At 58.6% G+C, this 57,092-nt stretch carries 50 protein-coding genes and 9 pseudogenes (1 of these 59 cut by a window edge); 28 read left to right on the top strand and 31 right to left on the bottom strand.

Features of this window, described 5'->3' with window-relative positions:
- The first annotated feature begins 139 nt into the window (after positions 1–139).
- Together FNL56_RS07600 and FNL56_RS07595 are read left to right on the top strand one after the other, a co-directional pair.
- Positions 140–1,459, top strand: a complete 1,320-nt coding sequence (locus FNL56_RS07600; RefSeq protein ID WP_143572253.1) for a site-specific DNA-methyltransferase — start codon at positions 140–142, stop codon at positions 1,457–1,459.
- Between the two features lie 7 nt (positions 1,460–1,466).
- Positions 1,467–2,225, top strand: a complete 759-nt coding sequence (locus FNL56_RS07595) for a DUF5681 domain-containing protein (protein ID WP_143572252.1) — start codon at positions 1,467–1,469, stop codon at positions 2,223–2,225.
- Positions 2,226–2,279: 54 nt separating this feature from the next.
- On the opposite strand, the gene FNL56_RS07590 is transcribed toward FNL56_RS07595, so the two are convergent.
- Positions 2,280–3,032 carry an HNH endonuclease gene (locus tag FNL56_RS07590; protein WP_143572251.1) on the bottom strand — a complete coding sequence of 251 codons (753 nt, stop codon included), beginning with the start codon at positions 3,030–3,032 and terminating at the stop codon, positions 2,280–2,282.
- A 136-nt stretch (positions 3,033–3,168) separates the two neighbouring features.
- On the opposite strand from FNL56_RS07590, the gene FNL56_RS07585 reads away from it, so the two are divergent.
- The 5 genes and pseudogenes from FNL56_RS07585 to FNL56_RS07565 all read left to right on the top strand — a co-directional run.
- Entirely contained in the window at positions 3,169–3,414 is a 246-nt protein-coding gene (locus tag FNL56_RS07585) for a helix-turn-helix domain-containing protein (protein ID WP_143572250.1), read from the top strand.
- A gap of 175 nt (positions 3,415–3,589) precedes the next feature.
- Positions 3,590–3,811 carry a hypothetical protein gene (locus tag FNL56_RS07580; protein WP_143572249.1) on the top strand — a complete coding sequence of 74 codons (222 nt, stop codon included), beginning with the start codon at positions 3,590–3,592 and terminating at the stop codon, positions 3,809–3,811.
- An 85-nt stretch (positions 3,812–3,896) separates the two neighbouring features.
- Positions 3,897–4,268 carry a DUF3489 domain-containing protein gene (locus tag FNL56_RS07575; RefSeq protein ID WP_143572248.1) on the top strand — a complete coding sequence of 124 codons (372 nt, stop codon included), beginning with the start codon at positions 3,897–3,899 and terminating at the stop codon, positions 4,266–4,268.
- Positions 4,268–4,843 (top strand): DUF2924 domain-containing protein, encoded by a 576-nt coding sequence (locus tag FNL56_RS07570; protein WP_143572247.1) that lies wholly within the window; start codon positions 4,268–4,270, stop codon positions 4,841–4,843. The genes FNL56_RS07575 and FNL56_RS07570 overlap by 1 nt, the downstream gene beginning before the upstream one ends.
- Positions 4,833–5,546: pseudogene (locus tag FNL56_RS07565) on the top strand (recombinase family protein); the annotation flags it as partial. The gene FNL56_RS07570 and the pseudogene FNL56_RS07565, both read left to right, overlap by 11 nt.
- Positions 5,547–5,686: 140 nt before the next feature.
- Here FNL56_RS07565 and istB (FNL56_RS07560) read toward each other — a convergent pair.
- Positions 5,687–6,496, bottom strand: a complete 810-nt coding sequence (istB, locus tag FNL56_RS07560) for an IS21-like element helper ATPase IstB (protein ID WP_143581761.1) — start codon at positions 6,494–6,496, stop codon at positions 5,687–5,689.
- Positions 6,493–8,001: an IS21 family transposase gene (istA, locus tag FNL56_RS07555; RefSeq protein ID WP_143581760.1), complete on the bottom strand. Its 1,509-nt coding sequence runs from the start codon at positions 7,999–8,001 to the stop codon at positions 6,493–6,495. Before istA (FNL56_RS07555) ends, istB (FNL56_RS07560) begins: the two co-directional genes overlap by 4 nt.
- A 175-nt stretch (positions 8,002–8,176) precedes the next feature.
- Between istA (FNL56_RS07555) and FNL56_RS07550 the strand changes: the two genes are divergently transcribed.
- The 6 genes from FNL56_RS07550 (at position 8,177) to FNL56_RS07525 (ending at position 16,452) form a co-directional block, all read left to right on the top strand.
- Positions 8,177–9,019: a recombinase family protein gene (locus tag FNL56_RS07550; protein ID WP_143581909.1), complete on the top strand. Its 843-nt coding sequence runs from the start codon at positions 8,177–8,179 to the stop codon at positions 9,017–9,019.
- Between the two features lie 387 nt (positions 9,020–9,406).
- Positions 9,407–9,820, top strand: a complete 414-nt coding sequence (locus FNL56_RS07545; protein ID WP_210245484.1) for a very short patch repair endonuclease — start codon at positions 9,407–9,409, stop codon at positions 9,818–9,820.
- Positions 9,817–11,313: a DNA cytosine methyltransferase gene (locus FNL56_RS07540; protein WP_143576075.1), complete on the top strand. Its 1,497-nt coding sequence runs from the start codon at positions 9,817–9,819 to the stop codon at positions 11,311–11,313. The genes FNL56_RS07545 and FNL56_RS07540 overlap by 4 nt, the downstream gene beginning before the upstream one ends.
- A 2-nt stretch (positions 11,314–11,315) precedes the next feature.
- A complete protein-coding gene (locus tag FNL56_RS07535; protein ID WP_143572245.1) occupies positions 11,316–12,809 on the top strand; it encodes an ATP-binding protein in 1,494 nt (497 codons plus the stop codon).
- On the top strand, positions 12,806–15,580 hold the full coding sequence (locus FNL56_RS07530) for a Z1 domain-containing protein (RefSeq protein ID WP_143577663.1): 2,775 nt from the start codon (positions 12,806–12,808) through the stop codon (positions 15,578–15,580). Before FNL56_RS07535 ends, FNL56_RS07530 begins: the two co-directional genes overlap by 4 nt.
- Positions 15,577–16,452: a PD-(D/E)XK motif protein gene (locus FNL56_RS07525; protein ID WP_143581908.1), complete on the top strand. Its 876-nt coding sequence runs from the start codon at positions 15,577–15,579 to the stop codon at positions 16,450–16,452. Before FNL56_RS07530 ends, FNL56_RS07525 begins: the two co-directional genes overlap by 4 nt.
- Before the next feature lie 54 nt (positions 16,453–16,506).
- Here the strand turns inward: FNL56_RS07525 and istB (FNL56_RS07520) are convergent, their stop codons facing one another.
- A complete protein-coding gene (gene istB, locus FNL56_RS07520) occupies positions 16,507–17,316 on the bottom strand; it encodes an IS21-like element helper ATPase IstB (RefSeq protein WP_143581819.1) in 810 nt (269 codons plus the stop codon).
- Entirely contained in the window at positions 17,313–18,821 is a 1,509-nt protein-coding gene (istA, locus tag FNL56_RS07515) for an IS21 family transposase (protein ID WP_143581907.1), read from the bottom strand. The genes istB (FNL56_RS07520) and istA (FNL56_RS07515) overlap by 4 nt, the downstream gene beginning before the upstream one ends.
- Between istA (FNL56_RS07515) and FNL56_RS07510 the strand changes: the two genes are divergently transcribed.
- Both FNL56_RS07510 and FNL56_RS07505 read left to right on the top strand, forming a co-directional pair.
- The gene (locus FNL56_RS07510) at positions 18,759–19,205 is read left to right on the top strand and encodes a hypothetical protein (RefSeq protein WP_168204623.1); all 447 of its coding nucleotides are present in this window, start codon (positions 18,759–18,761) and stop codon (positions 19,203–19,205) included. The genes istA (FNL56_RS07515) and FNL56_RS07510 overlap by 63 nt on opposite strands.
- Positions 19,198–21,276 (top strand): AIPR family protein, encoded by a 2,079-nt coding sequence (locus FNL56_RS07505; RefSeq protein ID WP_143572242.1) that lies wholly within the window; start codon positions 19,198–19,200, stop codon positions 21,274–21,276. Before FNL56_RS07510 ends, FNL56_RS07505 begins: the two co-directional genes overlap by 8 nt.
- On the opposite strand, the gene FNL56_RS07500 is transcribed toward FNL56_RS07505, so the two are convergent.
- Complete coding sequence (locus tag FNL56_RS07500; protein WP_210245483.1) at positions 21,219–22,490, bottom strand: restriction endonuclease; 1,272 nt, start codon at positions 22,488–22,490, stop codon at positions 21,219–21,221. The two genes, FNL56_RS07505 and FNL56_RS07500, sit on opposite strands and share 58 nt — an antisense overlap.
- Before the next feature lie 741 nt (positions 22,491–23,231).
- Between FNL56_RS07500 and FNL56_RS07495 the strand changes: the two genes are divergently transcribed.
- Positions 23,232–24,788: an ISL3 family transposase gene (locus FNL56_RS07495; protein ID WP_143582532.1), complete on the top strand. Its 1,557-nt coding sequence runs from the start codon at positions 23,232–23,234 to the stop codon at positions 24,786–24,788.
- 66 nt (positions 24,789–24,854) lie between these two features.
- Here the strand turns inward: FNL56_RS07495 and FNL56_RS07490 are convergent, their stop codons facing one another.
- From FNL56_RS07490 to FNL56_RS28250, 6 genes and pseudogenes are all read right to left on the bottom strand, one after another.
- On the bottom strand, positions 24,855–25,256 hold the full coding sequence (locus tag FNL56_RS07490; RefSeq protein ID WP_168204645.1) for a type IV secretion system DNA-binding domain-containing protein: 402 nt from the start codon (positions 25,254–25,256) through the stop codon (positions 24,855–24,857).
- A complete protein-coding gene (locus FNL56_RS07485; RefSeq protein ID WP_143581904.1) occupies positions 25,240–25,677 on the bottom strand; it encodes a transporter substrate-binding domain-containing protein in 438 nt (145 codons plus the stop codon). Before FNL56_RS07485 ends, FNL56_RS07490 begins: the two co-directional genes overlap by 17 nt.
- Positions 25,674–27,065 carry an aminotransferase gene (locus FNL56_RS07480; protein WP_143581903.1) on the bottom strand — a complete coding sequence of 464 codons (1,392 nt, stop codon included), beginning with the start codon at positions 27,063–27,065 and terminating at the stop codon, positions 25,674–25,676. Before FNL56_RS07480 ends, FNL56_RS07485 begins: the two co-directional genes overlap by 4 nt.
- Positions 27,052–28,497 carry an amidase gene (locus tag FNL56_RS07475; RefSeq protein ID WP_143581902.1) on the bottom strand — a complete coding sequence of 482 codons (1,446 nt, stop codon included), beginning with the start codon at positions 28,495–28,497 and terminating at the stop codon, positions 27,052–27,054. The genes FNL56_RS07480 and FNL56_RS07475 overlap by 14 nt, the downstream gene beginning before the upstream one ends.
- 157 nt (positions 28,498–28,654) lie before the next feature.
- Positions 28,655–29,218, bottom strand: coding sequence for a cyclase family protein (locus tag FNL56_RS07470; protein WP_143581901.1), 564 nt, complete (start codon positions 29,216–29,218; stop codon positions 28,655–28,657).
- An 84-nt stretch (positions 29,219–29,302) separates the two neighbouring features.
- Positions 29,303–29,538: pseudogene (locus FNL56_RS28250) on the bottom strand (hypothetical protein); the annotation flags it as partial.
- Positions 29,539–29,579: 41 nt separating this feature from the next.
- On the opposite strand from FNL56_RS28250, the gene FNL56_RS27615 reads away from it, so the two are divergent.
- Entirely contained in the window at positions 29,580–29,744 is a 165-nt protein-coding gene (locus FNL56_RS27615) for a hypothetical protein (RefSeq protein ID WP_168204644.1), read from the top strand.
- Positions 29,745–29,825: 81 nt separating this feature from the next.
- Positions 29,826–30,602, top strand: coding sequence for an SDR family oxidoreductase (locus FNL56_RS07460; RefSeq protein WP_143581900.1), 777 nt, complete (start codon positions 29,826–29,828; stop codon positions 30,600–30,602).
- 67 nt (positions 30,603–30,669) lie between these two features.
- Here FNL56_RS07460 and FNL56_RS07455 read toward each other — a convergent pair.
- Both FNL56_RS07455 and FNL56_RS07450 read right to left on the bottom strand, forming a co-directional pair.
- Positions 30,670–31,424, bottom strand: a protein-coding gene (locus tag FNL56_RS07455; RefSeq protein ID WP_143581899.1) for an IS5 family transposase whose coding sequence is annotated in 2 segments (ribosomal slippage) — positions 30,670–31,091 and positions 31,091–31,424 — 756 coding nt in all. Because the reading frame shifts where the segments join, the coding sequence is not laid out codon by codon here.
- 85 nt (positions 31,425–31,509) lie between these two features.
- Positions 31,510–32,001: an OsmC family protein gene (locus FNL56_RS07450; protein ID WP_143581898.1), complete on the bottom strand. Its 492-nt coding sequence runs from the start codon at positions 31,999–32,001 to the stop codon at positions 31,510–31,512.
- Positions 32,002–32,278: 277 nt separating this feature from the next.
- On the opposite strand from FNL56_RS07450, the gene FNL56_RS07445 reads away from it, so the two are divergent.
- Positions 32,279–32,590: a hypothetical protein gene (locus FNL56_RS07445; protein ID WP_143581897.1), complete on the top strand. Its 312-nt coding sequence runs from the start codon at positions 32,279–32,281 to the stop codon at positions 32,588–32,590.
- 59 nt (positions 32,591–32,649) lie between these two features.
- Here the strand turns inward: FNL56_RS07445 and FNL56_RS07440 are convergent, their stop codons facing one another.
- The 7 genes from FNL56_RS07440 to FNL56_RS07410 all read right to left on the bottom strand — a co-directional run bounded on the left by FNL56_RS07440 (position 32,650) and on the right by FNL56_RS07410 (position 39,281).
- Complete coding sequence (locus FNL56_RS07440) at positions 32,650–33,606, bottom strand: cyclase family protein (RefSeq protein WP_246661633.1); 957 nt, start codon at positions 33,604–33,606, stop codon at positions 32,650–32,652.
- A 32-nt stretch (positions 33,607–33,638) separates the two neighbouring features.
- Positions 33,639–34,373 carry an ABC transporter ATP-binding protein gene (locus tag FNL56_RS07435; RefSeq protein WP_143581896.1) on the bottom strand — a complete coding sequence of 245 codons (735 nt, stop codon included), beginning with the start codon at positions 34,371–34,373 and terminating at the stop codon, positions 33,639–33,641.
- Positions 34,363–35,088 (bottom strand): ABC transporter ATP-binding protein, encoded by a 726-nt coding sequence (locus FNL56_RS07430; protein ID WP_143581895.1) that lies wholly within the window; start codon positions 35,086–35,088, stop codon positions 34,363–34,365. The genes FNL56_RS07435 and FNL56_RS07430 overlap by 11 nt, the downstream gene beginning before the upstream one ends.
- Positions 35,085–36,077: a branched-chain amino acid ABC transporter permease gene (locus tag FNL56_RS07425; protein ID WP_143581894.1), complete on the bottom strand. Its 993-nt coding sequence runs from the start codon at positions 36,075–36,077 to the stop codon at positions 35,085–35,087. Before FNL56_RS07425 ends, FNL56_RS07430 begins: the two co-directional genes overlap by 4 nt.
- The gene (locus tag FNL56_RS07420; RefSeq protein WP_143581893.1) at positions 36,074–36,949 is read right to left on the bottom strand and encodes a branched-chain amino acid ABC transporter permease; all 876 of its coding nucleotides are present in this window, start codon (positions 36,947–36,949) and stop codon (positions 36,074–36,076) included. Before FNL56_RS07420 ends, FNL56_RS07425 begins: the two co-directional genes overlap by 4 nt.
- Positions 36,950–36,974: 25 nt before the next feature.
- Positions 36,975–38,231 carry an amino acid ABC transporter substrate-binding protein gene (locus FNL56_RS07415; protein ID WP_143581892.1) on the bottom strand — a complete coding sequence of 419 codons (1,257 nt, stop codon included), beginning with the start codon at positions 38,229–38,231 and terminating at the stop codon, positions 36,975–36,977.
- A 117-nt stretch (positions 38,232–38,348) separates the two neighbouring features.
- The gene (locus FNL56_RS07410; protein ID WP_143581891.1) at positions 38,349–39,281 is read right to left on the bottom strand and encodes a 3-keto-5-aminohexanoate cleavage protein; all 933 of its coding nucleotides are present in this window, start codon (positions 39,279–39,281) and stop codon (positions 38,349–38,351) included.
- A gap of 466 nt (positions 39,282–39,747) precedes the next feature.
- Between FNL56_RS07410 and FNL56_RS07405 the strand changes: the two genes are divergently transcribed.
- From FNL56_RS07405 to FNL56_RS07395, 3 genes are all read left to right on the top strand, one after another.
- On the top strand, positions 39,748–40,386 hold the full coding sequence (locus tag FNL56_RS07405; protein WP_168204643.1) for a TetR/AcrR family transcriptional regulator: 639 nt from the start codon (positions 39,748–39,750) through the stop codon (positions 40,384–40,386).
- A gap of 593 nt (positions 40,387–40,979) precedes the next feature.
- The gene (locus tag FNL56_RS07400; protein WP_143581889.1) at positions 40,980–41,546 is read left to right on the top strand and encodes a cupin domain-containing protein; all 567 of its coding nucleotides are present in this window, start codon (positions 40,980–40,982) and stop codon (positions 41,544–41,546) included.
- A 372-nt stretch (positions 41,547–41,918) separates the two neighbouring features.
- Entirely contained in the window at positions 41,919–42,842 is a 924-nt protein-coding gene (locus tag FNL56_RS07395) for an alpha/beta hydrolase (RefSeq protein ID WP_143581888.1), read from the top strand.
- A 213-nt stretch (positions 42,843–43,055) separates the two neighbouring features.
- Here FNL56_RS07395 and FNL56_RS07390 read toward each other — a convergent pair.
- Positions 43,056–43,352: pseudogene (locus FNL56_RS07390) on the bottom strand (transposase domain-containing protein); the annotation flags it as partial.
- A 65-nt stretch (positions 43,353–43,417) separates the two neighbouring features.
- Between FNL56_RS07390 and FNL56_RS07385 the strand changes: the two are divergent.
- Positions 43,418–44,604 (top strand): IS3 family transposase gene (locus FNL56_RS07385; RefSeq protein WP_143581887.1). Its coding sequence is split into 2 segments (ribosomal slippage): positions 43,418–43,670 and positions 43,670–44,604, totalling 1,188 coding nucleotides; the frame shifts between segments, so codons are not numbered across the junction.
- 17 nt (positions 44,605–44,621) lie between these two features.
- On the opposite strand, the pseudogene tnpC reads toward FNL56_RS07385, so the two are convergent.
- The 6 genes and pseudogenes from tnpC to FNL56_RS07355 form a co-directional block, all read right to left on the bottom strand.
- Positions 44,622–45,935, bottom strand: a pseudogene (gene tnpC / locus FNL56_RS07380) (IS66 family transposase); the annotation flags it as partial.
- 140 nt (positions 45,936–46,075) lie between these two features.
- Entirely contained in the window at positions 46,076–46,885 is an 810-nt protein-coding gene (gene istB, locus FNL56_RS07375) for an IS21-like element helper ATPase IstB (protein ID WP_143577608.1), read from the bottom strand.
- Positions 46,882–48,390 (bottom strand): IS21 family transposase, encoded by a 1,509-nt coding sequence (gene istA, locus FNL56_RS07370; protein WP_143581886.1) that lies wholly within the window; start codon positions 48,388–48,390, stop codon positions 46,882–46,884. Before istA (FNL56_RS07370) ends, istB (FNL56_RS07375) begins: the two co-directional genes overlap by 4 nt.
- Positions 48,391–48,683: 293 nt before the next feature.
- Entirely contained in the window at positions 48,684–49,031 is a 348-nt protein-coding gene (gene tnpB, locus FNL56_RS07365; RefSeq protein ID WP_143581885.1) for an IS66 family insertion sequence element accessory protein TnpB, read from the bottom strand.
- An 88-nt stretch (positions 49,032–49,119) separates the two neighbouring features.
- Positions 49,120–49,380 carry an IS66-like element accessory protein TnpA gene (gene tnpA, locus FNL56_RS07360; RefSeq protein ID WP_246661632.1) on the bottom strand — a complete coding sequence of 87 codons (261 nt, stop codon included), beginning with the start codon at positions 49,378–49,380 and terminating at the stop codon, positions 49,120–49,122.
- Positions 49,381–49,836: 456 nt separating this feature from the next.
- Positions 49,837–50,775 carry a LysR family transcriptional regulator gene (locus FNL56_RS07355; RefSeq protein WP_143581884.1) on the bottom strand — a complete coding sequence of 313 codons (939 nt, stop codon included), beginning with the start codon at positions 50,773–50,775 and terminating at the stop codon, positions 49,837–49,839.
- 202 nt (positions 50,776–50,977) lie between these two features.
- Here FNL56_RS07355 and FNL56_RS07350 point away from each other — a divergent pair, with 202 nt between their 5' ends.
- Complete coding sequence (locus FNL56_RS07350; protein WP_168204641.1) at positions 50,978–51,514, top strand: OsmC family protein; 537 nt, start codon at positions 50,978–50,980, stop codon at positions 51,512–51,514.
- Positions 51,515–51,714: 200 nt separating this feature from the next.
- Here the strand turns inward: FNL56_RS07350 and FNL56_RS07345 are convergent, their stop codons facing one another.
- Positions 51,715–52,428, bottom strand: coding sequence for a TetR/AcrR family transcriptional regulator (locus FNL56_RS07345; RefSeq protein WP_143581882.1), 714 nt, complete (start codon positions 52,426–52,428; stop codon positions 51,715–51,717).
- A 243-nt stretch (positions 52,429–52,671) separates the two neighbouring features.
- On the opposite strand from FNL56_RS07345, the gene FNL56_RS07340 reads away from it, so the two are divergent.
- Positions 52,672–53,238: a cupin domain-containing protein gene (locus FNL56_RS07340; protein WP_143581881.1), complete on the top strand. Its 567-nt coding sequence runs from the start codon at positions 52,672–52,674 to the stop codon at positions 53,236–53,238.
- A gap of 217 nt (positions 53,239–53,455) precedes the next feature.
- Here FNL56_RS07340 and FNL56_RS07335 read toward each other — a convergent pair.
- Positions 53,456–53,836: pseudogene (locus FNL56_RS07335) on the bottom strand (ATP-binding protein); the annotation flags it as partial.
- An 87-nt stretch (positions 53,837–53,923) separates the two neighbouring features.
- Between FNL56_RS07335 and FNL56_RS07330 the strand changes: the two are divergent.
- A pseudogene (locus tag FNL56_RS07330) lies at positions 53,924–54,417 on the top strand (transposase); the annotation flags it as partial.
- A gap of 183 nt (positions 54,418–54,600) precedes the next feature.
- Here the strand turns inward: FNL56_RS07330 and FNL56_RS07325 are convergent.
- Positions 54,601–56,127, bottom strand: a pseudogene (locus FNL56_RS07325) (transposase).
- 105 nt (positions 56,128–56,232) lie between these two features.
- Here FNL56_RS07325 and FNL56_RS07320 point away from each other — a divergent pair.
- Both FNL56_RS07320 and FNL56_RS07315 read left to right on the top strand, forming a co-directional pair.
- Positions 56,233–56,958: pseudogene (locus FNL56_RS07320) on the top strand (transposase); the annotation flags it as partial.
- Between the two features lie 133 nt (positions 56,959–57,091).
- Position 57,092: pseudogene (locus FNL56_RS07315) on the top strand (IS3 family transposase) (its annotated part continues 880 nt past the right edge of the window); the annotation flags it as partial.

The following is a 57,092-nucleotide window of genomic DNA, read 5'->3' as shown; positions in this document are numbered from 1 at the left end:
CGGGCCCCCTTCTAATTCGCGAGCGAAGCGCTCCGATAAAGAAGCCGTCGAGCCGCAATGCGTGGCGATGAATTCGGGCTGACTTTCACCCTTTGCAATTAACTCGCAGCGCAGAGCCTTCTGCGCCGAAGGAGCGGTTATGTCTGCCATCACCTATAAGGCTGAGACGTCAATTTTGGCATTGACCCTGAATGAGCGGAATGCCCGTACGCACTCCAAGAAGCAGCTGGGCCAGATTGCCCGCAGCATCGCCGAGTTCGGCTTCACGAACCCGATCATTGCCGACGAACACGGCGTCATCGTTGCCGGTCACGGAAGGCTGGAGGCTGCTCGGAGCCTTGGGCTGAGCGTTGTACCGGTCATCACCGTGACCGGTTTGTCGGATGCCCGCAAGCGGGCGCTTATGCTGGCGGATAACAAGATTGCCGAAAATGCCGGCTGGGATCGTCAGAAGCTGGCTTTTGAGATTCCCGAACTTAGCGCACAGCTCGAGATTGAGGGCAGCGATATCACGCTAACGGGTTTCGATATCCCCGAGATCGATCAGCTGATGGTCGACTTCGGCGGCCCCGAGCGCGACCCCGACGACGAATTTCACAATGTCATTTCGAAGCCGATTAGCCGGCTTGGCGATCTTTGGCTTCTCGGTCCTCACCGCTTGCTGTGCGGAAATGCCCGGAATGAGACGGATCTTGATCGCCTCATGGGTGGTGCGTGTGCGTCGATGGCCTTCCTGGATCCGCCCTATAACGTCTCGGTTGCCAGCGTTGTTGGCCGCGGGAAGACGAAGCATCGCGAATTCGCCGAGGCCTCCGGCGAGCAGACGCCCGCGGAATTTCGCGAGTTCTTGACCTCTTGCCTGTCCAACGCAGTGCGGGTCTCAAGCAACGGCTCTCTTCATTATGTGTGCATGGATTGGCGAAACCTCGCTGAACTGACGATGGTCGCGAATGGCATCTATGGTGCTCACATCAATACGGCGGTCTGGACCAAGACCAATGCCGGCCAGGGTAGTTTTTACCGCAGCCAGCATGAGGAAATCCTGGTCTTGCGGGTTGGCGATAAGGGGCACTTGAACAACGTTGAGCTGGGGCGCCATGGTCGTTCCCGCAGCAACGTTTGGCCGTATGCCGGCGTCAACACCTTCCGCAAGGGGCGCATGGACGATCTGCGCGATCACCCTACCGTTAAGCCCGTCGCACTGGTGAGCGACGCGATGCGGGACTGCACAAAGCGTCGCGATATTGTGCTCGATACGTTTTGTGGGTCAGGCACGACCATCCTGGCGGCCGAGCGCGTTGGCCGGCATGCCTATGGCCTGGAACTTGATCCCGCCTACGTCGACACGGCTATTCGCCGTTGGCAGGCAATTACTAAAAAAGATGCGGTCCACGCCGACACCGGCGTTACGTTCGACGAGTTGGCGCCCGAGCGGCTTGCCGCTCTCAACGTTCTGTGAGCGCGCCATGAAGAAGAAGGGCTCCAGAACGCCGCCGACATCCAGCGATTACGAAGTCGGTTATGGGAAACCGCCGAAGGACCATCAGTTCAAACCGGGAAAGTCACCGAATCCGAACGGTCGGCCAAAGGGCGCGAAGAACAAGGACCCTGCCCCGGACGACCTTGCGCAGATTTTTGAGGAAGAGGGCGCTCGGTTTATGGCAGTCAAAGACAATGGAAAGGAGACATCGATGCCGACGGCGCGCGTAATTGTTAGGAAACTGAACCGTCAGGCAGCGAGCGGTGATACGCGCGCTCAGAAAATTGCACTTGAAGGCCTGTCCCTTGCTCAGGAAAGGCGCGCGAAAAAGAAGGCGGAGCGCTTCGCGCTGGCTGTAGAATATAAGATGTCTTGGGAAAAGCGCTTCACGGAGGCTGGAACTCGCAGGTTAAAATTGCCGCCTGGGTGTCCTCACCCTGATACGATCGTGCTCGATTTCGAAAAGGAGGAGTATGCGTGCATTTCAACCACGCCGGACGAAGACGAATTGTTGTCTCTCATGCTCAGCCTGCTCAAATGGTGGCAGACGATGATGAATGACATTCTGGCCTCCGATACGAGTGACACCGATCTGCGTGATACCCACGAGGAGCTGAAGTTCGTCTGGAAGATGATTGGGACTATTTCGCGGTCTCTTGGTTTACCGTGGGACATCGATTTTCGATCAGAGGTCGACGACGACAGGATCAAGGCGCTGAAAACAAAGCTGCTCGGTAAGAAATAGACATGGCAAGTGATGCTGACATCAGCGGCGGCGCTTAAAGCGCCGCCGAATCTTCTATAACAGACCTGCATTTTTGCGGATCACCTCGATCAATGGTGCTGTCACGAAGCGCTTTGCTTCGGCCTCCAAAACTGTGCGCTTCCGAGCAGACGCACTTTTCGCCTTTAGAAACTTTGCCAGTGTATTTTCATTGTCGCGCGTGCATTTCAGCAGTTGCTTGTATATTTTCCCCCATTTTTCATATGGGGCAGAGCAAAGGCTAAGCATCAAATTTATATCTTCGGCATCTGGGAAACGCACAAGCCCTCGTGATTCGAACGAGGAAATTGCGCTAGTCATTTTCTTCCAGGTTTCGATCCGCTTGCGGGCTGAGGTCAACCAATACTCGCGGTCGCGCGTTGCGTCTACCTTGGCAAGGTCATTCTGGATGGCAACCATCACATTGTAGATCGCTCTATTGAAGTACCAGTCGGGGGCCGTGATATTCTTATGGCTGTTCAGTAGCGAGGCTTGCTGGGATGAAAGCTCTCCGTGTGTAAAGTAAAAGATTTCGGTCGGTGCGCCCTCGCTGAAAAGATATTGGCAGTCTGATCCATTGTTGAGCTTCTTGCAGTTGTAGAAAAATGAAGCGCAGACCAGATTTTCTAAGGTGTCCTTTCCACCTCGCGACTTCGGTTTGACATGATCGACCCAGTCGGCGTGCGAAAAAGGCGCCGTGCCATGATCGAGATACCAGACGGAAAGACCGGAAAACGAACAGATAGCTTTATCACGTGCGAATACAGCGGCTCTGAGTGCATCGTTCATTGTACGCCCAAGTTTGTGCCAGCCCAATTGCGTGGTCGACGCAGACAATAATGCTTGTGGGCCGCACTATCCAGTTTTGGGATAATCCTATTCTAGGATCAAATTTGCCGCCGCCAATTCCCGGCCCTGGCGGCGCATGCAGAAGTCCCTCAAATCGGCGGAATACGCCCGGCTTATCGCCATGCTTGTTGCTGTGCGGGAGAATGCCGGCGTTCGACAGCAGCCATTGGCCGCGAAGCTCGGGAAACCTCAGTCCTTCATCGCAAAATACGAGGGTGGAGAGCGCCGGATCGACCTGATCGAATTTATTGCCATTGCTCGGGCCCTGGACGCCGATCCTGTCAAGCTGCTTAAGGCCTTCGTGGCGGGCGAACCGACCTAGAAGGTGGCTGGCAGACCCAGGAAGTCGGTTCGCTAGCCGTGGGGATGGGTTCAGCGGCGTTTTCATCGATCATTTCATGATCGGGCGGAGCCAGTAAGAGCCACAAGATTGCTCGACAATCGCTCGACTTTCGGCGGCACCAGAGCGGTACTACGTCCAGTTCAGGGAGGACGCCATGGACCGCGCAGCAATCGACCCCGCCTTTAAATTCATCTTGAGCGAAATCGCCATTCGACTGGCCGATGCGGCCCGCATCGGCAGGGCCGCCGACATCTGCGCTGCCTCGGGCAGCGTCACGGAGGGCATCACTTTTTCCATGGAGATCGACCAGATGCTCTACGAGGCTGGCCGCCTACATGACGCCGCCTCGTTGATTAGCCGGCTCAGCCGAGAGTAAGCAGGTCTAGTTTGGCTCTCCTTGGCCCCGCCATCGCGGGGCTGTGTCGGTGGCAGCGGATGCTGTCGTCGAACAGGAGAGCAAGATGGCCACCACGGCAAATAAGAAATCAGCCCCCGCAAAACCGGCTCATGCGATAGCAAACCCCAGCCGTTCGGCCGCTAAGAAACCGGCATCGGCAAGCAAAGCCCGCCCGACCAAGCCCCCGTCTCCCTCCTCCGCTTCCCCAGCAAAACCGGCCGCCATCTCGTCCAAGCAGCAGAAGGTCCTGACCATGCTCGGCCAGCCGACGGGCAGCACCATCGCTGCGATCATGAAGGCCACTGATTGGCAGCCCCATTCCGTGCGCGGATTTCTGGCCGGGGTCGTGAAGAAGAAGCTGAATCTCAAGCTTTCATCGGAGATGGTTGACGAGGTCCGGGTCTACAAGATCGCCAAGCCGGTCGGTCAGCGGTGATGCCGGTGACCAACGCCAAACATCGCGATCCAGCAGTCGAGGCCGAGCTAGATCGGCTCCCGGCCGTGCCGATCATCCAGTTGCGCGGCCGTTACCGGGAGCTGTTCCGTACCGATCCGCCGCAGGCATACGGACCGGATCTGCTCCGACGCAGCATCGCCCAGCGCATTCAGGAGAGGGCATATGGCGGTCTTCCCCGCCCCGTCCAGCGGCAGCTCGACCAACTGATCAAGTCCTATGCCGCGAAGCCGACCGGCAAGCTCGTGCTGCCTCCACGCATCAAGGCAGGATCAACCCTCGTGCGCCAGTGGAAGGGCAAGAGCTACCGGGTGACCGTGTTGGCGGACGGCTTTGCCTTTGACGGCCAGATCTACGGCAATCTCTCGGAAGTCGCTCAGTTGATCACCGGCACCCGCTGGAACGGGCCGCGCTTCTTCGGTTTGCGGGTCAAGCAGGACGTCAAGGAACCGTCGGTGCGAAAGCCACCGCTCGGCGGCGGCAGTGACTACCGGAAGCGGAACGTGGAACTGGCAGAGGTGAAAATCCGCATCAAGAAGCGTCGCCATGGCCTCTAGCCCGATCAAGCCGCTCCGCTGCGCCATCTACACCCGGAAATCGACCGAGCACGGGCTGGACCTCGAATTCAACTCGCTCGATGCCCAGCGTGACTCCTGTGAGGCGTATATAAAGAGTCAGGCCTCGCAGGGGTGGCGGGCCCTCGCCGAGCGCTATGACGACCCCGCTTACTCGGGTGGCAATCTTGACCGCCCGGCACTTCAGCGACTGCTAAAGGACGTCGACGCCGGAAAGGTCGACGTCATTGTCGTCTACAAGATCGACCGGTTGACACGCTCGCTCGCTGACTTCGCCAAGCTGGTCGTGGCTTTCGATGCCAAGTCGATCTCGTTTGTGGCCGTGACGCAGCAGTTCAACACGACCTCTTCCATGGGACGGCTGACGCTGAACGTGCTGTTGTCTTTCGCCCAATTTGAGCGGGAGCTGTCGTCCGAGCGTGTCCGGGACAAGATCGCGGCGAGCCGGCGGAAGGGCAAATGGACCGGCGGCACAGTGCCGCTCGGCTACCGGGCCGTGAACAAGAAGCTGGTCATCGACAAGGATGAGGCCGAAACCGTCCGCACAATCTTCAAGCGCTATCTGGAGCTGGAGAGCTTCGCCAAACTGGTCGCGGACCTGAATGCCCGGGGCATCGTGACAAAGCGCCGGACCACCAGAGTCGCCAAGTACAACGGCGGCATTCCGTTCACCTACGGTCCGCTCGTGTAGCGCGTCAATCTGGATGGGAAGCGCGACAATCAGGATGGCAATTTAGCGGTCGCGGCGTGGGGATGATTGTCGCGGCCTGACGATAACGCAAGCGATAATCGCGTGCTGTAGAGTTGATTGTCGTGGAGCGACAATCAGGATGACGCTTTGATTGTCGCGCGCGTTGGCGGTCGTCCGGCTCCACGAGCCTTGTCGAGAGCCTCTTTCCGGCGATAGCTGTCGACATTCATTTCGAGGATCGTGGCGTGATGGACGAGGCGGTCGATCGCCGCGAGGGTCATAGCTTGATCCGGGAAGATTTTTCCCCATTCACCGAATGGCTGATTGGCGGTGATCAGCATCGAGCGGCGTTCGTAGCGAGCGCTGATCAACTCGAACAGAACGCTGGTCTCCGCTTGATCCTTGGTCACATAGGCCAGATCGTCGAGGATCAGCAGGTGATATTTGTCGAGTTTGGCGATCGCCGCTTCAAGCGTGAGATCGCGGCGCGCGATCTGGAGCTTTTGCACGAGATCGGTGGTTCTGGTGAACAACACGCGCCAACCGTTTTCGATCAGGGCCATGCCGAGCGCCGCTGCCAGATGCGATTTGCCGCCGCCAGGGGGACCAAAACACAACAGATTGGCGCCCTTGTCGAGCCAGGCGTCACCGGCGGCGAGAGCCTGCACCTGCGCCTTTGAGATCATCGGCACGGCATCGAAGTCGAATGCAGCGAGGGTCTTGCCCGGCGGCAGGCGGGCTTCATCCAGATGACGCTCGAAGCGACGACGGTTTCGCTCCACCATCTCCTGTTCAGCCAGGGCCGCCAGGAAGCGGGCGGCGGGCCAGCCTTCCTTATCGGCGGTTTCCGCCAGGGCGGCCCAGATCAGCTTGATGCCGGGCAGACGCAGTTCGCTGAGCAGCAATTCGACACGGGCGGCGTCGATCTTGACGGTCGCGTTCATGCGGCTTCTCCCACAGCCGCGGCAATCTGGTCGTAGATAGCGAGCGAGGGCAGCGTGACGACGACGACCGGTAGTGCCATGCCCTTCGGTCGGAAGCGTTCGATCAGCGCCTTGAGATCCGGCAGGATGCCGTCGTCGAGCGTGGCTTGCAGCACGGCACCGAGCTCCGCCTCGCAGGCCCGTTCATGTGCGAGCGCCAGAAGCCCGACCATGGCACGGCAGGCTGGTCTTTCGCCAATGCCGGCGAGCAAGGCGTCGAACGCACGGGCGTAGACGCGGCGGGGGAACAACTGGTCGCGATAGACCAGATTGAGCAGCGCCATCGGTTTGCGGCGCAGCGAATGGATGACATGGCGATAGTCGATGACGTGGCCGTGTTTGCCGTTGGGCTGGGTTCGCCCGCGTCGCAAGGTGATGATGTGCGTGGCGCCCTGGAAGCATTCGAGCCGGTCGTCATAAAGACGTACGCGCAGCCGGTGACCGATCAGGCGGGATGGGACCGAGTAAAACACCTTGCGCAACGTGAAGGCGCTGGAGGTCGTGACGTCGACGTTGACCTCCTCATAATCGGCGGTCTTGCGCACCGGCAGTTTCTTCAGCGCCGTCCGCTCCTGATCGATACGCTTGGCATTGCGCGCGTTGCCGCGGCCAACGATCTCGTCGACAAAACCCCGCCAGGCCGCAAGATCGTCGAAGTCGCGTGAGGCACGCAGCAGCAGGGCATCGGCCAGCGCTCTCTTGAGATGGCCATGCGCACTTTCGATCGAGCCGTTCTCATGCGATACGCCGGGATTGTTGCGGGTCGGCGTCATGCCGTAATGGCCGCAGAACGCCTCATAGCGCGTCGTCAAATCCTCCTTGGCATCGGCTCCGAGATTGCGGAACGCGGCCGACAGGCTGTCGCTGCGGTGCTGCTCCGGAACCCCGCCCAGCGACCACAGCGCGTTCTGCAAGCCTTCCGCCAGCGCGACAAAGCTTTCGCCACCGAGCACGACGTGGGCGTGTTCGAAGCCGGAGAAAGGCAGCCGGAAGTGATAGAGCCGGCAGTCCAGCAACTGGCCCGCAATGGTGACGCCGAGATCGGCGACCTCGGTGAAGTCCGACAACCCCATGCGACCCGGCGGATGTTCCTGACGGAAGATCACCTCCCGATCCGGCCCGTTCACCGCCCGCCATGCCCGAATGCGCCGCTCGAGCGTCCGCCGCGTTCCAGAACCCAGTTCCGGATGCCGCCGGCATAGTTCCTCGAACACGGCGATCGGCCGCAATCCGGGGGCGGCCCTCAGTATCGGCAGAACTTCGTTCTCCCAAACGTCGATGAACGGATCGGCTCGACGGCGTGCGCGGCGCGCCTTCTTCTGGGTCGGAAGTCGGGGATCCTTCTCGTATCGGTAGGCGGCGGAGGTGCTGAAACCAGCCTTTGCAGCGGCGACGGCTGGCGAATGGTTGCGACGCAAGCTCATGAAAAGCCTCATTTGTTGATCGGTGACATGCCGGCCGGCCAAAGCACTGGTCCTCTCGAAGGAGAAGCCGATGCTTTACCAGCCGCCGTTACCGCCAATGAGGCCCCTTCGGGCCGACACGCCGCTGCTGGGGTGCCTCCGGTCGGGCTACGCCCTCCCTTCGTCACCCCAGCAGCGGCGCATTCTCATCCTGATTGTCGCGGGATTCTCATCCTGATTGTCGCGCTACACGCTCGCTCACTTTCTCAAAAACAGGGTCTATGTCGGCGAGACCGGCCACAAGGACAAGTGGTTTCCAGGCGAGCATCAACCGATCGTCGACCGCAAGGTGTTCGACGCAGTCCAAGCGCTTCTTCGGTCCAACTCGATCCGCCGGAAAGCCAGCCAGACCGCCAGTGAAGCGCTCTTCATGGGAAAGCTGTATGACGACCGCGGTAACCGCATGACCCCAAGCTTCTCGGCGAAAAATGGGGTCCGGTATCGCTTTTACGTAAGCTCGGCTCTGTTGCGCGGCCGCAAGTCCGAGGTCGGATCTTTGGGCCGGGTCCCCGCCCAGGAAATCGAGGACTACGTACTTGCGGCATTACCGTCGCGAACGCCGACCAGCGCGATACCACAAGCAGATAGTCGCGCCGCCCTACAACTGGTCGACCGCATCATCGTCAGCCGCAGTGAGGTGCTGATCAAGATGGCGTCCCCGGATGACCTCCCGGCTGCCGGCCGTACTCCCGGAGATATTGCTCTGCCTTGGCAGAGCCGGACGACGGGCTCGTCATCTCTCATCGAGAACCACAACACCGACAACTGGAAACCGGACGAGAGCTTGATCCAATCGATGGTTCGGGCGCGTCACTGGCTACACACACTGCAGGACGGTGCTTACGACACCATCGAAAATCTCGCTGCGGCGCAAAACATCCACCCCAAGGTCGTTCGGCAGGAGCTTCGCTTGGCGTTTTTGTCGCCCAGCCTGGTTTCAGCTATCCTGGATGGGACCCAGCCCACCGATATCAAACGGCAGCATGCATGGAAGACGCTGCCTTTGGCATGGATAGACTAGCGGCCGTTGCTGAGATAGCTCGTCTATCGAATGTTATGGAACCTATTGATTTTGTCTCACGGCGTTTCTTCCTATTATGAAATAAGTTCCTAAGATGTACCCAACGTGTACCATCGGCGCGGCATATTAGTGCCCCGCAACGGGGCGAGTCTGCCTTTGCGGAAATCGCAAAAGCTTGACGTTCAGGCAAGGATTTTCGAGATTTCTCGTCAACTTTCCTTCATGAATACCATGAAGGAATATATTCTTTTCTCGCGTGAGCCGTCAGTTTCATAAGTTATCGATGCGAGAGCTTCCAGGAGCGATCAAGCGCGCCGGCAACTGTTATTGGCAACCTTGCCAAGCAATAGACCAGCTCATCTGCGATGCGACCAGGGATGTGATGTAGTGGCAGATATTGTGAGCCCGGCGCGCCGGTCCGAGATGATGAGCCGCATTCGCGGCAAAGGCACGAAGCCCGAACTGGTCGTGCGCAGCGCGGCACACCGGCTCGGCTTCCGCTTTCGCCTGCATGTCAGAAAGCTTCCCGGGTCGCCGGACCTGGTCTTCCCGGGCAGGAAGACCGCCCTGTTCGTCCATGGCTGTTTTTGGCACAGGCATGAAGGGTGCCCTTATTGCTATGTGCCTAAATCAAATATACAAATTTGGCACGAGAAGTTTGAGAAGAACGTGGCACGCGACAGAAGCGTGCAGGCGGGGCTGGAGGGAATGGGGTGGCGCGTCGCAATCATCTGGGAGTGTGAGACCACGGATTCTGACGGCCTTCACAAGAGGTTGAAGGAAATGCTGTGTCCCCGATGATTGCCGCAGATGCGCTACTGATTCGCCAGAGAAAGCTCTCCCGGTTGCGCTCGGGTGGAAGTCCGCGCGCGCTCGAGATCTGTTCCGGTTGCGGCGGCCTCTCCCTGGGCTTGCAGACCGCAGGATTTGAACTTGCTGCCCACATCGAGATCGATCCCGAAGCCGCAAAAAGCTACGCCCTCAACTTCGCCAATGGTCACGACGTGGCAGGCCCCTGGGCCGCTCCGCGAAACATGGAGACGGTATCGGCAGATGAGCTGGTAGCTGAACTTGAGCTGTCGACTGCTACGGCGGACTCGTTTGACGTCCTCGCCGCCGGTCTGCCCTGCCAAGCCTTTGCCCGTATCGGCCGGTCAAAGCTTCGCTCCATGTCCGGCGGTGAAGAGGACGCTTTCCAGAAGGACCCGCGCGCCGCGCTCTATCGCCGGTTTTTGAAATACGTTGAGGATACGCAACCGCTCGCGATCATCATCGAGAACGTTCCCGATATTCTCAATTTCGGCGGGCACAACGTTCCGGAGGAGATCTGCGAGCATCTGGAAGCTGCCGGGTATTCGACAGGATACACACTTCTCAACGCTGCCTACTTCGGTGTGCCGCAGATCAGAGAACGCCTGTTCATTGTAGCCCTCGCCCGCGTCACTGGAGAGAACCCTCGCTTCCCCGTGCCCACTCACTTCGCCGAGCTGCCGAGCGGTTATCAGGGGACCCGCCGGGTTGCTCTCAAACACGTCGATCAGACCAGCGGGCGCTTCCACCAGCTTCACCAACCGTCCGACACATTGAAGCCGGCTGTGGGGGCGAGGCAGGCTCTGGCAGACCTTCCCCGGATCACCGAGCATGTCAGCGAACCGCGAGTGATCCGCCGACGCAAGCTTACCGACACCCTGCCGTATCGCGAGAGCAAGAAAGCACTTTCGGAATACGCCGGCCTCATGCGGAGCTGGGATGGATTCGGCCGCGACGCCGGCACGGATGGTCATCTCGTTCGTCTGACGCCTCGCGACTTTCCAATTTTCGAAGCCATGGATCATGGTGCCGACTATCCGCTGGCGAGAAAGCTTGCCGAGGAGATGTTCGAGGAGGCCCTGCGTAAAAAGCGCCTCACCGGCGTTCACAAGAACTCTGCGGCCTATCGCGATCTCAGAAGTGCAATGGTCCCGCCTTACGATCCCGCAAAATTTCCGAACAAGTGGTGGAAGCTTGATCCGGCGAAGCCGTCGCGCACGCTGACGGCTCACATGGGCAAGGACACTTATTCGCATATCCATTATGACGGTCAGCAGTGCCGGACGGTGTCCGTGCGCGAAGCTGCACGGCTTCAGTCTTTTCCGGATGGTTTTGTCTTTTCAGGTGCCATGAATGCTGCCTTCCGGCAGATCGGAAATGCGGTGCCACCGCTGCTCGGCCTGGCTGTCGCCCGCGTCGTTCGTGAACAGCTGGATAGGGCAGCACAGTCTGCAGATCAGACTGATGATCGTCAGGTTGCCTAGAGATGGCAAAAGAGCGGCCCGTCGAGATCACTCCGTCGGCCGCAGCTCTTGTCGAGTCCCTCAGGGGTCTCGGCTACTCTCCGGAAACGGCGATCGCCGACCTGATTGACAACAGCATCGCGGCAGAGGCCGCGACCATTGAACTCGAAATCGAGTGGAATGACGGTCACCCGCAGGTCGCGCTGTTCGACAACGGCAACGGGATGGACCGTACGACGCTGGCCGAAGCGCTGCGCTTCGGCGGTACGGGTCCAGCCTCTACGCGAACGGCCAGCGATCTGGGCAGGTTCGGACTGGGACTGAAGACAGCGTCGCTGTCCCAGTGCCGCCAAATCACGATTATCAGCAGAACAGTGAGCAAGACATCGGCGCTGGTTCTGGACGTTGACGAAATAGCGAAACGCGGATGGTTCGCGACCGTTCCGGCAGTCATGCCAAAGCACCCCCTGGTCACCAAACTGGCCCAGCTTGAACATGGCACTGTCGTTCTGTGGGATCGAATGGATTCCCTGGGAGGCCTGTCGGGGCTTGCGAAAGAGACCTTCTACCTTCGCCTTGAGGATCTCCGCGCCCACCTTGGCATGGTTTTCCATCGGTTCATCGATGGTGATGCAACGAGACTTGCCATCATCTGCAACGGACGTGCGATAAAGGCCTGGGACCCGTTTCAGACCGGGCATCCTTCAACGCGCGAGCTGCCATCCGAACGGATTCGCCATGCGGGCTCCGCTTTCACCGTCAGACCCTATGTACTCCCGCACCGCGATCGATTTGCAAATGAAGCGGAATACGAGACTGCCGGAGGCCATGGCGGCTGGGCAGCTCGTCAGGGCTTCTACGTCTATCGCGGAAAGCGGATGCTCGTCGCCGGCAGCTGGCTCGGTCTCGGTGGTGTTCGTACGTGGACCCGCGATGAGGCGAGCCGTCTCGCGCGCATCGAGGTCGATCTTCCCACCGATCTGGACAGGGACTGGCGAATCGACGTTCGTAAATCCCAGGCGCGTCCGCCCGGCACGCTCCGGGCGCGGCTGACAGCCATCGGCGGTCGTTGCCGTCAGGAGGCCCGCGAGGTCTTTGCCTTCCGAGGTCAGGGCGCTCACGCGCGCGGGCTCCCGCACGCGGCGCCCACGGTCTGGCTGGCACTGAAAGGTCCGAAAGGCCTTCAGTACAGGATCAACCGCGAACATCCTCTGGTCGTAGCCTTTCGAAACAGCGCAGGCGGCGTCCGCCCTCTGAATGCCATGCTGTCGATCATCGAAAGAAGCGTACCGATTGAGCGTATCTGGCTTGACGTGTCCGAAACGGAAGCCACAGCGGTAACGCCAATGGATGCAAACGAGATCGCGCAGCTGAGTAATCAGCTTCTTGAACTTGGAAAGGCTCTGCCGGCATCCATGACCCCGGATCAGCGCGCAAACATGCTACTCGTCAGTCTTCCCGGTGACCTGACCGAGCTGAGAGCGGAACTCGTGCGGAGGATGAGGGAAGCGACATGACAGACATCGTTGAGGCACTCGCGCTCAGAGCAAGAAAAATCCTGCAGGTGCAAAAAGAATCCGGCGAGGTCATCAATCGGGAGGGCATTGCCAGAATTGTGGACCTGGATGCTCAGACATTCACGCTGATGACCAGGCAGGCCGTTACTTCCGAGCAGAAGGAGGCCGCTGAACGGATGCTCTGGACGATCTTCGTAACAGAGCAGGGTCCGGCGCTGGCGCTGCAGGACAAGGAGAGACCTGCCCCCTGGTATCTCGGGGCACGTCGGCAGCCCGGCCCGTTCATGCAGCGCTATCTCTACAAGCTGGAGGAAGACGGGTGGCCGGTCGAGTCGATCCAGCAACTGCAGGAGAGCACCGCCCGGATTCTGGAGGTCATGGATGATCCGAAGCGCCCGGGAAGCTGGGACTGGCGCGGGCTCGTCGTCGGCGATGTGCAGTCCGGAAAAACCGCCAGTTACGCGGGAGTCGTGAACCGTGCGGCAGATGCGGGCTACCGCATCATCATCGTACTTGCCGGCATGCACAAGATACTGCGTCTTCAGACCCAGAAGCGTTTTGACAAGGACTTTCTTGGCTACGACACGAATCCCAAGACTCGGGTGCCGAACCAGCCTCTGCGGATCATCGGGGTTGGCAACTTCAATCCGCAGCTGACCGTCGACAGCCTGACCATGGCTGATGCGAATGGCGACTTCAACCAACGCATGGCCGACCAGTTCAATTTTTCACCGGTCAGTCAGCCCTGCGTATTCATCGTCAAGAAGAATGCGAAGGTCCTGGAGAATCTTAATAGCTGGATCGCACGACTTCCCGGGCCAGCAAAGGCAGCGCCGGTTCTTGTCATCGACGACGAGTCCGACCAGGCGTCGGTCGATACCGGCGATCAGCCCATTCTTGAGGATGGCACATTCGAGCAGGATTACGATCCGAAGCGCGTCAACGGAGAGATCAGGCGCCTGCTCATGTCATTCGATCGCAGGGTCTATGTGGGCTACACTGCAACACCTTTTGCAAACATCCTCATTCACGATGAGCGAACGGCAAATGACTACGGACCGGACCTCTTCCCGTCGACTTTCATCGTGTCGCTTACTCCACCGGACGACTACTTCGGACCTGCCGCGGTCTTCGGCACCAACGATGATGCGGACAATCCAGGCCTGCCTCTGGTCCGGCCCTTCGATCAGACATCGGAGGACTGGATACAGGACCCGCACGACAAGTATCTCAGACCGCGCTTCAATGGCCAGGATGTCATTCCGCCGAGTCTGGAGAATGCGGTCGACGCCTTCCTTCTGACCTGCGCCGCTCGCGCCGCGCGAGGACAGGAGACTGAACACAATTCGATGCTCGTTCATGTCTCACGTTTTGTCGATGTTCACACCGAGGTCCACCGTCAGGTCGAGAAGTATCTGCGCGAAACGCGTGCAATGATTTCCAACGGCGATCGCGAAACCATGCAGCGCCTCAAGGCGGTATGGGAATCAGACTATCTCCCGACGACGGAAGCAGTCAGGTCCACAGTTTACGGGCGGAACACGATGCCCGTGGCCTGGGATCAGGTCGTGGCGAAGATCGCTGAAAGCTCTGATAAGATCCAGGTTATTACGGCGAACGGCAAGACCAAGGCGGACATCGACTACGATGCCTACAAGGACGTCGGCTATTCGGTCATTGCGGTGGGTGGCGACAAACTCTCGCGCGGCCTTACCCTTGAAGGGCTTTCGGTCAGCTATTTCCTTCGTGTCTCTCGTCAGTACGACAGTCTCCTTCAGATGGGACGCTGGTTCGGCTACCGCCGTGGCTTTGCCGACCTGTGCCGTCTGTTTGCGACGCCCGACATGGAGGACTGGTTCCGCTACGTCGCGACGGCTCAGAAGGAATTGCGAGCGCAGTTCTTTGAAATGGCCCAGATGGACGCAACCCCGAAAGACTTTGGGCTCAAGATTGCTGTTCACGACATTCTGCAGGTGACTGCAAAAAACAAGCAGCGACATGCCGAGCTTCGACAGAGCAGCTACGCTGGTGAAGGCAAGGTGCAGACGGTCATGTTCCGCGACCGCGTGACTGTTGAACGCAACGCGGCGATTTCCGACGACTTTCTGTCACGCCTTGGTGCAGGCATCGACAACCCACGCCGACCAGGCGTGGGGAACACGAGAGCCGATGGCACGCTCTGGACCGGGGTAGCCGGCAGAGAAGTTGCCGAGTACCTGAAGAACCTGACCTTTCCGCCGGAGAGTGATCAGGTCGATGGAAAAAAGCTTTCCGTTTTCATCAATGGTCAGCTGGCCATGCAGCCCCCGGAACTGACGGACTGGACCGTCTTTCTCGCCACCGGCAGTGAAAAGGAGGTCGACCTTGGAGGCCGCCGGCGCAAGTGCGTGCTCCGTAATCGCAGGAAGTCGCGAAACGGCCAGCAGACGTCGGAAAATCGATTCATTATTGGTACGACTCTGAGCCCTCTGGATCAGGCGATCGATCTGACTGATGCCGAATTCGAAGAGGCTCTCTCGAGGACAAATGAGGAAAGGACTTCCCGGCCCGATTCCGAGACCAACATTCCGTCCGGCCGGTTCATTCGCAAGGTCCGGGGCGGCCGACCGCAGAACGGACTTCTGATCATCTATCCTATCGATCCGGACAAGGCTGAGGTCGAGACTACTGATCGCCCCGTCATCAGCGTCGTCGTCAGCTTCCCGGACAGCGATGCAGCAGATTCGCGCATCTACCTGATCAACAGTGTCGAGCAGCGCCAGGACTCATGATGAACTGGCTGCAAGCGCTCAATGATGCCTGGGACGAGCTGACGAAGACAGTGTCGCTGGCGCGTCAGTTCCGGACGAAGCTGATTTCGACGGAAATGCCACTGGATATTCTTGCCGGGATGCGCGCCAGTGACAATGCCCCTTGCCTGATGCTCCAGACTACCCTTGCCCCCGAGGCCTTGTTTGAACTTGGCGGGATGCGGCTGAGTACCATGCCGGACCAGTCCGGGCCGTTTCTCGTTCTGTCTCTGGAGGACAGCAGCAGACGCGACCTGTTTTCCACCATCTGCGCTGATGTCGTGTCTGCCGCTACGCGAGCCGTGATGGCGGATGCTCTAGAACAGTTTCTTGCTAGACTGGATGCCTGGAGACGGTTCCTTCGAGACAGGCGCGATGGCCTTTCGCGGCCGGAGACAATCGGTCTGATAGGCGAACTTCTTGTTCTGGAGCAGTTGCTCACTGCTGACCCGTACAGACTGGCGACGTGGCAGTCGCCCGATGACGGTCTGCATGACTTTGAGAGCGGTGGTCACGCACTTGAAGTAAAAGCGGGACTTGGCCCCTCGTCGTCGATTACGATCTCGGCGCTCGACCAGCTGGACACGACCGGTCTTCGGCGGCTTGACCTTCTCCACGTCAGGCTTGTGGAAGTCCCCGGTGCCCGATGCCTCCGGGACATTATCGGTGCGATCAGCAGCATCCTGCCGGATGATGCTTCGCGCCGTGCATTCGATAATGCACTTCTGCGCCGCGGTCTCATGCCGGATGACGATGCAGCCAGACTCACTGTAGCGCGTCAATCTGGATGGGAAGCGCGACAATCAGGATGGCAATTTAGCGGTCGCGGCGTGGGGATGATTGTCGCGGCCTGACGATAACGCAAGCGATAATCGCGTGCTGTAGAGTTGATTGTCGTGGAGCGACAATCAGGATGACGCTTTGATTGTCGCGCGCGTTGGCGGTCGTCCGGCTCCACGAGCCTTGTCGAGAGCCTCTTTCCGGCGATAGCTGTCGACATTCATTTCGAGGATCGTGGCGTGATGGACGAGGCGGTCGATCGCCGCGAGGGTCATAGCTTGATCCGGGAAGATTTTTCCCCATTCACCGAATGGCTGATTGGCGGTGATCAGCATCGAGCGGCGTTCGTAGCGAGCGCTGATCAACTCGAACAGAACGCTGGTCTCCGCTTGATCCTTGGTCACATAGGCCAGATCGTCGAGGATCAGCAGGTGATATTTGTCGAGTTTGGCGATCGCCGCTTCAAGCGTGAGATCGCGGCGCGCGATCTGGAGCTTTTGCACGAGATCGGTGGTTCTGGTGAACAACACGCGCCAACCGTTTTCGATCAGGGACATGCCGAGCGCCGCTGCCAGATGCGATTTGCCGCCGCCAGGGGGACCAAAACACAACAGATTGGCGCCCTTGTCGAGCCAGGCGTCACCGGCGGCGAGAGCCTGCACCTGCGCCTTTGAGATCATCGGCACGGCATCGAAGTCGAATGCAGCGAGGGTCTTGCCCGGCGGCAGGCGGGCTTCATCCAGATGACGCTCGAAGCGACGACGGTTTCGCTCCACCATCTCCTGTTCAGCCAGGGCCGCCAGGAAGCGGGCGGCGGGCCAGCCTTCCTTATCGGCGGTTTCCGCCAGGGCGGCCCAGATCAGCTTGATGCCGGGCAGACGCAGTTCGCTGAGCAGCAATTCGACACGGGCGGCGTCGATCTTGACGGTCGCGTTCATGCGGCTTCTCCCACAGCCGCGGCAATCTGGTCGTAGATAGCGAGCGAGGGCAGCGTGACGACGACGACCGGTAGTGCCATGCCCTTCGGTCGGAAGCGTTCGATCAGCGCCTTGAGATCCGGCAGGATGCCGTCGTCGAGCGTGGCTTGCAGCACGGCACCGAGCTCCGCCTCGCAGGCCCGTTCATGTGCGAGCGCCAGAAGCCCGACCATGGCACGGCAGGCTGGTCTTTCGCCAATGCCGGCGAGCAAGGCGTCGAACGCACGGGCGTAGACGCGGCGGGGGAACAACTGGTCGCGATAGACCAGATTGAGCAGCGCCATCGGTTTGCGGCGCAGCGAATGGATGACATGGCGATAGTCGATGACGTGGCCGTGTTTGCCGTTGGGCTGGGTTCGCCCGCGTCGCAAGGTGATGATGTGCGTGGCGCCCTGGAAGCATTCGAGCCGGTCGTCATAAAGACGTACGCGCAGCCGGTGACCGATCAGGCGGGATGGGACCGAGTAAAACACCTTGCGCAACGTGAAGGCGCTTGATGTCGTTACATCGACGTTGACCTCCTCATAATCGGCGGTCTTGCGGACCGGCAGTTTCTGTAGCGCCGTCCGCTCCTGATCGATGCGCTTGGCATTGCGCGCGTTGCCGCGGCCAACGATCTCGTCGACAAAACCCCGCCAGGCCGCAAGATCGTCGAAGTCGCGAGAGGCACGCAGCAGCAGGGCATCGGCCAGCGCTCTCTTGAGATGGCCATGCGCACTTTCGATCGAGCCGTTCTCATGCGACACGCCGGGATTGTTGCGGGTCGGCGTCATGCCGTAATGACTGCAGAACGCCTCGTAGCGCGTCGTCAAATCCTCCTTGGCTTCAGCGCCGAGATTGCGGAACGCGGCTGACAGGCTGTCGCTGCGGTGCTGCTCCGGCACCCCGCCCAGCGACCACAGCGCGTTCTGCAAGCCTTCCGCCAGCGCGACAAAACTTTCGCCACCGAGTACGACATGGGCGTGTTCGAAGCCGGAGAAAGGCAGCCGGAAGTGATAGAGCCGGCAGTCCAGCAACTGGCCCGCAATGGTGACGCCGAGATCGGCGACCTCGGTGAAGTCCGACAACCCCATGCGACCCGGCGGATGTTCCTGACGGAAGATCACCTCCCGATCCGGCCCGTTCACCGCCCGCCATGCCCGAATGCGCCGCTCGAGCGTCCGCCGCGTTCCAGAACCCAGTTCCGGATGCCGCCGGCATAGTTCCTCGAACACGGCGATCGGCCGCAATCCGGGGGCGGCCCTCAGTATCGGCAGAACTTCGTTCTCCCAAACGTCGATGAACGGATCGGCTCGACGGCGTGCGCGGCGCGCCTTCTTCTGGGTCGGAAGTCGGGGATCCTTCTCGTATCGGTAGGCGGCGGAGGTGCTGAAACCAGCCTTTGCAGCGGCGACGGCTGGCGAATGGTTGCGACGCAAGCTCATGAAAAGCCTCATTTGTTGATCGGTGACATGCCGGCCGGCCAAAGCACTGGTCCTCTCGAAGGAGAAGCCGATGCTTTACCAGCCGCCGTTACCGCCAATGAGGCCCCTTCGGGCCGACACGCCGCTGCTGGGGTGCCTCCGGTCGGGCTACGCCCTCCCTTCGTCACCCCAGCAGCGGCGCATTCTCATCCTGATTGTCGCGGGATTCTCATCCTGATTGTCGCGCTACAACTCACACCGAAAGTCCAGCAACGATCCATCGACGCCTATTCCATAACCGAAGTCTTTCCTCGTCTGAGCCGCGCGGCTCTGCCAATTGCCATTACCGAAGCAACATATACGCTTGAAGTTCGAGCCATCGCCGCCTTTGCCGCTGATGCGACCGCCGCTCTTGATGCGTTCGTCCAGGGAGGTGCCAGTGACTGACGACATCATTGCCAGATTTGCCGAAGAACTCGCCGGTGAGGTCGAAGACGCGCTGTCAGCTGATGCGCCGTTCTCCCAGGAAATATTCACGGAGCTGATCCTTGAGCGTCTTGAAGATGCCGGTCATCTGGTTGGCACCTTCCCGCTTTTTCAGCAGGGACGCGTCAGAAACGCGATATACCGTATTGATGGCTACGCATACGACGAAGAGCGTTCCAAACTTGAGCTCTTCACGACAATCTATCGTGAAGACCTTCCGCCGACCCGGGTACCCCAGGCCGAAGTGACGCGTGCCTTCGAGCGTGCCATCCGATTCGTAAACGCCTCAATCGAGGGGCTGGCCACCCAGCTCGAACCGTCGAACAGCGACGCGAGTGACCTTGCGAGGCTCATCGAGACTCAAGGACCTACGCTTGGAAGCGTCAGAATCATCCTGCTCACAAACGGTATTGTCGAGAAGACCACCGGATCGACCGACTGGCGGGATCGCAAGGTCGAGTTTGACACCTACGATATCGCACGGCTGCAGAGGATACTTGGCGACGGCGAGACACGTGCCGACATCGCCGTCGACCTGGAAGCTCTGACTGGGGGTCCGGTCGCCTGTCTGCACGTTCCCAGTCAGGCGGGCGAATATGACGCCTATCTCTCAGTGCTGCCCGGTGAGGCGCTGTCACGCATCTATGATCGCTACGGTGTGCGTCTGCTCGAACTGAACGTGCGCGCGTTCCTGGGTCTCCAGGGCCGAAAGAGTGTCAATGCAGAACTCAGACGCACCATCGCCGACCAGCCATCGATGTTCCTGGCCTACAATAACGGCATCGTCGCAACGGTTGATGACCTTGAAATCGTCAATGATCGAGCGGGGCGCCCCTCAATCAAGTCGCTCAAGGGCCTGCAGATCGTCAACGGCGGCCAGACGACCGCCTCGCTTCACCGGGCGCGTCGCAAGGACAGCCTCAACCTAGAAAATGTTGCCGTTCCCATCAAGATCATCAAGGTCGGCGGCGCCGACCTGAGCGAGATGGTGGCCTCCATCTCACGGGCGGCAAACCGGCAGAATACCGTCCAGCTCGCAGACTTCTCAGCCGGCGATCCCTGGCACCAGCTGATCGAGACGCTGGCAAACAACACGTGGCTCGATGATGGCAAGGGGCGCTGGTTCTACGAACGCGCCCGGGGTTCATACCTGGCAGCAGAGGCCAAGGCGGCCTATCGCAAGTCCGACCAGCAGACGTTCCGGGCACAGACACCCAAACAGCGACGGCTCAGCAAGCTTGATGTGGCCCGCTATCTGACGGCCTGGGATGGTCTGCCCTACCGGGTCTGTCTTGGTGGGCAGAAGAATTTTCAGCATTTCATGCAGCGGATGAAGGACAGCGCGCCCCCTCCGCCGGACACCGCCTGGTTCAAGCGACTTGTTGCGAAAGCCATTGTCTATCGCGCCGTCGAGAAGAAGATCCGGGCGATGAAGTTTCCAGCGTATGGCGCGCAGATCACGGCCTACGTGGTTTCCGGCCTTGCTCAGAAGACCGGGGGCCGGGTCGACTTTGACGGTCTGTGGTCCCGTCAGTCTGTCAGCGCCGAGCTTGAACGGCTGGTCGAGGCATGGGCTCCCCAGATCGATATGCTTCTGCGCCAGTCCGCCGGCCAGAAGAATCCAAGCGAGTGGTTCAAGAAGGAAGAATGCTGGCTCGATACAATGAACAAGCTGCCATCGCTTTCCGACCCGCTCCCGCCGGAGCTGTCTTTTGTAGAAGCAGCCGATGGCGACGAAACTGCGATCGCGCACCCTAGATCCCATTCCGTCGCCGACTATGAGCGGATCGAGCGGTGCATGACCGTCAACGCTGCAATTTGGCTTGAGGTTGCTGAGCGCGGCTACAAGGCTGGCGTGGTCCACTGGAAGGTTGCGGCTATCTGTAGAACGATCGCCAGCTACGCCGCCGGGGGGTGGGACAAGAAGCCATCCCCTAGACAGGCCAAGCCCGCGCTGGAGGCCTTTACCGCTTGTCAGAGCGCCGGCGTGATCGGAAGCACAGTGTCGGTGGAAGATGCGGCCATTTCCTGAGTGGCTGCAGGGAATTCCTCGGCGAGCCAAGTAGTGACTATCGCGGCGCTGCCTTTTCCGTTTCTGCGAAGCAGATCGACAATGTCCCCAGCTGAAACAACGACGATGGGATGCTGGTCTTCCTTGATTTCCTTATAGGCCTGAAGATCGACCCAGCTGGTTGTAACCAGAACACCGAACTGACGGTGTCTAAGCCGGGAAATCAGCCGCGACATCTCGCGGACGCCGACGGAGTTGCTTGGCGAATAGCATTTTGCCTCCAGCGCAAAATCAACGAGGATTCCGCTTGGCCCCGCGCCAACGCGCAATTGGCCCACGCCATCTCGTCCGCCGTCGCGAGAGGGCCGCGTGACGTCCAGCGACACGACGTCTGGCATCATGAAACGCGCTACAGCAGCAGCGCAATGTTCGAATGCATGCGGAGTATCCTTGAAATAGTCGCGTATCACCTGGACGATGGCTTCACCTTCCTTGTCTCTTGGCAGCTGTTCGCCCTTGCTGCGATACTCCAGCGAACGGGTCGCCATCAGCGCCTTTCGACGGCCGGTCTTTATCCACGTCTGCCATGCTTCCGGCGCAAGCTCATCCTCAGGCTTGCCCGCAATCAGGCTGTCTAGCCACGTCCGCGTAATTGTCGGTACGTTCAGCACCGTAAATCTTGCACGATAATTTTGGAAGCGCTGGCCGCCTGCCGTGCGCCAGATCGCAACAAGCTCCTCAGATGCATCGAGGTCGGATGCGCCGGGCACAGCAAGCCCCAAGAAAATCATGTCCCGCCAAGTGCCCGCGTTTGCAAAAAGAAAGGTAGGCGGCACCTCGCGCCTTCCTTCGACGCCGGAACGGGCCGCGTTAAATATCTTCTGAAGGATGAGATTGCCGTCGCGGCCGGTCTTGTGAAGTTCCTGGCCGGGCTTTTTGTTGTCACCGTAATAGGTGAACACGCCCGTCTCTCGATCGAGAGAATCCGGCCAGTCCGTGTCAGCCATGCTTGAAGTTAGGACAAGCATTTGGAGCTTGCCTGCCACGCTGCCGCGTTTGCGGAACCCGCCGAGGCTATCCATGCGAAGAAGACGTGGGAGCGGATCATCTCCCATATTGCCACGACGTCCTCCCTGATAGGTCGCATCAACGTATAGGTTGGACGTGGTCAGCTGATCGAATGTTACTGTTCTCACGCTTGCTGCCTCCGAAGCCATGCCACTGATGCTCATCATTCATTCGATCACAAGCTTTAGCTGGTAGCACTCCCGCCCTTGGGTGGCAGTGCGCAGCTGGATATGCCGAAACCCATGAGTGCTTCTCCAGAGATTGACAAAAATGTACTCCGGCCCCGCCTAGCAGTGCTGATCAAACCTAGTCTCTGCCTATTGTCTCCCGAAAACGGGAATTTCTTGGGTGTCAGCCGGAGACTTTCGGGATTTCGGCGGCCCTCGTAGCCCATTCCGCCACCCGGAGACCTTGCCGAAGGCAAGAAAACCCGCCAATTGCAGGCTTTTCTCGACTAATCGGGCGGTCTGGCCGAATGCCCGGACTGCCTGGCTGGCGACGCAGTGCTGATCGCACCCGTCTCCACTGAAATTCCCAGCTAACAGGGAATTTTACAGGGAAATTTGCGGTTCCGAGGCTCCAAGCGCCGAGTCTGGAGCACGAAACCACTGCGCCGCAGCGGTTTCTCTCGCAATTCCCTACTCAAATTAACAGGCAACATATTTCAAAGAACAGCGAATTTCTATTCGATAACAGGGAATTTCATCTCCGAAAATGACTTATGCTCTAGCGGCAAATTTTCAGCCCTATCCGGGCAATCGTCTCCACGAACAGCATCTCCGACCACCTGCTTTGTTACAAAGCAGGCAGCGCAACAGACCAACAGTAGGGGGTCAATTTTGGGGTCTGACTCACATCTGATGATTTTTTTGCCGAGCTTGCGGTTCTCCAACGGGGGAATCAACGCCATGCGAGCCGGAGTTCGAATTTCGTCGCTTGTGCCGAGTGGGCTGGTTATTGAGAGTGTAAGTGATTCATCTGACGCAGTTATTTTGGCCGTCCGATCCGAAGCCGGAATGGCCGAGTGCCCAGTGTGCGGATCGAGATCGCGACGAATCCATAGCCGATACGACAGGCAAGTCTCGGATTTGCCCTGTGCCGGCAAGCAAATACGCCTCCGCGTGATCACGCGGCGGTTTGTTTGCGAGGTACCTCATTGTCGGCGGCGGATTTTCGCTGAACGGTTCGGGGACAATGTTCTCCCCACCCGGTCGCGCCGGACGGCACGGCTGGAATGCATCGTCCACCATTTAGGATTGGCACTCGGCGGCAGACCAGCAGCGAGCTTTGCCAGGCGGCTGATGATGCCGGTCAGCAACGATACGTTGCTTCGGGTTGTACGACGGCGGGCAGCCCGACGAACCCATCCTCTGACCGTCGTCGGCGTCGACGATTGGGCCTTTCGACGCAATCGCCGTTACGGAACGATCGTCTGCGATCTCGAGCGGCGGCGGATTGTAACCCTGCTTCCAGATCGCGAGGTCGCCACAGTTCGAGCGTGGCTCGCTGATCATCCGGAGATCAGTGTCGTATCGCGCGACCGTGGCGGCGGTTACGGCGAAGCCTCGGCAAAGGCGCTCCCTGACGCGATACAGGTCGCTGACCGTTGGCACCTGATGGAGAACGCCAGCGCGGCCTTCCTCGACGCGGTGCGCAAGTCCATGCGCGCAATCCGCAGCGCCATTGGCTCGACGACAATTACCCCAGAGTTGCTCACCTCGGCAGAAAAACTACGATACGAGAGCTATCTGCGGCGCGAGGATACAAATGCGGCGATCATGGCGCTCGCCAGGGACGGCGTTTCGATCAAGCAGATTGTCCGCCGCCTGGGTCATAGTCGCAATCTCGTTCGCCAGACGTTGCGGGGTGGGCGAGCCGACGTGTTCCAAACACGGGAGCGTTCGCTCGACGCGTATTATCTGTTCCTTGAGGGCCTGTGGAGCAGTGGCTGTCGCAACGGCGCCGAACTCTGGCGTCGCTTGCAAGTGCAAGGGTTCCGGGGATCCCTCCGTACGGTTGGCGAGTGGACAACACGTCGACGTCGGTCGGAAGCGGTCAGCAAACAACAGCTGCAAAGGGTGCCCTCCGCCAGAACTATCGCCCGTCTTATGACGATTAAGCGAGATTGCATGACCAAGGCTGATGCCCTGGTCATTGCCGCCATCGAGGCTGGCGTGCCGTCCCTTGTCGAGGCCCGCACGCTCATCGACCAGTTCCACGATATGATTCGAAAAAAGGACGAGGCCAAACTCGATGCCTGGATCGCGAACGCAAAAGCAAGCCTCGTCTCATCCTTCGCCACGGGAGTCCTCAAGGATATCGCTGCCGTGCGCGCTGCAATCACGCACCCTTGGTCAAACGGCCAAGTCGAAGGACAGATTACGAAACTTAAACTTGTCAAACGACAAATGTATGGGCGCGCAAAAATTGACCTTCTCGAAGCACGATTGCTCGGTGCAGCATGACCTGCGATGCCGTCATCAAACATGCGTCAGAGCCAATTTTGGACGCCGATCCCCCGGCTTACGGGGTCAATATTGCAGGCCGAATGACACCTGGCTAACGCCCAATGCGGGGTCGCCGGCATGGCTTGCCAGAGAGTCAATCACCATTCCGATCCACAGCGCCGACAACTCTGCATGGCGTCCAGATCGTTGAATGACGACAATCTTCGGCTGATTGGTGTTGTCTTGATGGACCCACGCACGAAATGAGAACATCTTGTGCGCCGGCAAGTCACGCCATGCTTCAGCAAGCGGTCGCATTATTCTAAGAGTTGACGCACGGAAAGTGATCAGGAACGAGAGGGAAGTCTTCGATAGTGCACCGTCAGCATCAAATTCAATGAGCTTGGCGGCCGGCGCGTAGTATTTTTCTAATGCTACCTTTAGGTCATCCGGATTACGTAGTGCAATTTCATAGACCTGTGGCACCGGAAATCCGGGCGAAATGCCGTCCCTTCGCGAGATAATCCGAAAGAGTGGAGATGCCGGCTCCCCCCGCGACCAAAAGGGTGCTTCGCAGCAGAAAATAAGCGGGACCGAAATCGACCTTGCGCGCACGCTCTTCGTCCACTGGCATTAACACCACATCCACGTTGCCGGCGACGAGCGCATCGGTGCATTCCCCGGAATTCGCAAACACCTGCAGATCGACGTCCGTGCCGATATCGGCTGCGGGCGCCTGAAAGATGTCGACCGTCACTCCTTTTGGTGCGGCCCTGTCAGGGTCCTCAATGAAAAAGACCCCGCCGACTGGCGCGAAGATGACGCCGGCTCTCAGCCGACCCGTTGGTGCGAGGTCACGCAGAATTTGTACAACGGCAAGTCGATCTTGCACCGTGCCGTGGTTCATAGCGTAGCCTCGATATCCCTAATCGCCAGCGCCAGTCGCTCGATCAACTGGCCAAGCTCCACCTCGGAAATCGTCAGTGGCGGGCAGATCGCGATGACGTCGCCGATGGCGCGGACGAAAAGGCCATGATTCTCTGCCGCATCTGCAACACGGGCTCCGACACGCAATGCCGGGTCAAAGAAACGCTTCGGCGCTCGGCTGGCGACTAGCTGCACTCCGGACAGGAGGCCCCGCCCCCGGATCTGTCCCACAATAGACGACGCGCGCAGCCTCTCGCGGAGGCCATCGAGCAGCACCGTCTCCATAAGCCGGGCCCGCTCCACGATGTTATCGTCCTCGTAGATGCGGATCGCTTCGCGCGCGACAGCCGCTCCGACGGGATGGCCGGAATAGGTCATCGTCAGGCCGAAAAGCGCAAGGCGTTCGCTTTGTGTCAGCATGGCCTGATATACCCTGTCGTTGATCAGCACGGCCGACAACGGGAAATATGCGCTGGTGATGCCCTTGGCACATACGATTATGTCCGGCTCCAGGTCCATTGTCGTGGTACCGAACATTTCACCGGTACGGCCGAAGGCCGTGACGACCTCATCGGCAACGAGCAGTATTCCATGCTGCGCAAGCAGACGCTGCACGCCATCGAGATAGGCGCAGGGCGGAATCACGACGCCGCCCGCGGCCATGATCGGCTCGATGAAGAAGCCGGCTATGGTGTCCGCGCCCTCGCTCTCGATGAGCGCTTCAAGCGCGGTCAGCAGGCGCCGGGAAAACGTCTCCTCGCTTTCCCCTTCCAGGCCGGCAGCGTAAAAATCCGGACAATCGACATGGAGAAATCCGGGAAGCGGCAGACCGAACTGTTCGTGAACGTAGCCGACGCCCGACAGGCTGGCCGACGCGATCGTGTTGCCGTGGTAGGCGCGCCTGTGCGCGATGAACTTGCGCCGCTGTGGCTGATCCTTTGCGTTCCAGTAATACCAGCACAGGCGCGCCGCACAGTCGTTCGCCTCCGATCCGGAATTTGCGAACCACACATGCGACATGGGAACAGGTGCGATCTCCACGAGCTTCTGCGCAAGATCGATAACGCCCGGATGCGATCGGTGGTTGGTCAGGTGATAATAGGCAAGCGTCTCCATCTGCCTTCGGCACGCTTCGATCAGCCGTTTTTCGCCGAAGCCGAGCGAGATGCACCACAGGCCCGACATGCCTTCCAAATACTCGCGACCGCTTTTATCCCGGACCCAGACGCCCTTCCCGCTCTCTATGATCAAGGGTCCGCGATCGAGATGGTCGCGCAGATTCGTGAGTCCGTGGACCACGTACGCCTTGTCGCTGGCTTCCAGCGAATTCGGTCGCACCGCAGCCTCGGTCGGTTCAATGCTGGACATGTTCGCTCGTACCCTTGAGATAGTCGGCACAATTCCGGAACGCGGCTTCCTTGCTGAGCCGCGGGAATCCCAGCGCCTGCTCGGCGGCCAGTGCTGCATTGAGCACCCGCTGGTCCGCATATTTGGGCCCGACGATCTGCAAGGCGACCGGCAGGCCATTAGGCGCGACGCCGCACGGCACTGTTACTGCGGGCTGCTGCATGAGGTTGAACGGATAACAGAACGGCGCCCAGTCGAACCAGTGCGCGTAGCTCAGCGGCGACAAGCTTTCGTCGGCCGGAACAGCGGTCAGGCCCAGCTGACGCGTAATCAGCAGGTCATAAGTCCGGTGAAACTCCACCATCCGCGCACAGAGCGCGTCCCGTTTTATCTTGGCGATCGCCACATAATCGGTTGCGGAGATGCGGAGGCCGGAATTTGCAAAGGCCAGATAGTTGGGATCCATCCTGGCGCGCTCGTCATCGGACATCGCGTAGGCCGTGCGCGCGGCGCCCGCCTGGTAGATCATGTCGATCATGTCGCGCGTGTCCGCGAAGCCCGGGTCGACTTCATCGATGATCGCGCCAAGATTCCTGAGCTTGCGCACGGCCTCGCGCATGACCACGTCGACGGCCGCAAAGCCCAGCGTCGGGCTGAACGCGATCTGCAACCCCTTAAGGGCCGGCAGCAGCCTGTCATGGCAACGCGCCGCGTGGGGCACGGCAGTCCAGTCGCGCGCGTCTGCCCCGGACATCACCTGGGTCATTAACGCCACATCGGCGACGCTGCGAGCGATTGGTCCCGTATGAACGATGTCGCCCATATGGCTTGCTCGCGGATGTTGCGGGATCAGCCCATAGGTGGGCTTGAACCCGGCGAGGCCGCAAAACGCAGACGGCATGCGCACCGATCCCGAGCCATCGGTGCCGAGCGCCAGCGGTCCCATGTAGGCCGCCACACCCGCCGCAGCTCCGCCGCTGCTCCCGCCCGGGGTTCGCGCCAGGTTCCAGGGATTACGCGTAGTGCCGAAGCGTGGGCTGTCGGTCAAACCCTTCCATGCGAATTCGGGCTGGGCGGTCTTGCCAAGCAGGACCGCTCCGTTCTCGCGCAAACGCGCCGCCGGCGGCCCGTCAAACGAATCGGGGGCCGGCTGCGCAGGCGCCGTGTTCGAACCGCTATAGCGCGGCCACACCTTGACGAAGGCGAGGTCCTTCAGCGTCGTCGGCACTCCGTCCAGCAGCCCGATCGGCTCGGCCCGGCTCCAGCGTATTTCGGAGGCGAGCGCCGATGCGCGGGCGCCTTCTGCGTCCAGATGGACGAACACCTTAAGCGCGGGATTAAGCGTATCGACATTCTGCAAGGTCTCGGCGACGACCTCCACCGGCGAAAACTCGCCGCTTCGGTATACTGCCAGAAGTTCGGTCGCGGTAAGGACTGTCAGATCAGAACTCATGGATGCATCCCGCTTCTGCCATCGGTGCCGGGCTGAGAACCCGCACGCGTTTTCGGACCACTATTGTTCGACTTGGCCCGATGGACCGCCGCCCCCACTCCGCGAAAAGCATTACGCGGTGCCCATATAGAGCTTTGGATCAGCTCGTTGTCTAGCCCTATCCCGTGATGCTGTTTTCTAGATCAAACATCGCCACAGCCCAAATAGGGGATGCGGATCCGTTCCGCCATTTCATGGGCAGGCCGATAAAAGTAAACGGCCCCTCACCGAGAAGCTTTACCAGATTGCACAGGCTTTCAATGTGAGTGATGTCGAGATCCAGACATGCCTTGTGGACCAGCAGGTTCACATCGTTCATCGGGCCCGGTCGCATGGAATCGATGCCAAAATGTACGACCCCCTTGTTTGCTAGCCATTCAGTTGCCGCGACGTTCACCCCGAATTGTCCGTCGCATATTCTTTTCCGGGAAAGGTTCTTTCGTGGTCCGGTGCAGAGCAGGACCGTTCCGCCACGGGGTACGTCGACGGCGCATTTCTTCACTGCCGCTTCCAGATCCGAGGGGGCGATCTCGGCTTGCGGAGAGATGTGGCGCAATTCGATGCAGATGCCTGGTACGATACACTTTTCCAAGGGATACTCATTGATCGGGATGCCGGTCTTTCCGAAGTGGCTTGGTGCGTCGATATGCGTCCCGGCATGGTCCGGCATCGAAACGAACATCGATGAAAGTCCATAAACGCCGCCTGAATCGGCAAACGATAATTTCGGGCGGCGATTACGCGGGATTTGAAAGTTACCGACTTCTCACACGACCTTAAGCATCGACGGTCTGCTGATCCGCTTTCGTGTCAGAGGCAGGTCCCGTAAGCGTTTGCCGGTCACATGTGCGATGGCATTGGCGATCGATGCTGCAGCCGGGCCCTGCCCGGTTCGCCGCTTCCCAGGAAAGGCTGTCCCGGCCGGTTGATGATGTGCACCTCGATCTGGTCCGGCAACGCGTTAAAGCGCAGGATCGGATAGGTCTGCCAGTCGATGCTGGTGTGTGCGGCGTGAGAGACAGCTATGCGGCTGATGGCTAACCGTGCTGGTGCGCAACATCTTCTGGCTGCAGGAGCTGGTCGTCTATCTCGACTACGATCAGCCGGATCGCGCGCCTGCCGAAGGTGAGGAACATCTGGCGGACCAGTTCGTCTTCGTCAGGTTTTGCTACCGCGTATCGCTTGCGGCAATCTGTATTCACAATTAGAGTCGTGTTACATCTCGGATCGCCGTTCTTTCACGCCGCAAAGCCGAATGCCACCATAGTTTCATCGTATCTGGAGGCGAAATGGATCTCGATATCAATGGTTTGCGCGTGCTTGTGACCGCCGGCGCCAGTGGCATCGGGCTATCCATTGCGCGCGCGTTCGCGGCCGAAGGTGCAAAGGTTCACGTGTGCGACATCGATCGCGCGGCGCTTGCAACGCTCGCCGTCAGTCATCCCGACATCACTCAGACGCATTGCGATGTTGCTGACCGACCAGCAGTGCAATATCTATTTAACGAAGCGATAGCGCAGCTTGGTGGGCTTGACGCACTGATCAATAATGCTGGTATTGCCGGACCCACTGCCAGAATCGAGCATATACATCCCGACGAATGGGACCGCTGCCTCGATATTTGCCTCACCGGGCAGTTTAATTGCACACGCCTCGCTGTGCCGCTGTTACGCGAGAGCACCAATGCTTCAATCGTAAATCTCTCCTCGATGGCTGGCAAAGTAGGATTTGCGTTGCGCGCACCTTATGCCGCAGCGAAATGGGGAGTGATCGGCTTCACCAAATCACTCTCAATCGAATTGGGCCCCGACAACATCCGGGTTAACGCCATCCTGCCTGGCCTTGTCGCCGGTGATCGCCAGCGCCGCGTGCTGGAAACAAAAGCACAACAGCGCGGCATCTCATTCAACGAGATGGAAACCACGGCCTTCTCCTTCACTTCGATTAAGGAATACGTGACGCCCCAACAGGTCGCAGACCAGATCTTATTTCTCTGCAGCCGGCGCGGGCGTACGATCTCCGGCCAAGCTATTTCGATCTGTGGCGACACGCAGATGTTAGGATAGTTTTCTTTTCCGAGAGTTTGCTCGAGCCGTACGCGCGCCTTGCCCTCCTAGGGTCAGGACTCATTGATCAGAGCCAAAAGATGACGGTGGCAGCGATGCAGATGGCGGACATGAATGTGTGAGCGCATCGGTCGTAACGGGTGTGGATACGTCGCCAATCTTTGAGCCTGCCGAACATATTCTCGATCTTGTGGCGCTGGCGATAGAGGACACGATCATGCTCGATCGGCGTTTTGCGATTTGATCTGGATGGAATGCAGGCTTTGATGCCGCGCTCTGCAAGAGCCTGTCTCAACCAGTCGGCATCATACCCTTTGTCGCCGAGCAACTCTCTGGCCTGCGGCAGTGCATCGATTATCAAGGCCGCACCTTTGTAATCGCTCATCTGGCCCTCACTGAGCAGCATGATGACCGGCCGTCCCTGACCATCGCAGACGGCGTGCAGCTTGGAGTTCAAGCCGCCTTTCGTGCGGCCGATACGTCGGGGAACAGGCCCTTTTTTAAAAGGCTTGCGGCGGTGCGGTGCGCTTTCAGATGCGTCGCATCGATCATTAGGCGGGCTGGCTTGCCAGCCTTGCGAGCTAATTCAGCGAAGATCTTGTTGAAAACGCCGAGACGGCTCCAGCGCACAAGCCGATTATAGATCGTCTTATGGGGGCCATACTCATGCGGCGCATCACGCCAGCGAAGTCCGTTTCTGATGACGAAGACGATCCCGCTGATCACCCGCCGGTCATCAACCCTCGCAATTCCATGCGACAATGGAAAATAAGGTTTGATACGGCGCATCTGCGCCGCTGTCAGCAGAAACAAATCAGTCATGGCGATGCCTCCCAGCATCACCAGTGAATCAACCAATCTGTCCGTCGGCAAGAAAATCAATGGGTCCTAAGCCTAGACATCACGACTAAACTTCGGTCCACTCATCATCAAGCAATAAACGATGAACTACGAGTCCGGGTTTTAACGAAGCTTCGATGAAGCAGCCGGACTGAGCGGCTTTTAGTAATTCGCGCTTGTCGGAATTGCTGAGCTGTCCACGAATATCTATATCCATATTGAAAGCAACTGGAACGCTCACGTAAGGCGCATTACCAACTTGCTCGCCCTGCCAGTGGCACCGCGTACTAACGTCAAAGTTATCAACCTTGAGCGAAAGGCGCTTCGCGAATGCCCGGATCTGGGTCATTACGCAGGCGGTCAGAGCCGACGCGAAATATGCGAGCGGGTAGGGCGCACTAGCGTCACCGCCGTGCATCGCACCTTCATCCGTAGGAAGATGGTATGAGGCAGGATGCGCTCCCCGCATGAATACTTGAACGTCGTTACGAAATTTCGCGTCGTTATGCCCCACGGCTTCAAAGATAACATCGAATCTTATTTTACCATGACTAGTCATCGGAGAACCCTTCTGATATCCGTATCTGCAACCCAGTTGTTCGCAACGCGAGAGTGGTCCGTCATTGATGACGCTGCCTACACGGCAGCACAAAAATGCTTCGTTACATTTTTTGTTTCCTAGCACAATTTAAAATTAATGCGCTAATAGGTTTTGTATTACATTCGCCTTTGCAGGTCGGCCACTCGATCGCGCGCATGATTTTGTTCGCTTAACCTGAAGAGCTTTGATACGCCAAAACAGACATCGTAGCTGCCGAACTGACGAGCTCCCGCAATTGCGAACGCCGCCCAATCCTTTGGCTTCCGCCGGTCGAAATAAAGCATTTGCAACGTCCATATTAAAACTAGATTTTATGTCCATTAAACAATGGGAACACTTTGCCGCTTATCTTAGCCGTGGCATCGCGGTAGTATCGTTTGAACTACTCCTGTTGATTGCGACCCAAGTTAGCGCGCTCATCATCCGGCTCCAGCTAAAAGTGGGCCGCCATGCAGATGAAGCAGATCGGCTGGCGGACGCATCATCTCGCCAGATCGACGAAGATGGTGACAACGGCGGCGGAATTAGGAACCATCGTCTGCAGTAGCGCGGTCTACCCGAGTTTGCACTCGATGCAGACCGCACGATCTTGATCGGTAACTGAGCCTACTTAATCGCCAAAGGATTGATCGGCGAACCGGTTCCACCTGTAATCACCAGCGGGGGGCCGGCGAACATAAATTCATAGACTCCGTCCGCAGCACAATCTTCGGCCAGATCCGCCACGTAAAATATCTCCCCCATCGTCAATCCCATTGCGGGAATGACGACCCAGTGCCAAGGTTGTGCAACTTCCAGTGTCTCGTTGGGACGAACCTCGACGCCCCAGGTGTCTGAGCAGATCGCGGCGAGCTTCTTCTCGAAGCTCCAATAGCAGTTCTCAAACTTGACGCCCGGCGCATCGCCGCCTGCGTAGCCGCCCCAAACATTGTTCTTCAAGCAGCGCTCCATGTGACCGGTGCGAATGATGACGAAGTCGGCTTCCTGTATCGTCACGCCCTGCTTCTTGGCGACGGCATCAAGTTCGTCGTTCGAGATCGCGTAACCGTCATCGAGCGATTCGACACCCTTGTAACGCGCGACATCTAGCAAGACGCCACGACCGACCATACGGTCGCGAGTGTGTTCGATGCCAAGCTTATGCACGCCCCGGCTGTCGACGTTACGGGCGTCGTGGCCGTTGTACATCTTGTCGTGATTAAAAACATGGCCGAGAGAGTCCCAGTGAGTTGCAGACTGCACCGGCATATTTATGGCGTCGTCGGCATACCGCATCTTGTTGATCTCGTCCTGCCGGCCGGCGATCGCGTCGGTACCGGTGGCGAGCATGGTATGAATCGGGTTCCAGCGTCCGCCAAAAAGTCCGCTTTGAGGACCCTGCTGGTTTAGCGGAATGCCCATGCCGAACACCTTGCCCTGCTTCACCAGCTTGGCGGCCTCGGTGATGTGCTTTGGTGTCACGTAATTGAGGGTACCGATCTGATCATCCTCCCCCCAGCGTCCCCAGTTGGACAACTTCTTGGTTGCCTCGGCAATAGCTTCCTTGCTGACTTTGATATTCATGGCAGATCCCTTTTCTTGCATTTTATTTGGGCTCAGTCGAAACCCAGATAGAGGCGGCGCACAATGTCGCTGTCCCGCAGTTCGGTGACGCTATTAGCTGACAGCACCACCTGTCCGTGTACGAGCACGTAGCCACGCTGCGCTATGCGCGCGGCCTGCTCGAAGTTCTGTTCGGCCATCAAGACGGTAAGGCCGAGCGCCGAGGAGAGCTCGGCGATCTTATCGATCATACGGGCGACCAGAATGGGCGCGAGCCCAACTGACGGCTCGTCGACCAACAATATCCGCGGTCGCGCCATGAGCGCCCGTGCTAGTGCGAGCATCTGCTGCTCGCCGCCGCTCATGGATCCCGCCATCTGCGTGCGGCGCTCAAGCAGACGCGGAAATGCGTCGTAGCAATATTCCATTGTTTCTTTAATGCGCGCCCGCGCAACCGTGCGGTATGCACCGAGCTCGAGATTTTCCTCAACGGTGAGCTTTGGAAATAGCCGACGGCCTTCGGGCACCAGCGAGATACCGAGGCCTACGATCTCTTCGGTTGAAAGGCCGACAAGATTGTGATGCTTTCCGTCGATTTCGGCAGTAATGCTACCCCTGCTCGGCCTAATCTGTCCGGTGATGCAACGCATCAGTGTCGTCTTACCGTTGCCATTGGTGCCGAGGAGCGCCACTGTTTCGCCGTCGCCGACGCGAATGCTGACGTCGGACAGCACCGTTACTGCGCCGTACCCGGCATTGATGCCCTGGATAGTCAGATTATTGGCCAAGGTAGGCCCTCACCACTTCCGGATGCTGCATGACCTCGCGCGGATCGCCGTCGGCGATCTTGGCGCCGGCGACAAAAACGACAATCCGCTGCGAAAACCTGATCACCGCGCGCATGATGTGCTCGATAAGGATAATGCCGATACCACTCTCGTTAAGTTCGATCAGCAAATCGAGAATCTCGTCAACCTCGGAATCTGACAATCCAGCCATTGCTTCGTCCGCGATCAACACGCGGGGCTGCGCGGCCAGTGCGCGACCAAGCTCGAGCTTTCTCAAGTCAACTTGGCTCAGGTTCTTCGGACTAGAGCTGGCCCTATCGCGAAGTCCCACTTTGCCTAAGATATCGTCCGATCGGACGTCGAGCTCGGCCTGGTCAGTGACGCCGCGGACGAACGACAGCGGGACGCCGATGTTCTGGCGCACCGTCAGCCCGCGAAACGGGCGCGGGATTTGAAAGCTGCGCGCTAAACCCGCATGCGCACGCCTCCAGGCCGCCATTTCTGTGATGTCGTCGCCGTCGAAGGCCACGCGACCCTCCTCCGGGCGCAGCGCACCGGTCAAGCAATTTACAAAGGTGCTCTTGCCGGAACCGTTCGGTCCAATTAACCCGACGCGTTCTCGCTCGCCCAGATCGAAGTCGATGCCGTTGAGCGCAGTAAAACCGCCAAAGCGCTTCACGAGTCCGCGCGAGGAAAGCATTGGAGATTTGCTCATTTGCGCTTCCTCTCCCAAATATTCTTGACGAACCCTACGATGCCATTCGGCGCAACCGAGACGAACAAAACCAAGAGCACGCCGACGAGCAGCAGGTTCAGTGCCGACGAGATTGTGACAGTCGCGACCTGCTGGAGCGTCCCTAGGAGCAGGGCGCCGATCACCGGACCGATCCATGTTGCGGTGCCGCCGATTAGAGGCATAGCGATGGCGTTAACGGCAACCGACAGGCTGAAGGCGGATGCGGGATCGATATAGGTCACAAAATAAGGGAATGGTGCGCCGACAATGCCGAGCAGCGCTCCACTGACCGTGGTTGCAATTAACTTCATCTTCATCGACGGCACGCCGGCGCATTCGGCAGCCAATTCATCGTCCTTCAACGCCGCCAGACCGTTACCGATCCAGGAATGCTCGATGTACCGGGCGACCAGCACCGATCCGATCGCGATCAGCAGCATTACGATCAGCAGGTACCGCGCGTATGATCCGAAATACGGCATGGTCGCTGGATGAATGATATAAACGCCGCGCGAGCCACCCACGAACGACCAGTTGACAATCAGCGTGTTAAGCACCACGGACAGCGCCAACGTTGCGATCGAAAAGAACACGCCGCGCAGCCGCAGCGTCAAGTAGCCCATCCCCAATCCAAGCAGACCAGCGACCAAGGCGGCCAGCGGGATGGTGAAGAGCAATGGCCATTGCAGCGTCTTATAAATCACCACGCTGGTGTAGACGCCAACCGCGTAAAACGCTGCGACGCCGAAATTAACGTAGCCGGCGTAGCCGCCGAGGATGTTCCAAGCAGTTGCCAGCGCAACATATTGTAAGATCGTGTAGGCGGCAAGGAACGCGTAATCGGTGCCTGCAAAGTCCAGCGTCATGACTAGGCCGATGCCGATCGCGGCACAAACGCCGGCGGTCTTGAGCACGGCGCGAATAGTCGTGCGCCAGTGCGACGGGGTGGAGGATGCTAAATTGCTCATCGGCCCAAGATCCCCGCGGGTTTAACCGCCAGCGTCACCAACAGCAGGCCGAACGCCACTGCCGGCGACCACGAAGGACCGAAGAAGGTGGTGGTCATGCTCTCGGCGACGCCGAGAATCATGGAAGCGAGGATCGTTCCAGGGAGGCTCGTCATGCCACCCAGCACCGCAATGGCAAACACGCGGCCAATAAAATCGCGGCCGAGCGAAGGCTCAATTGGCTGGATGATTATCAGCAGCGCGCCGGATAGCACGGCGGTCGCTATCGACAGTCCGAACGCGATCTCTTTAATCTTGACCGGATTGCCGCCGACAAGCCGCAGCGCTAAGGGATCCTGGGACACGGCAATGATCGCCTTGCCGATATAAGTACGCGACATAAAGATCATGATCGCGCCAATCGTGGTTAGGCCAACAACCAGCGGCACCAACAGCCGCAGCGGCACGGAGACGAAGCCTGCGGAGATGGTTGGCCCGATATAGCTCGCCTCGACGAAACGGTAATCGACGCCGAAAACCAGCAGCAATGCCACTTCGATGATGAACAGCAAGCCAAAGAAGAACGCCAGCCCCTGAAGCGAGTCTTCGCCGCGTCGTTCGAATACATAGTAGTAATATTTATAGACAAGCATACCCACGATGAACGCGGGGATCATCGTGAGCACCCCGACCAACAGCGGATCAAAACCGAAAGCGGTATTGAAAAAATACGCGATGAAGCCGCCCGTTATGATGAAGGCCGGATGTGCGATGTTAACGACATCCAGCATGCCGAAAGCGATCGTGATGCCAACAGCGACGGCGCAATAGAAACCGCCGAGCATGATGCCGGCGACCAGCGCGTTCGTCAGAAGGTCCATGCTGAATGTCATACTGCGTTCCGGCCGTCATACATATTCAGCGCTTAATCGGTTCGAACGGCGTGATCAGTTCGCCGGACTTGAAGGCAGGGGGGTCGAGAATTAGCTGCTTGCCGGCCTGCTTGAACTGCTCCACATCGTTGCCGACGACGCCGCGGTACTGGACCAGCAGGACACGGGGCTCTGCCCACTCGCCGCGATCGCCGAACTTGATGTCGCCCATGATCGTCGGGAACTTGGTGACGCGCATGTAGTCCGCCAGCTTCTTGTCGTCGAGCGAATTGGTAGCGGTGACGGCTTGTTCAAGAATCTGCATCTCGGCATAGGCAAAAGGCGGGACATAGTTGCCGAGCGGATCGACGCCTGCCTGCGCGGCGCGCTCGCGGTATTTGGCCAAGAACGGCGCGACGCCGGGGAAATTCATCGTCGGTTCCGGTACGTAAAGGTCGTAAGCGACGATGTTGTTCAGCATCGGACCGAGCTGCTGCTTGAGGGCCGCGAATTGCAGCCCTATCATGCCGCCGCCGACCATCCGTGCGCTGAAGCCCACTTCATGGATGGCGCGGATCATGCCTGCGGAGTCTGGTGGATAGGATCCAATGAACAGAAGATCAGGATTGGTCGCCTTGATCGCCCGAACGATCGACCCAAAATCCTGCGTGTTCGGCGGATAGCTGCGATCATAAACGACTTTAATGCCGGCCTTCTTTGCGTTCTCACGCGCGCCTTCGATGGCCACAATGCCGAACTCGGCGTCGGCTCCGACCAACGCTACGGTCTGGGGCTTTGGCAATAGCTTAGAGGCCAAGTCGAAATAGCCACGTGAAAACTCTATTTTAGCGTTAGTGCCGTTCGGCTGCATTTGAAAGTATCGGTCGTACTTAAATTCGTCGTTACTTGCTAACGCAAAGAGGGATAGGAACATCTTTCCCTTCTGCATCACTATCGGCATAGACGCTGCGGTGGGCACCGTCCCATAACCCGATATCACGAGATCGACCTTGTCGACATCGAGCAGCTTGGAATAGATACCGGGCACAGTGGCGGGATTGGATTGGTCGTCGTAATTCACGAGCTCCACCTTACGGCCGAGCAGACCGCCGCGGGCGTTCACTTCCTCGGCCCAGATCTGATACGCAAGCAGCGCAGACTTACCGCCGCTGGCGATTCCGCCGGTCAGCGCGATGCCGAAGCCGATCTTGATCGGCCCAGACTGCGCGGCCGCCGGCAAGCTGGTGGCCAAAAATGCCGCGCCGGCAAGCGACAACGTTTGACGACGTGTGATTTTGGTCATAATACCCTCCCTAAAGCCGGGGCTTTTTGCCCCATTGGTCATTCACGAGCAGGTCGCCTGCCAGCTTCGGTAGGCGGCATTTGTTGGCAGACTGAGCGCACTAAGAACTCACTGCTGTCAAAAATTCACCTGGTCGGCACCCTTCAGAGTTAAGATCTCACGGGCCTCGTCGGGCGTGGCGATCTCAAGTCCCATACCTTCGATGATCTTGCGGACTAGACGAACCTGATCGGCGCTCGATGTGGCGAGCTTGCCGGGTCCGGCCCACAGCGAGTCTTCCAGACCGACGCGGACGTTGCCACCCATTGACGCAGACATCGCAGCAATGCGCATCTGTGATGCGCCCGCGCCGAGCACTGACCATCTATACTGGTCACCAAACAGTCGGTCCGCGGTGCGCTTCATGTGCAAGACGTCTTCGACATGCGTTCCGATGCCACCGAGGATGCCGAATACTGATTGTACGAACAATGGCGGCTTTACCAGTCCGCGCTCCAGAAAATGGTTCAGATTATAGAGATGAGCGATGTCGTAGCACTCGAACTCAAACCGAGTGTTGTTCTCGTAGCAGGTTTTGAGGATAAACTCGATGTCTTTGAATGAGTTGCGGAATACAAGGTCACGCGTCGACTCGAGAAACTCCGGCTCCCACGCGTGCTTGAAATTCTTGTACTTGTCGAGCAGGTGAAAGAGCCCGAAATTGATCGAACCCATGTTAAGCGACGCCACTTCCGGACTGAAATGCTGCGCCGGCTTCACGCGCTCGTCGACTTTCATGAAAGGACTGCCGCCGGTGGTGATGTTGATCGCAGCGTTGGTCTGCTGCTTGATCCGCGATAAAAATCGGCTAAATGCTTCGATCGTCTGATCTGGTTTTCCATTCTCTGGATTACGAGCATGCAAATGCAGGATAGCCGCCCCGGCCTCCGCGGCCCCCAAAGCATCTGCGATGATTTCGTCAGGCGTAATCGGGATATGAGGTGACATCGATGGAGTATGAATGGCGCCGGTCACTGCGCAAGTAATAACGACCTTCCGCTTTGCGGCCATATGTCTCTCCCTGAATCTAAACATGTTTGTTGATAATCAATTGATCATTAGCTGGCGACTCTGTCAACAGCCGAACTGAACAGAGGTTCTCTCGCAATGCAATATGTCCGACAGTAGCGAACGACTCCACCGAGGTGAGCTAAGCAACCGAAGTGAAGTCGTAGATGTTCAGGGAGATAAATGCCTCCCGCCATATCATTCTTGCTAAATAGAGTTGTAAAATCACGTCATCGCACGTTTTCAACGAGCATTCAGACACCAGGGTCGGAAGCTCATTGAACCTAAAACAACAATAGGCATCCTCACGCTGCTGGAAGTACCGACTACATAGTTTGTCGCCAGCTCGTAATACTAGAGACAACAGATGTTGAAGAATAGAACAGGTGCTACGGTCGCCCGGCCGGACAAGGCTCCAAAGGTCAGGAAGCCGCCGCGTGAAAGGCTGATACCTCAGGAGAGGGAACGCATGATACTTGACGCCGCCGTCCAGTTTTTTGCTGAAAAGGGTTTCAAAGCTGAGACACGCGGACTCGCGGACCACATAGGAGTGTCGCAGGCTTTGATTTTTCGATATTTTGGATCAAAGGAGAATTTGATCGAACGGGTCTATGAGAAGACCTTTCTGTCCCGATGGGATCCTCTCTGGGAAGACGCGCTCGCCGATAAAACACGTCCTTTACGTCAACGGTTAAAGGAGTTCTTTCGATCATATTTTGTAGCGGTTGATGATCGCAACTGGATTCGCGTCGCAATGCATTCCAGTTTGGAAGGAAGCGACCTGACCAAGCGGTACATTCAAGGTCCCGTCACACGCCTCCTTGGCAAGATAGCAACGGAACTCCGATTGAGCGACGATGGATACAAATCGCAGCCGATAAATTCGTTGGACCTTGAACTTGCGTGGCATCTACACTCCACCGTTATCTATTACCTGATAAGAAAACACATTCATGGCACACCCGTAAGCCTTCAGACCGACAAGATTGCAGACATGATCGTCGACAATTTTCTCGATGGTGTTGGACGGACAGCGCCTTCGCTACTGAACTCTGCAGCAGGACGAAAGAAAAACGTCTCAATTCGGAAAAAGCGTGCGCCGGGCTGACGGCCTTGCTCGGTATGACCTCATAAGTAATGTCAAGCAACAAGTGCTAGTACACTCCAGCAACGTGCTTTTGCGCTGAAGCGAGATCGGGAGTATACGGCTGGTCTAGTAGTTCCAGCTAAGGTGACAGAATAGGCGCAGCCGGTCGCACGGGCTCCTTTCTGTTTTACTAATTTTGAGCAAACTGCCCTTCCGAGCAAGTTCGGAGCGTGCGCTGCAGCATATCGGCGCACTTATGCGACCAGTGCCTGTCACGACGGAAGTCAACACTTGGCTCTCGGCGCAAACTGAACTGGCAAATGTTGACGCATGATTTCGGCCGAGGAAGCGCGCGCTGAAGATGTAATGCTGTTCGTGACCTGTCGATGCAGTTCAATGATCTTACAGCTTGTGTAGTGCTTGACAGTCATTTGCGACTGTGCACAAAATGAGCAAATGCTCAGTACGTCTGACGATCAGCAGCGGGAATCGTCTCAGCGATGTAGAGCGCGCAGATCTCCTCATCTGTCATGCTATTACCTTGCACAGCGCGCGTGCCCCCGTTGTGAAAGATAAGATCTCATCGTTTGGACCCGCAAAAGAAAGGGAATAATATGGAAAACCTTCCTCGTTCTGGCCTGGCTCGCACCGAAATGTTGAAGCGGGTCGCGTACTTTAAGGATCTCAAGGGCTCGGATGGCGGCCTTCCAGACAGTAAGATGGAAGGCTGCATCCGTACCCTCTACAACGTGATTGGTTTTCAGCCCCCAAAGGGTGAAGGGGGAGCTGTGAGGTCTCCAGTCGGAGATAACGCGTCACGTATGGCTGCGATCAAGATTTCCGAAGGCTTTAACCTCGGTTATTGCCGTGCCAAGCCGGGCAACGGTCCGATGATGCACAATCACGACACCAACGAGACGTTCATTCCCATGACGGGCACTTGGCGCTGTAGTTGGGAAAATGAAATTGGCGGCGTTGATTACGTGGATGCTGGCCCGTATGACGTGGTTTCATTTCCGCCCGGTGTAGCGCGACGCTTCGAAAACGTCACGGCTGATGGCGATCCAAACCAAGAATCAATTCTAATGTTTGTGATTGGTGGCGATGGCCCGTTAGCAGAAATCACCGACCAATCGATGCAAATTCTGGAAACGGCCGGGGCGTGGCAACATACACGCTAAACGTGGATGCGATCGGCGACTGCTGCTCCTGGTCGCCGGCCGCCCTTGTGACTATGAACGCGTTTGCTGCTCAGGTCAAAGCCGGTCGTTGACCAAGGCCGTTGTGATATTTAAGGCGGGCGGTGGGGGGGGGGAAGGATTAATGATAGTAGAAAGCTTAGGATTGGTGATTACGGACTGTGCAGCTGCTATTTCCCGGTCGTTTTCTTGCTGATATAGCCAGGCGTATTTATTGCTCGGACATGGTACTAGGAGGACTTTGATGACAAAGAGCTTCCTCAAAAGCTTGAGACTGGACCGCTTTGTTTTGTCTGACGGTCGTGAGATACTGTGACAAGCCCCGGCATATCGGGTGGAGTCCTTGATCCCGAGATGATCGCCGCGATCGCGGCTCTAAAAAAGCTTGGCCTCACAGCGCTCGAGCCGCGCGGGTCAGCGCTCTTCGATGTCCGTGCCGTTCAGGACCGCATTGGCGCCTATTTGTCTTGCCAAACAGAACCAGTTGAACTCGAGTTCGACGTCGCTGTTTCAGGTCCAGACGGACCTATCTCATGCCATTTTTACGGTTATGCATCGCCAACACCAGTACCGCTGCTTGTTTACTTTCATGGCGGCGGTTTCATCTATGGAAGTGCTGAAGGTTGGGGCGGCCTAATGCGCGACCTAGTCAGGCTCGCTGGCATCTTTGTGCTAAACGTCGATTACCGTCTGGCGCCGGAATATGCGTTTCCTGCCGGCGTGATAGACGCAGTCGCCGTCATTAATCACGCACAACGACACGCCGCCGATTGGGGCGCCGATGATTCTATGGTAGCGGCCGGTGGCGACTCGGCGGGAGCTAATCTGGCGCTCGTTGCAGAAATGCTGCGCCGCGACTGTGGCGAACTACCGCTGCAATTTCTGCTGCTATTCTATGGGGTATTCTCTGGCCGAACCGATACAGAGAGCTGGACCAGACTTGGCACTGGGGCTTACGGATTATCACAGAGTCAGATGGAATGGATCTGGGAGACTTATCTACAAGAGCCGGGGCAGCGCCTCGACTGGCGCGCTTGCCCCCTAATTGGAGACCTATCGAAATTGCCGCCAGTGCACCAGGCAATTGGCACGCTCGATCCGCTGCTTGATGACGCTTATGCACTAAAGCAAAAGCTCGACGCCTCCGGTGTCCCTAATAGTCTTGTCGTCTATCCGGGCGTGAATCACGGCTTCATACGTTTTAATAATACGGTCAGAGAGGCTGGGCGAGCGGTCGAAGACGCTGCAAAGGCGTTATGTGCAGTATTGAAACGTTGAACGATAAGAAGATTTGTGTCTCCCTTGAGAACGCGCGCTATCTTGAAAGCGGTCGAGCTGATGAAGCTTCTCGACGATAGATCGTAACACGCAGCGGACGTTGTCGACAAAACCATGCATGCGGACGCAACCAAGGACGACGATGCTGCGCGTTTACTTCCAAAACATGCTTGATTCAGGGTAAGCATCCGGTGAGAACCGCGTAGCAGTGACTCAGGCGGCCTGATCAACGTGCTGGAAGCGGTCGCGCCAATTCCACGGTGGCAGTTCGTCGAGCCTGTGGGCGGGATGCTCGGCGATGCGCGCCAGGACGTCGGCGAGCCAGGCCTGCGGATCCACATCGTTCATCTTGGCAGTGACGATCATACTGTACATCAGTGCGGCGCGGTCGCCGCCACGATCGGAGCCGCAGAACAGCCAGGACTTGCGGCCCAAAGCGATACCGCGCACGGCACGTTCGGCGGCGTTGTTCGACAGGCAAACGCGGCCATCTTCGAGGAAGCGGGTGAACGTGACCTGCCCCTGCCGATTTCCTCCAGATGAAGTTAGAGTCCGGCCCACTGAAGGACGGACCAATGAAGCGAACCAGGTTTACGGAAGAGCAGATTATCGGTGTTCTGCGCGAGCATGAGGCGGGGGCGAAAGCCGCCGATCTGGCGCGCAAGCACGGCGTCTCGGAAGCGACACTGTATAATTGGAGGGCCAAATTCGGCGGGATGGACGTCTCTGAGGCCAAGCGGCTGCGGCAGCTCGAGGACGAGAACGCCAAGCTGAAGAAGCTGCTGGCCGAACAGATGTTGGATGCCGCGGCGTTACGCGAGCTTCTGTCAAAAAAATGGTAGGGCCCGCCGTCCAGCGCGAGGCTGTCGCGCATCTGCAGGCCAAACTGGGCCTGTCAGAACGGCGGGCCTGCACCATCGTCAGCGCCGACCGCAAGATGATCCGCTACCGGTCGTGCCGGCCGCCGGATGGCGAACTGCGCGTCCAACTGCGCGAGCTCGCCAACGCCCGCCGGCGCTTCGGTTATCGCCGACTGTTTGTGCTGCTGCGTCAACAGGGCGAGCCGTCCGGGTTGAACCGGATTTACCGGCTCTATCGGGAGGAAGGCCTCAGCGTCCGCAAGCGCCGGGCCCGCCGCCGCGCGGTCGGCACCCGGGCGCCCATTCTGGTCGAGGCTCGGCCGAATTCCCGCTGGTCGCTGGATTTTGTCCACGACCAGTTCGCTAATGGTCGCCGCTTCCGGATCCTGAATATCGTCGATGACGTGACCCGGGAATGCCTGGCGGCGATCCCCGACACCTCAATCCCGGGACGGCGGGTGGCGCGCGAACTGACGGCGTTGATCGATCGCCGCGGCAGGCCTGGCATGATCGTCTCGGACAACGGGACCGAGTTCACCTGCAACGCCATGCTGACCTGGTCGGAGAACAACCAGATAGCCTGGCACTTCATCGCACCGGGAAAGCCCATGCAAAACGGCTTTTGTGAAAGCTTCAACGGTCGGATGCGCGACGAGCTTCTCAATGAAACCCTGTTCTTCGGGCTCGACCACGCCCGGGCCAAAATTGCGGATTGGGCCGACGACTACAACTGCCAGCGCCCGCATTCCTCGCTGGGCTACCTGACCCCTGCGGCCTATGCCGCCAACCTAACCGCAACGTGCGAGCGGCTGCGCAACCCCGACCAGCTCCGCCACTCGCACGTTGCTCACCCCGCGCCGAACGGCGTAACATCCGCCGAGACTCTAATTGCCACTGGATGAAAGTTCAGGGGCAGGTCAAACGAGCTCCAGCGCTTCAGCATGTAATCCATTGCCTTGGCGACGTCGTTGCTACGCGCGAGTTTAGCGCGTTGCTCCCGCATCCAGACTTCCAGATCGCCGACCAAGGGTGCGCTCAATTCCTGACGCACGGCTCGTCGCCGTTCGGGCGTTTCGCCATTAATGCCACGCTCAATCTCGAACAGTGCGTCGATGCGGCGGACGGCTTCCAGCGCCAGCGGAGAGATTACCACGGGCTTCTTGCCTTGCACCTTGCGGCGCGCGTTCTCCGCCAGATCGGCCATCACGAAGAATGGCCGTCGAGCGTGGACCCAGCACGCGGCTTCCAAAATCGGGCCTGCGTTGCGGCCGGCGCTGTAAAGCTTTCCATAGCCGCCATAGGCATCGGCCTGGAACAGTCCGCTGTAGCCGGCCAGATGCGCCTGTGGATGCTCACCTGCGCGATCGCGTGAGTAATCAAATACGGCACCTGGCGGTGCTGGTCCGCCGAACGGCTTGTCATCCCGGACATAGACCCAGATCCGGCCTGTCGAGGTCTTGCCCTTCGCCAGAACCGGCACCGTGGTGTCGTCGCCGTGCAACCGCTCGGCGCTGAGCACATGGGCCTCAAGGCGCTGGAACAGCGGCATTAGCGCGACTGCGCAGCCGCCGACCTGGTCCGCCAGCGTCGACAGGCTGATCGGCACGCCCTCTTTGGCATAGCGCTCGGCTTGCCGATTCAGCGGCTGGTGCTGGCCAAACTTCTCAAACAGCACCATCGCCAACAGGCTCGGGCCCGCCCAGCCGCGGGCGATGACGTGGAACGGCGCCGGCGCCTGGGAGATCTTCTCGCAATCCCGGCAGCTGAACTTTTCCCGGACGTGCTGGATCACCTTCCAGGATTTCGGGATCACCTCCAGCGTCTCTGTGATGTCTTCGCCGAGTTTCGACAACCGGGCACCGCCGCAGCACGCGCACGACACCGGCCCAGGCACGATCACGCGCTCGCGAGGCAGATGCTCGGGGAACGGCTTGCGGGACGGCCGGCGGCGGGAGAACGACGCCACGGTAGTGGTTGCGCTCATGACCTTGGCCGCGGCCATTTCCGCCGCCAGTTCGTCCTCGGTCGCCTTGGCCTCGAGCTCCTCCAGCGTCAGTTCGAGCTGATCCAGAAGGCGGGCGGACCGCTCCGAGCGCGGCCCGTAACGATCGCGGTTCAGCTTTTCGATCTGTAGCTTCAGATGGGCGATCAGCGCCTGATCGTCGGACTGCTGGGCACGAACGATGGCGAGTTCGGCGCGCGTCGCAAGCAACGTTGCGTGCAGCGCCTCAATGTGTAGCGCGTCAATCTGGATGGGAAGCGCGACAATCAGGATGGCAATTTAGCGGTCGCGGCGTGGGGATGATTGTCGCGGCCTGACGATAACGCAAGTGATAATTGCGTGTCGTGGAGTTGATTGTCGTGGAGCGACAATCAGGATGACGCTTTGATTGTCGCGCGCGTTGGCGGCCTTCCGGCTCCGCGGGCTTTGTCGACAGCCTCTTTTCGGCGATAGCTGTCGACATTCATTTCGAGGATCGTGGCGTGGTGGACGAGGCGGTCGATCGCCGCCAGCGTCATGGCTTGGTCCGGGAAGATTTTTCCCCATTCACCGAATGGCTGATTGGCGGTGATGAGCATTGAGCGGCGTTCGTAGCGGGCGCTGATCAGTTCGAACAGAACGCTGGTCTCGGCTTGATCTTTGGTCACATAGGCAAGATCGTCGAGGATCAGCAGGTGATATTTGTCGAGCTTGGCGATCGCCGCTTCGAGCGTGAGGTCGCGGCGCGCGATCTGGAGTTTTTGCACGAGATCGGTAGTTCTGGTGAACAACACGCGCCAACCGTTTTCGATCAGGGACATGCCGAGCGCCGCTGCCAGATGCGATTTGCCGCCGCCAGGGGGACCAAAACACAACAGATTGGCGCCCTTGTCGAGCCAGGCGTCACCGGCGGCGAGAGCCTGCACCTGCGCCTTTGAGATCATCGGCACGGCATCGAAGTCGAATGCAGCGAGGGTCTTGCCCGGCGGCAGGCGGGCTTCATCCAGATGACGTTCGAAGCGACGACGGTTTCGCTCCACCATCTCCTGTTCAGCCAGGGCCGCCAGGAAGCGGGCGGCGGGCCAGCCTTCCTTATCGGCGGTTTCCGCCAGGGCGGCCCAGATCAGCTTGATGCCGGGCAGACGCAGTTCGCTGAGCAGCAATTCGACACGGGCGGCGTCGATCTTGACGGTCGCGTTCATGCGGCTTCTCCCACAGCCGCGGCAATCTGGTCGTAGATAGCGAGCGAGGGCAGCGTGACGACGACGACCGGTAGTGCCATGCCCTTCGGTCGGAAGCGTTCGATCAGCGCCTTGAGATCCGGCAGGATGCCGTCGTCGAGCGTGGCTTGCAGCACGGCACCGAGCTCCGCCTCGCAGGCCCGTTCATGTGCGAGCGCCAGAAGCCCGACCATGGCACGGCAGGCTGGTCTTTCGCCAATGCCGGCGAGCAAGGCGTCGAACGCACGAGCGTAAACGCGGCGGGGGAACAACTGGTCTCGATAGACCAGATTGAGCAGCGCCATCGGTTTGCGGCGCAGCGAATGGATGACGTGACGATAGTCGATGACATGGCCGTGTTTGCCGTTGGGCTGGCTTCGCCCGCGCCGCAGGGTGACGATGTGGGTGGCGCCCTGGAAGCATTCGAGCCGGTCGTCATAGAGACGCACCCGCAGCCGGTGACCGATCAAGCGGGAGGGGACCGAGTAAAACACCTTGCGCAACGTGAAGGCGCTTGATGTCGTTACATCGACGTTGACCTCCTCATAATCGGCGGTCTTGCGGACCGGCAGTTTCTGTAGCGCCGTCCGCTCCTGATCGATGCGCTTGGCATTGCGCGCGTTGCCGCGGCCAACGATCTCGTCGACAAAACCCCGCCAGGCCGCAAGATCGTCGAAGTCGCGAGAGGCACGCAGCAGCAGGGCATCGGCCAGCGCTCTCTTGAGATGGCCATGCGCACTTTCGATCGAGCCGTTCTCATGCGACACGCCGGGATTGTTGCGGGTCGGCGTCATGCCGTAATGACTGCAGAACGCCTCGTAGCGCGTCGTCAAATCCTCCTTGGCTTCAGCGCCGAGATTGCGGAACGCGGCTGACAGGCTGTCGCTGCGGTGCTGCTCCGGCACCCCGCCCAGCGACCACAGCGCGTTCTGCAAGCCTTCCGCCAGCGCGACAAAACTTTCGCCACCGAGTACGACATGGGCGTGTTCGAAGCCGGAGAAAGGCAGCCGGAAGTGATAGAGCCGGCAGTCCAGCAACTGGCCCGCAATGGTGACGCCGAGATCGGCGACCTCGGTGAAGTCCGACAACCCCATGCGACCCGGCGGATGTTCCTGACGGAAGATCACCTCCCGATCCGGCCCGTTCACCGCCCGCCATGCCCGAATGCGCCGCTCGAGCGTCCGCCGCGTTCCAGAACCCAGTTCCGGATGCCGCCGGCATAGTTCCTCGAACACGGCGATCGGCCGCAATCCGGGGGCGGCCCTCAGTATCGGCAGAACTTCGTTCTCCCAAACGTCGATGAACGGATCGGCTCGACGGCGTGCGCGGCGCGCCTTCTTCTGGGTCGGAAGTCGGGGATCCTTCTCGTATCGGTAGGCGGCGGAGGTGCTGAAACCAGCCTTTGCAGCGGCGACGGCTGGCGAATGGTTGCGACGCAAGCTCATGAAAAGCCTCATTTGTTGATCGGTGACATGCCGGCCGGCCAAAGCACTGGTCCTCTCGAAGGAGAAGCCGATGCTTTACCAGCCGCCGTTACCGCCAATGAGGCCCCTTCGGGCCGACACGCCGCTGCTGGGGTGCCTCCGGTCGGGCTACGCCCTCCCTTCGTCACCCCAGCAGCGGCGCATTCTCATCCTGATTGTCGCGGGATTCTCATCCTGATTGTCGCGCTACATCAATGTCTTCCGGAAGCTTTTCAGGGCCGGTTTCCATGCTCTGATGGAATCATAAAAGTCGCGATTTGGCGCGGACTTTTTACGATTCACGAGACTTTTCGCAGCTATCCCGCGCTCTGCGGCCGCCAGCTGTGTTGCGGATTACGCCAGTCGATCGCCTCCAGCAAATAGCCCATCTGGCCGGCGGTCAGCGCCACGACACCGTCAACCGTCGACGGCCAGATGAAGCGCCTCCGGTCGAGCCGCTTGGTATAAAGCGACAGGCCGATCCCGTCATGCCAGAGCGCCTTGATGAGCGTGCCAGCACGGCCGCGGAACACGAACACGTCGCCGGCAAAGGGATCGCGCCCGAGGCCTTCCTGCACCAGCAACGCCAAACCCTGCATGCCTTTGCGCATGTCGGTATGACCGGTCGCGATCCAGATCCGGGCACCTGCCGCGACCGGAATCATCGGCGTCCCAGAACGGCCAGCACCCGAGCGAGTGCTTCCGCATCGACGCCCGCGTCGACAATGACGCGACCATGCTCTCCGAGATCGATCACCATTTGGCTGCTTGATGCAGTGGGACGTCCGGTGCCGCTGCCTCGTCCACCACCATCGCTGGGACAAAGGCCGGTTTCGGCCGTTCGGAATCGCCTGTGCTGGCCTCGAACGATCGCCGCCAGATCAACAGCAGCGAACGAGAAATCCCATGCCGCCGCGCCGTTGACGAAACCGCCCGAGGTGTCCGCAAACTTTCCAGAACGATCCGGAGCTTCTTGTCATCCGTCCAGCGACGGCGCCGACCGGTCTCGACCATCGCGAGCCGCTCAACCTGAGTACTGCACCTATTGCTGTCCATAAGGACTGTTACACAGCACTTCACCAAACCGAGACAAGACGGCCTTCACCGGAGGGAGACCTCTCAGCGAACTTTCAGTTCTACCTCCTGCGCGGCTTATGCATCGCGCATGTCATTCGTGCGAGGCGGGAAAGTCCAATGTTTTGTTTTCGCGGCGAGCGTTTTCGCTGGTCGAACTGCCAACAGAACGTCAAAGACGCCGCTGCTGTGTCCTGAAGCTCTGCTGCTGGCACGCTTGCGCGCGACACGATCTACTTTCGTGAGTAAAAGCGCTTCGGGGTGCCATTGAGCATGCAAGCTCAAAGCGTATCTGTCACCTGCAGGTTCACGGAGCGAGATGCTTGTTGTAGCACTCTATTCAGATACTCGTAGCTGAATGTACTTCAGCGAACCGCCCCTCGTTCTCAATTTACATCAGATTTGCCATGTGGAATTAGTTTGTAGTGTCGCCTTCCATCTCTCGGCCTTGATTTGCTTGAGAACGAGTTCCTCAATGCACTTAATAAGTGCGCGAACCGCCGCGGAGTGTTCGCGGTTGCGAGAAACCGCAAGCGTCCATGTGACCGACATACCTCGAATTGGGATGGCCATCAAACGATTCAAGGAGACATCATGCTCCACTGCCGACCTAGGCAAGATGGCCGATCCGACCCCCCGCCTAGCCAACTCAAGTAACATAGGCAATGTATTCGTTTCCGACCTGACAACCGGCTTAATGTTCTGCTGCTGAAATGCAATATCGACTCTCCATCGGATATAATTTGGCAGTCTATACAGCACGAGTGGAAGTTTGGATATGTCTGACATCGTCAGCCGCGTTTTAGCGGGCGAACAGTGAGGAGAGCTGGCCAACACTATTTCCTCAATCGCTAATACTTTCGTAGATACATTCCTTAAGCGGGACCGCGTTGAGAACATCAACGCAACATCGAGATCGCCGCAAGCGAGCTTTTCGCCTAGAACGTCGCTTATGCTCTCATATATAAAGAGATCTACGCGAGGATATTTGCTGCTGTACGCTTGAACTAGCGGACCATTCAGCACTGCGACCAATGATGGAGGCAGGCCGATGGCTAGGCTTCCGCTCGGCTCTTGGTCGAGCGTCTTGATATCTTCTTGCAGCTCATCGAGTTGTCGCGCAACGCCAAGAGCCCTTGTAACTAGTGCCAGACCAGAAGGAGTAAGATTGACACCACGCTGGTGACGAACAAACAGTTTAGTACGAAGCTCGCTTTCTAGGAGCGCGATGCGCCTGCTCAACGTAGGCTGCGTCACATTTAGTGCATGCGCCGCCTTCCCGAAACTGCCGAGTTCAGCTATTCGAAGAAAGCATCGTAGGGATTGCGCATCCATTAAACTTCCCCTGGTTAACGTGTGCGATGCGCAAATGCTTATCCGGCCTATCAACTGATATCGTCGCGAAGCCTACTGATCATACATAAAACGTATCGCTGTGATAGGTAATTTGTTGAAGATCTATCCGCGTGAATCGATAGTGTTTGGGCTCGGACACCGTCGCTGATAAAGAATGCAACCTGCAAACGGAGCTAGCTCGATGAACGCAACAGTCAAGCCCAAATACGTTGAAGTAGATGGCACAACGCTCACCGGAAGGTTTCCAGTTAGCTTCGAGCTTACTGGATACTCTTCAGGAAAACGCAGGAACGATGTAAAGGTCGGGATGACTGAACCCGAACGCCTTCAGATGTGGGACCTCGCGAGCGACGAAGGCAAATTTCACGGCGGCGACGAAACCGCGCCAAAACCATTGGCGCTTTTTACGGCCGGAGTAGTAACATGTTTCATGACGCAGATGCGCACTTTCGCTCGCCAATGCGGGGTTCAGGTTCATGGCTTAAGCACCAAGGCAAGGTTTGAATGGTTCGCTCAGCGTGACGGTCAAGAGCCATATGTTGCGCACCCAAACAAATTTTTTCTTGATATCGAATTTGATACTGTTTCTTCTCTGGACGCTCAAAAACGCCTCGTTCGAGCTGCGGCTAGAGGCTGCTTCGCGGAACAGATTCTCTCTGTAGAAATTGTGCACCGCTTGAAGCATGAAAACGAATGGATTGTGTGCGAGCTGAAATAGTTATACTTCGATTTATCGGCCGTGCGAAAGATCGTTCGCACGGCCTACGACGCAAATTTAGTCAGCCGATCTTTCGAACAAGCTGCGGGCAACGCCCTGTCGAGGCTGGAGATCGTGCCTTCTCGCCTAATTTCAAGTATACGGCAGAGTGATAATTTCGGTATCGGGGAAGCGAGGCGAAAGCTACCCTTCCTACTGCTTCAACTTTTACGACGCACAACTCTGGTCTTCGCATTCCTCTCCGCAGTCATCATTTTGCAAGCATTTGAATATAGGCCGTCAACTAATAAGTACACGGCGCCCGGCGCGTCCTTAGGAACCTCCGCGTGATAGATCCATTTCCGGATGCCAATATAAAAAATTGCGCCGTGCAGTCCCCACATCAATTCCATTTCGCCCTCTGAAGCGGGCAACCGCGTAATAGCTGGCGCGTCAAATTCGTAGCGGAGCTCGTTCAGTACCGGCTTGTAGATATGTTCAGTGACGAAAGTACTGAATCGATTATTGATGGAAGCCCCGGCAAGACCTGATAGGAGATAAATTCGCACCCATTCGTAATCGTGCAACATTGTTTCGGCGTACTTGCCGTAGAATAGCTGCAATCGATCACGCAGCTTTATAGAGCGGTCAGCCAGCAAACTGTCCCAATCAGCATCCCACCGACCGAGAAAGACTTCCTCATAGACGCGGTCTATAAGAGCTTCCTTGCCCGGAAAATATCGATAAAGCAGACCTTTCGACACCCCTAGGCGCGAGGTTAATTCGCGCGTTGGTCCGTCGAATCCGCGTTCTGCGAAGTACGCAATAGCACCGTTTAGAATTTGCCGTTCCCGATCGACTGGATTCAGGCGCAGGCGCTTCTTCACAGCCTTTTCTCGCGGCGAGACGAACTTTGCTTTGGTCAGCACGGTCATTGTAAGTTCTCTTTTTCAAACCTTCTTCTACTAGAAGACGTCGGAATAGACTATGCGGCTATTGACAGCTTACGATCGGGATGCAACGAATGGGCTATCGCCCAATAGTAAGACGCGACAGGCTATGGAGCGACGAAGTGATGGCTTTGGTCGCCAAGCAGCAGCAAAATCGGTTGCTTGAAAATCTGTCGACATAGGTTGAGAAACGTCTTTGCTGGAAATCTGTCAAGAGAAGGAAGCAACATGGAAAATCTTCCGCGGTCTGGCCTAGCTCGGCAGGAAATGTTGAAACGGGTCGCGTACTTCAAGGATTTAAAGGGCTCGGATGGCGGCCTTCCTGACAGTAAGATGGAAGGCTGCATCCGTACCCTTTACAACGTGATTGGTTTTCAACCCCCGAAGGGCGAGGGCGGCGCAGTAACTTCGCCAGTTGGTGACAATGCGTCGCGCCTTGCCGCAATCAAGATTTCCGAAGGCTTTAACCTCGGTTATTGCCGTGCCAAGCCCGGCAACGGTCCAATGATGCACAACCACGACACCAACGAGACGTTCATTCCCATGACCGGTACTTGGCGCTGCAGTTGGGAAAATGAAAGCGGTGGCGTCGATTACGTTGATGCCGGCCCCCTCGACGTGGTTTCGTTTCCGCCCGGAGTGGCGCGACGCTTTGAAAACGTCACAGCCGACGGCGATCCAAATGAAGAGTCGATTCTGATGTTCGTAATCGGTGGCGATGGCCCGAAAGCGGAATTTACTGATCAATCGATGGAGATCCTGGAGGAGGCAGGCGCATGGTCTCAACCGGGCTGACAATCAGTGGTGATCTGATAGCTACGCGAAAGCGGCTGGACGATACCAATAAAAGAGTAGAACCCGACGCTTCTTTATAAGCTACACCTGTCAAAGGCGGATCGAAACCAGGCCAGCGTGGCGGAGTAAAAGCAGGCCAGTGAGGCGGGGATCCACCGACATGCAAGGGGGCTCGATCGGGCCCCTTTGCATGTCGGCGGCGAGAATTGTTCCGAGACTACCGGGTGGTAATTTCGCCGGTGTCTGGATCAACGGCCTCGACGGCAGACTGGTCGCCCACGTCCATGGCGGCGGGTTTCCGGCGGCGTGCGGATTGCGTCAGCCGATAACTCTCGCCGTTCATCGACAGGATGTGGACATGGTGGGTCAGCCGGTCGAGAAGCGCGCCGGTCAAGCGCTCGGCGCCGAACACCGATGTCCATTCCTCGAATGGTAAGTTCGAAGTGACGATGGTCGAGCCACGTTCGTAGCGCGCGCTGAACACCTCGAACAAGAGCTCGGCACCGGCCGTCGAGAACGGCACATAGCCCAGTTCATCGATGATCAGCAGCTTTACTGCGGCCAGGTCGCGCTGCAGCTTCAGCAGCCGCCTCTCATCGTGTTCCCCGTTAGCACACCCTTGAGACAAATTGAGGGACTTCACGAAGGGAGGATTTCTGGTTCATCGTAGCCGCAAGGAGCGAAGATGAAACAGAAATCCGTACCGGGCAAAGCGCCCGCAGAACAAGTGCTGAAGGACATCCGGCGCCAGACGCGTCGGCATTATTCGGCCGAAGAGAAGATCCGCATCGTGCTGGAAGGGCTGCGTGGCGAGGAGAACATCTCCGAGCTTTGTCGCCGTGAAGGTATTGCCGCCTCGATGTATTATGGCTGGTCCAAGGAGTTCCTTGAGGCCGGCAAGCGCCGATTGGCCGGTGACACTGCGCGAGCCGCAACGCCTGGTGAGGTCAAGGATCTTCGTCGTGAGGCCACCGCCTTGAAGGAGGTCGTTGCCGACCTCACCCTCGAAAATCGCCTGCTCAAAAAAAACATGAACGGGGATGGGGAGGACGAGGCATGAGGTATCCCGCATCCGAGAAGGCCGAGATCATTGATCTGGTCGAAGGGTCGCACCTGCCGGCCAAGCGCACACTGGACAAACTCGGCATCCCGCGTTCAACGTTTTATCGTTGGTATGACCGCTTGTAGCGCGTCAATCTGGATGGGAACGCGTATTGCCGCATCCGAGATTGTTCCCGAAGGCCGTTTCGTTGCCTCATTCAAAATGTTGCCCTTGGCCGTAGCGTTGTTGGAAGCAAGCCGCTCGCGAAGCGCGCTTCCCAACGCGCTGTAGCGAGCGAGCGGCTTGCGGGCCGCTGAAGTCTACGAAGGAGCCGGCATGCTGACGCTTGGCGCAGCTTCCGGCGCCGTTCCCAAGACAAGATTATGCGCGGCCTGGCGCCGCAGGTGCTTCAGGCGCCGCTGAAGCGTGCGCAGATAGCCGTCGCTATATTTTCGAGGATAAGCCGACTGGAGACGGTCGAGCAGCTCGCGCGAGGTCCGCCACGGCTCCGCTGCAAACCAGGCCTCGATCTCGGTGGAGACCGCCGCCAGTGGATCGGGCCTTCGGCGTCCGCGCGGAACTTTCGGCTTCGGCCGCGTCGCGGGGTTCGGCTCGCCTTCTCGCCACGCTGTCTTCAAGCTGGCTAGGAACTGCTCGATCGTTGGCGGCGACTTCGTTGCGTTCGCCGTTCGTAGCGGTGTGTCGGCCATGTCGACGAGCCGCTACTGCCGTGCGCGGATGTCCTGAAGTAGACGGACGGGATCGAGCGTCGCGTAGATCGTGCCGACCCGGCGAGCGACTTCCGGCGGCGTTCGCGGATCGTCCAGCAGCCGCTGATAGGGCGTCGCCGGGCTGTGATATTTCTTTCGAACGCGCGCGCCGTCGCGGTGCTTCTCGGCGAGCTTGAAGGATGGCTGGAAGTAGTTGATGAACAGCCGCGCCGACGCGTAGAGTCGGCCTAACTCGGCCGTGGCTTCCAGGCCCTCGAAGCGGCGGTAGCCGACCAAGCGCCAGCCGATGGCGCCGTTCTTCTGCTCGACCCAGGCCTGGTCATTCTTGCGATAGGGCCGCGAGCGGGTGAACTCGATCCCGTTGGCCGTGCAATAGGCGTTGACGGTCTCGTTCATGAAGACAGTGTCGTTGTCCGTGTCGAACCCAAGGACGGGCATCGGCAACTGCGTGCGCATCTGCGACAGCACCTCGGTCAGCAGCGTCTGCTCGCGGAAGAGAAGCGGCATGCAGTCGGTCCAACCGGTGGTTATGTCGGTGAGGGTGAGCGTCTGCACGAAGCTGCCATCGGCGCACGGGCCGCTATGAGCGACGAGATCGGCTTCGAAGAAGCCCGGCGGCGGGTCGTTCCAGTCGGAGAAGGTCCGAACCGGCACGCTTCTGCGCAGCGCCGCCGACGCGACCGCCCGGCGGCGCTTGCGGCCGCCGGATCGTTCTTTTGCTTCCCGCAAGGACCGATCGATGGTCGCCGCGCTCATCGACAAAATTGCGGCGCGAACCCCGTCGGCGAGGCAGATATGGCCGTGGCTCTCCATGGACGCGACGAGCGCAGGTAGAAGACACTTGAGCCGCTTGCCGCAGATCCGATCGGAAGCTTCCCAAAGCAGTACCAACGTCTCGCGTACGGCGTCGTCGTAGATCCGCCGTCCCGGGCGCGGATCGGACCGGCGGCTCGGCTTGGCAGTCTTCAGCAGACGCTGCGCGTGCTTGCGGTGAATCCCGGCGACGGCGACGAACTCGTCAAGAATCCGGCCCTTGTCCACGCGCCCGGACCGCGCGTAGCGATCGCCGATCGCCGCAACAAGCTCGTCCATCGTCGCCATGCTTACCTGCCTCATGTCCGCCACCGCCCTGCGCCTGAAAGGAACAAAACCGGTGAGGCAACGAGGTCATTTTAGGCAACAGTCCAAGCGAGGCAATGCGCGTTCCCATCCAGATTGACGCGCTACATGGCCGTGCGATTCACTGACGAGAGAAAGTACTTTGTCTCCGAGGCTTCGGTCTATCGGCTGTTGAAGGCGCATGACCTGATCACCAGCCCGGCCTATGTGGTGATCAAGGCGGCGAACGAGTTCAAGGACAAGACTACCGCCATCAACCAGCTCTGGCAGTCGGACTTCACCTACCTCAAGATCACGGGCTGGGGCTGGTATTACCTGTCGACGATTTTGGACGACTTCTCGCGCTACATCGTGGCCTGGAGGCTCGGGCCTACCATGTGCGCTTCCGACGTCACGGCCACGCTGGACCAGGCACTAGCCGCGTCAGGCCTCGATAGTGCCACCGTCGTGCAGCGGCCAAGGCTGCTCAGCGACAATGGCGCGTCTTATGTTGCGGGCGATCTTGCTGACTGGCTCGATGACAAGGGCATGCAGCACGTGCGGGGAGCACCGTATCACCCCCAGACCCAGGGCAAGATCGAGCGCTGGCACCAGTCCCTGAAGAACCGCATTCTGCTGGAAAACTATTATTTACCCGGAGATCTCGAACGACAGATCGTAGCCTTCGTCGAGCATTACAATCACGCCCGCTATCATGAGAGCATCAACAACGTCACGCCAGCGGACGTCTACTACGGCAGAGCGGAGGCGATCATCGTATAACGCAGACGCATCAAACTTGCCACCATCGCAAACCGTCGCTTGCAGCACCGACTGCAGGCCGCTTAAACTCTAACCACTGATGAGCCAGAGCCTCTCTTCTCGAAACACCTGATCAGTCTCAAATTGCCTGACGACGAACTGAGCTGCACCCGGTTCCGAAGACACCAAGTTAGGTGTTTTATGGAGCTGGAGGTGTGTCA

Origin of the sequence: Tardiphaga sp. vice304, assembly GCF_007018905.1 — a bacterium.
GTDB lineage: Bacteria > Pseudomonadota > Alphaproteobacteria > Rhizobiales > Xanthobacteraceae > Tardiphaga.
This window is presented reverse-complemented; position numbering and strand designations above follow the sequence as displayed.

Coding starts and splice junctions, on each gene's coding strand:
- FNL56_RS07580 (WP_143572249.1), top strand. CDS start 3,590: ATGGACCGCGCAGCAATCGACCCCGCCTTTAAATTCATCTTGAGCGAA.
- FNL56_RS07395 (WP_143581888.1), top strand. CDS start 41,919: ATGATCGCCGCGATCGCGGCTCTAAAAAAGCTTGGCCTCACAGCGCTC.
- FNL56_RS07430 (WP_143581895.1), bottom strand. CDS start 35,088: ATGAGCAAATCTCCAATGCTTTCCTCGCGCGGACTCGTGAAGCGCTTT.
- tnpA (WP_246661632.1), bottom strand. CDS start 49,380: ATGGTCGAGACCGGTCGGCGCCGTCGCTGGACGGATGACAAGAAGCTC.
- FNL56_RS07475 (WP_143581902.1), bottom strand. CDS start 28,497: ATGAGTTCTGATCTGACAGTCCTTACCGCGACCGAACTTCTGGCAGTA.
- FNL56_RS07410 (WP_143581891.1), bottom strand. CDS start 39,281: ATGGCCGCAAAGCGGAAGGTCGTTATTACTTGCGCAGTGACCGGCGCC.
- FNL56_RS07585 (WP_143572250.1), top strand. CDS start 3,169: ATGCAGAAGTCCCTCAAATCGGCGGAATACGCCCGGCTTATCGCCATG.
- FNL56_RS07420 (WP_143581893.1), bottom strand. CDS start 36,949: ATGACATTCAGCATGGACCTTCTGACGAACGCGCTGGTCGCCGGCATC.
- FNL56_RS07415 (WP_143581892.1), bottom strand. CDS start 38,231: ATGACCAAAATCACACGTCGTCAAACGTTGTCGCTTGCCGGCGCGGCA.
- FNL56_RS07530 (WP_143577663.1), top strand. CDS start 12,806: ATGACAGACATCGTTGAGGCACTCGCGCTCAGAGCAAGAAAAATCCTG.
- FNL56_RS07460 (WP_143581900.1), top strand. CDS start 29,826: ATGGATCTCGATATCAATGGTTTGCGCGTGCTTGTGACCGCCGGCGCC.
- FNL56_RS07470 (WP_143581901.1), bottom strand. CDS start 29,218: ATGTTCGTTTCGATGCCGGACCATGCCGGGACGCATATCGACGCACCA.
- FNL56_RS07525 (WP_143581908.1), top strand. CDS start 15,577: ATGATGAACTGGCTGCAAGCGCTCAATGATGCCTGGGACGAGCTGACG.
- FNL56_RS07600 (WP_143572253.1), top strand. CDS start 140: ATGTCTGCCATCACCTATAAGGCTGAGACGTCAATTTTGGCATTGACC.
- FNL56_RS07570 (WP_143572247.1), top strand. CDS start 4,268: ATGCCGGTGACCAACGCCAAACATCGCGATCCAGCAGTCGAGGCCGAG.
- FNL56_RS07345 (WP_143581882.1), bottom strand. CDS start 52,428: ATGACCGTGCTGACCAAAGCAAAGTTCGTCTCGCCGCGAGAAAAGGCT.
- istB (WP_143577608.1), bottom strand. CDS start 46,885: ATGAACGCGACCGTCAAGATCGACGCCGCCCGTGTCGAATTGCTGCTC.
- FNL56_RS07480 (WP_143581903.1), bottom strand. CDS start 27,065: ATGTCCAGCATTGAACCGACCGAGGCTGCGGTGCGACCGAATTCGCTG.
- FNL56_RS07450 (WP_143581898.1), bottom strand. CDS start 32,001: ATGACTAGTCATGGTAAAATAAGATTCGATGTTATCTTTGAAGCCGTG.
- FNL56_RS07595 (WP_143572252.1), top strand. CDS start 1,467: ATGAAGAAGAAGGGCTCCAGAACGCCGCCGACATCCAGCGATTACGAA.
- FNL56_RS07400 (WP_143581889.1), top strand. CDS start 40,980: ATGGAAAACCTTCCTCGTTCTGGCCTGGCTCGCACCGAAATGTTGAAG.
- FNL56_RS07405 (WP_168204643.1), top strand. CDS start 39,748: ATGATACTTGACGCCGCCGTCCAGTTTTTTGCTGAAAAGGGTTTCAAA.
- FNL56_RS07500 (WP_210245483.1), bottom strand. CDS start 22,490: ATGATGAGCATCAGTGGCATGGCTTCGGAGGCAGCAAGCGTGAGAACA.
- FNL56_RS07485 (WP_143581904.1), bottom strand. CDS start 25,677: ATGAACCACGGCACGGTGCAAGATCGACTTGCCGTTGTACAAATTCTG.
- FNL56_RS07340 (WP_143581881.1), top strand. CDS start 52,672: ATGGAAAATCTTCCGCGGTCTGGCCTAGCTCGGCAGGAAATGTTGAAA.
- FNL56_RS07535 (WP_143572245.1), top strand. CDS start 11,316: ATGGCAAAAGAGCGGCCCGTCGAGATCACTCCGTCGGCCGCAGCTCTT.
- istB (WP_143581819.1), bottom strand. CDS start 17,316: ATGAACGCGACCGTCAAGATCGACGCCGCCCGTGTCGAATTGCTGCTC.
- FNL56_RS07510 (WP_168204623.1), top strand. CDS start 18,759: ATGGTTGCGACGCAAGCTCATGAAAAGCCTCATTTGTTGATCGGTGAC.
- FNL56_RS07575 (WP_143572248.1), top strand. CDS start 3,897: ATGGCCACCACGGCAAATAAGAAATCAGCCCCCGCAAAACCGGCTCAT.
- FNL56_RS07350 (WP_168204641.1), top strand. CDS start 50,978: ATGAACGCAACAGTCAAGCCCAAATACGTTGAAGTAGATGGCACAACG.
- FNL56_RS07440 (WP_246661633.1), bottom strand. CDS start 33,606: ATGAATATCAAAGTCAGCAAGGAAGCTATTGCCGAGGCAACCAAGAAG.
- FNL56_RS07540 (WP_143576075.1), top strand. CDS start 9,817: ATGATTGCCGCAGATGCGCTACTGATTCGCCAGAGAAAGCTCTCCCGG.
- istB (WP_143581761.1), bottom strand. CDS start 6,496: ATGAACGCGACCGTCAAGATCGACGCCGCCCGTGTCGAATTGCTGCTC.
- FNL56_RS07495 (WP_143582532.1), top strand. CDS start 23,232: ATGCGAGCCGGAGTTCGAATTTCGTCGCTTGTGCCGAGTGGGCTGGTT.
- FNL56_RS07425 (WP_143581894.1), bottom strand. CDS start 36,077: ATGAGCAATTTAGCATCCTCCACCCCGTCGCACTGGCGCACGACTATT.
- FNL56_RS07355 (WP_143581884.1), bottom strand. CDS start 50,775: ATGGATGCGCAATCCCTACGATGCTTTCTTCGAATAGCTGAACTCGGC.
- tnpB (WP_143581885.1), bottom strand. CDS start 49,031: ATGATTCCGGTCGCGGCAGGTGCCCGGATCTGGATCGCGACCGGTCAT.
- FNL56_RS07590 (WP_143572251.1), bottom strand. CDS start 3,032: ATGAACGATGCACTCAGAGCCGCTGTATTCGCACGTGATAAAGCTATC.